At 38.3% G+C, this 57,671-nt stretch carries 55 protein-coding genes and 2 pseudogenes (2 of these 57 running past the window's edge); 21 read left to right on the top strand and 36 right to left on the bottom strand.

What is annotated here, in order from left to right; all coding sequences use genetic code 11:
- From BN997_RS02670 to BN997_RS02640, 8 genes are all read right to left on the bottom strand, one after another.
- Positions 1–697, bottom strand: the 5' portion of a protein-coding gene (locus BN997_RS02670; protein ID WP_042529445.1) for an acyl-CoA dehydrogenase. 443 nt of this gene lie to the left of the window's left edge; the window shows 697 of its 1,140 coding nt (coding positions 1–697); its start codon is at positions 695–697; its stop codon lies beyond the left edge, outside the window.
- A 2-nt stretch (positions 698–699) separates the two neighbouring features.
- On the bottom strand, positions 700–1,842 hold the full coding sequence (locus tag BN997_RS02665) for an acyl-CoA dehydrogenase (protein ID WP_139088985.1): 1,143 nt from the start codon (positions 1,840–1,842) through the stop codon (positions 700–702).
- A gap of 10 nt (positions 1,843–1,852) precedes the next feature.
- Positions 1,853–2,710, bottom strand: coding sequence for a 3-hydroxyacyl-CoA dehydrogenase family protein (locus BN997_RS02660; protein WP_042529443.1), 858 nt, complete (start codon positions 2,708–2,710; stop codon positions 1,853–1,855).
- 45 nt (positions 2,711–2,755) lie between these two features.
- Positions 2,756–3,949 (bottom strand): acetyl-CoA C-acetyltransferase, encoded by a 1,194-nt coding sequence (locus tag BN997_RS02655; RefSeq protein WP_042529441.1) that lies wholly within the window; start codon positions 3,947–3,949, stop codon positions 2,756–2,758.
- A 246-nt stretch (positions 3,950–4,195) separates the two neighbouring features.
- Positions 4,196–6,307 carry a heterodisulfide reductase-related iron-sulfur binding cluster gene (locus BN997_RS02650; RefSeq protein ID WP_042529439.1) on the bottom strand — a complete coding sequence of 704 codons (2,112 nt, stop codon included), beginning with the start codon at positions 6,305–6,307 and terminating at the stop codon, positions 4,196–4,198.
- 155 nt (positions 6,308–6,462) lie between these two features.
- Complete coding sequence (locus BN997_RS23645; RefSeq protein ID WP_276325291.1) at positions 6,463–6,585, bottom strand: hypothetical protein; 123 nt, start codon at positions 6,583–6,585, stop codon at positions 6,463–6,465.
- 195 nt (positions 6,586–6,780) lie between these two features.
- Complete coding sequence (argS, locus tag BN997_RS02645) at positions 6,781–8,451, bottom strand: arginine--tRNA ligase (RefSeq protein WP_042529437.1); 1,671 nt, start codon at positions 8,449–8,451, stop codon at positions 6,781–6,783.
- A 182-nt stretch (positions 8,452–8,633) separates the two neighbouring features.
- On the bottom strand, positions 8,634–9,065 hold the full coding sequence (locus BN997_RS02640; protein ID WP_042529435.1) for a YwiB family protein: 432 nt from the start codon (positions 9,063–9,065) through the stop codon (positions 8,634–8,636).
- A 302-nt stretch (positions 9,066–9,367) separates the two neighbouring features.
- Here BN997_RS02640 and BN997_RS02635 point away from each other — a divergent pair, with 302 nt between their 5' ends.
- On the top strand, positions 9,368–11,380 hold the full coding sequence (locus BN997_RS02635) for a transglycosylase domain-containing protein (protein ID WP_042529433.1): 2,013 nt from the start codon (positions 9,368–9,370) through the stop codon (positions 11,378–11,380).
- Positions 11,381–11,442: 62 nt separating this feature from the next.
- Here BN997_RS02635 and BN997_RS02630 read toward each other — a convergent pair whose 3' ends face one another.
- The 8 genes and pseudogenes from BN997_RS02630 to BN997_RS02595 form a co-directional block, all read right to left on the bottom strand.
- Positions 11,443–12,804 carry an MmgE/PrpD family protein gene (locus BN997_RS02630; protein WP_052484872.1) on the bottom strand — a complete coding sequence of 454 codons (1,362 nt, stop codon included), beginning with the start codon at positions 12,802–12,804 and terminating at the stop codon, positions 11,443–11,445.
- A complete protein-coding gene (locus BN997_RS02625) occupies positions 12,797–13,939 on the bottom strand; it encodes an amidohydrolase (protein WP_042529431.1) in 1,143 nt (380 codons plus the stop codon). Before BN997_RS02625 ends, BN997_RS02630 begins: the two co-directional genes overlap by 8 nt.
- Positions 13,932–14,681: an amino acid ABC transporter ATP-binding protein gene (locus BN997_RS02620; protein ID WP_042529429.1), complete on the bottom strand. Its 750-nt coding sequence runs from the start codon at positions 14,679–14,681 to the stop codon at positions 13,932–13,934. The genes BN997_RS02625 and BN997_RS02620 overlap by 8 nt, the downstream gene beginning before the upstream one ends.
- Before the next feature lie 12 nt (positions 14,682–14,693).
- Complete coding sequence (locus BN997_RS02615) at positions 14,694–15,371, bottom strand: amino acid ABC transporter permease (protein WP_042529427.1); 678 nt, start codon at positions 15,369–15,371, stop codon at positions 14,694–14,696.
- Positions 15,372–15,521: 150 nt separating this feature from the next.
- On the bottom strand, positions 15,522–16,304 hold the full coding sequence (locus BN997_RS02610; protein WP_042529425.1) for an amino acid ABC transporter substrate-binding protein: 783 nt from the start codon (positions 16,302–16,304) through the stop codon (positions 15,522–15,524).
- A 19-nt stretch (positions 16,305–16,323) separates the two neighbouring features.
- On the bottom strand, positions 16,324–16,836 hold the full coding sequence (locus BN997_RS02605; RefSeq protein WP_042529423.1) for a GNAT family N-acetyltransferase: 513 nt from the start codon (positions 16,834–16,836) through the stop codon (positions 16,324–16,326).
- Complete coding sequence (purB, locus tag BN997_RS02600) at positions 16,829–18,193, bottom strand: adenylosuccinate lyase (RefSeq protein WP_042529421.1); 1,365 nt, start codon at positions 18,191–18,193, stop codon at positions 16,829–16,831. The genes BN997_RS02605 and purB overlap by 8 nt, the downstream gene beginning before the upstream one ends.
- A 511-nt stretch (positions 18,194–18,704) precedes the next feature.
- Positions 18,705–19,397, bottom strand: a pseudogene (locus tag BN997_RS02595) (DUF4435 domain-containing protein); the annotation flags it as partial.
- 145 nt (positions 19,398–19,542) lie between these two features.
- Here BN997_RS02595 and BN997_RS02590 point away from each other — a divergent pair.
- Positions 19,543–20,916 (top strand): IS1182 family transposase, encoded by a 1,374-nt coding sequence (locus BN997_RS02590; RefSeq protein ID WP_042529417.1) that lies wholly within the window; start codon positions 19,543–19,545, stop codon positions 20,914–20,916.
- A 63-nt stretch (positions 20,917–20,979) separates the two neighbouring features.
- Here BN997_RS02590 and BN997_RS02585 read toward each other — a convergent pair whose 3' ends face one another.
- Together BN997_RS02585 and BN997_RS02580 are read right to left on the bottom strand one after the other, a co-directional pair.
- Complete coding sequence (locus tag BN997_RS02585) at positions 20,980–21,231, bottom strand: DUF4435 domain-containing protein (RefSeq protein ID WP_042529416.1); 252 nt, start codon at positions 21,229–21,231, stop codon at positions 20,980–20,982.
- The gene (locus BN997_RS02580; RefSeq protein ID WP_042529414.1) at positions 21,231–22,589 is read right to left on the bottom strand and encodes an AAA family ATPase; all 1,359 of its coding nucleotides are present in this window, start codon (positions 22,587–22,589) and stop codon (positions 21,231–21,233) included. The genes BN997_RS02585 and BN997_RS02580 overlap by 1 nt, the downstream gene beginning before the upstream one ends.
- A 310-nt stretch (positions 22,590–22,899) precedes the next feature.
- Here BN997_RS02580 and BN997_RS02575 point away from each other — a divergent pair, with 310 nt between their 5' ends.
- The 6 genes from BN997_RS02575 to BN997_RS02550 all read left to right on the top strand — a co-directional run bounded on the left by BN997_RS02575 (position 22,900) and on the right by BN997_RS02550 (position 29,086).
- Positions 22,900–23,118, top strand: a complete 219-nt coding sequence (locus BN997_RS02575) for a hypothetical protein (protein ID WP_042529412.1) — start codon at positions 22,900–22,902, stop codon at positions 23,116–23,118.
- A 178-nt stretch (positions 23,119–23,296) separates the two neighbouring features.
- A complete protein-coding gene (locus BN997_RS02570; protein ID WP_042529410.1) occupies positions 23,297–24,679 on the top strand; it encodes a hypothetical protein in 1,383 nt (460 codons plus the stop codon).
- A 641-nt stretch (positions 24,680–25,320) separates the two neighbouring features.
- A complete protein-coding gene (locus BN997_RS02565) occupies positions 25,321–25,944 on the top strand; it encodes a hypothetical protein (protein ID WP_042529407.1) in 624 nt (207 codons plus the stop codon).
- 143 nt (positions 25,945–26,087) lie between these two features.
- Positions 26,088–26,705 carry a recombinase family protein gene (locus tag BN997_RS02560; RefSeq protein ID WP_042529405.1) on the top strand — a complete coding sequence of 206 codons (618 nt, stop codon included), beginning with the start codon at positions 26,088–26,090 and terminating at the stop codon, positions 26,703–26,705.
- A 1,242-nt stretch (positions 26,706–27,947) separates the two neighbouring features.
- A complete protein-coding gene (locus BN997_RS02555; protein ID WP_042529403.1) occupies positions 27,948–28,454 on the top strand; it encodes a helix-turn-helix domain-containing protein in 507 nt (168 codons plus the stop codon).
- Positions 28,451–29,086, top strand: a complete 636-nt coding sequence (locus BN997_RS02550) for a DNA methyltransferase (RefSeq protein WP_042529401.1) — start codon at positions 28,451–28,453, stop codon at positions 29,084–29,086. Before BN997_RS02555 ends, BN997_RS02550 begins: the two co-directional genes overlap by 4 nt.
- A gap of 437 nt (positions 29,087–29,523) precedes the next feature.
- Here the strand turns inward: BN997_RS02550 and BN997_RS02545 are convergent, their stop codons facing one another.
- Positions 29,524–30,648, bottom strand: a complete 1,125-nt coding sequence (locus BN997_RS02545; RefSeq protein ID WP_139088983.1) for a hypothetical protein — start codon at positions 30,646–30,648, stop codon at positions 29,524–29,526.
- A 690-nt stretch (positions 30,649–31,338) separates the two neighbouring features.
- Between BN997_RS02545 and BN997_RS02535 the strand changes: the two genes are divergently transcribed.
- From BN997_RS02535 to BN997_RS02515, 6 genes are all read left to right on the top strand, one after another.
- Positions 31,339–32,871, top strand: coding sequence for a hypothetical protein (locus BN997_RS02535; RefSeq protein WP_042529395.1), 1,533 nt, complete (start codon positions 31,339–31,341; stop codon positions 32,869–32,871).
- Positions 32,872–33,027: 156 nt separating this feature from the next.
- Positions 33,028–33,162, top strand: coding sequence for a hypothetical protein (locus tag BN997_RS23640; protein ID WP_276325290.1), 135 nt, complete (start codon positions 33,028–33,030; stop codon positions 33,160–33,162).
- A gap of 969 nt (positions 33,163–34,131) precedes the next feature.
- Positions 34,132–34,737 (top strand): DNA methyltransferase, encoded by a 606-nt coding sequence (locus BN997_RS02530; RefSeq protein ID WP_042529392.1) that lies wholly within the window; start codon positions 34,132–34,134, stop codon positions 34,735–34,737.
- Positions 34,738–35,165: 428 nt separating this feature from the next.
- Positions 35,166–35,366: a hypothetical protein gene (locus BN997_RS02525; protein WP_042529390.1), complete on the top strand. Its 201-nt coding sequence runs from the start codon at positions 35,166–35,168 to the stop codon at positions 35,364–35,366.
- A 103-nt stretch (positions 35,367–35,469) separates the two neighbouring features.
- Positions 35,470–35,898, top strand: a complete 429-nt coding sequence (locus BN997_RS02520; protein ID WP_042529388.1) for a DUF3173 family protein — start codon at positions 35,470–35,472, stop codon at positions 35,896–35,898.
- Positions 35,885–37,081 carry a tyrosine-type recombinase/integrase gene (locus BN997_RS02515; RefSeq protein WP_042529386.1) on the top strand — a complete coding sequence of 399 codons (1,197 nt, stop codon included), beginning with the start codon at positions 35,885–35,887 and terminating at the stop codon, positions 37,079–37,081. The genes BN997_RS02520 and BN997_RS02515 overlap by 14 nt, the downstream gene beginning before the upstream one ends.
- A 186-nt stretch (positions 37,082–37,267) precedes the next feature.
- Here the strand turns inward: BN997_RS02515 and BN997_RS02510 are convergent, their stop codons facing one another.
- The 3 genes from BN997_RS02510 to BN997_RS02500 all read right to left on the bottom strand — a co-directional run bounded on the left by BN997_RS02510 (position 37,268) and on the right by BN997_RS02500 (position 39,656).
- The gene (locus tag BN997_RS02510; protein ID WP_042529384.1) at positions 37,268–37,777 is read right to left on the bottom strand and encodes a YwhD family protein; all 510 of its coding nucleotides are present in this window, start codon (positions 37,775–37,777) and stop codon (positions 37,268–37,270) included.
- A 64-nt stretch (positions 37,778–37,841) separates the two neighbouring features.
- A complete protein-coding gene (locus BN997_RS02505) occupies positions 37,842–38,348 on the bottom strand; it encodes a YwgA family protein (RefSeq protein WP_042529382.1) in 507 nt (168 codons plus the stop codon).
- Between the two features lie 6 nt (positions 38,349–38,354).
- The gene (locus BN997_RS02500) at positions 38,355–39,656 is read right to left on the bottom strand and encodes an HD domain-containing protein (protein WP_042529381.1); all 1,302 of its coding nucleotides are present in this window, start codon (positions 39,654–39,656) and stop codon (positions 38,355–38,357) included.
- A gap of 167 nt (positions 39,657–39,823) precedes the next feature.
- Between BN997_RS02500 and BN997_RS02495 the strand changes: the two genes are divergently transcribed.
- On the top strand, positions 39,824–40,663 hold the full coding sequence (locus BN997_RS02495; protein WP_042529379.1) for a lipoate--protein ligase family protein: 840 nt from the start codon (positions 39,824–39,826) through the stop codon (positions 40,661–40,663).
- Between the two features lie 116 nt (positions 40,664–40,779).
- Here BN997_RS02495 and pta read toward each other — a convergent pair whose 3' ends face one another.
- Positions 40,780–41,754 carry a phosphate acetyltransferase gene (gene pta, locus BN997_RS02490; protein WP_042529377.1) on the bottom strand — a complete coding sequence of 325 codons (975 nt, stop codon included), beginning with the start codon at positions 41,752–41,754 and terminating at the stop codon, positions 40,780–40,782.
- A 387-nt stretch (positions 41,755–42,141) separates the two neighbouring features.
- On the opposite strand from pta, the gene hemQ reads away from it, so the two are divergent.
- From hemQ to gerQ, 3 genes and pseudogenes are all read left to right on the top strand, one after another.
- Positions 42,142–42,891, top strand: a complete 750-nt coding sequence (gene hemQ / locus BN997_RS02485; RefSeq protein WP_042529375.1) for a hydrogen peroxide-dependent heme synthase — start codon at positions 42,142–42,144, stop codon at positions 42,889–42,891.
- Between the two features lie 178 nt (positions 42,892–43,069).
- A pseudogene (locus BN997_RS02480) lies at positions 43,070–43,444 on the top strand (cell wall hydrolase).
- Positions 43,445–43,512: 68 nt separating this feature from the next.
- Positions 43,513–43,944: a spore coat protein GerQ gene (gene gerQ / locus BN997_RS02475; RefSeq protein ID WP_042529373.1), complete on the top strand. Its 432-nt coding sequence runs from the start codon at positions 43,513–43,515 to the stop codon at positions 43,942–43,944.
- Positions 43,945–44,326: 382 nt separating this feature from the next.
- Here the strand turns inward: gerQ and BN997_RS02465 are convergent, their stop codons facing one another.
- From BN997_RS02465 to BN997_RS02445, 6 genes are all read right to left on the bottom strand, one after another.
- A complete protein-coding gene (locus tag BN997_RS02465) occupies positions 44,327–44,698 on the bottom strand; it encodes a DUF423 domain-containing protein (RefSeq protein WP_042529369.1) in 372 nt (123 codons plus the stop codon).
- A 50-nt stretch (positions 44,699–44,748) separates the two neighbouring features.
- A complete protein-coding gene (locus tag BN997_RS02460) occupies positions 44,749–45,066 on the bottom strand; it encodes a YwdI family protein (protein WP_042529367.1) in 318 nt (105 codons plus the stop codon).
- A gap of 104 nt (positions 45,067–45,170) precedes the next feature.
- Entirely contained in the window at positions 45,171–45,326 is a 156-nt protein-coding gene (locus tag BN997_RS23040) for a hypothetical protein (protein ID WP_175296994.1), read from the bottom strand.
- Positions 45,327–45,555: 229 nt separating this feature from the next.
- The gene (locus tag BN997_RS02455; protein ID WP_042529365.1) at positions 45,556–46,149 is read right to left on the bottom strand and encodes a lysophospholipid acyltransferase family protein; all 594 of its coding nucleotides are present in this window, start codon (positions 46,147–46,149) and stop codon (positions 45,556–45,558) included.
- Positions 46,150–46,262: 113 nt separating this feature from the next.
- The gene (locus tag BN997_RS02450; protein WP_042529363.1) at positions 46,263–46,598 is read right to left on the bottom strand and encodes a CHY zinc finger protein; all 336 of its coding nucleotides are present in this window, start codon (positions 46,596–46,598) and stop codon (positions 46,263–46,265) included.
- A gap of 82 nt (positions 46,599–46,680) precedes the next feature.
- Positions 46,681–47,016, bottom strand: a complete 336-nt coding sequence (locus BN997_RS02445) for a phasin family protein (RefSeq protein WP_042529361.1) — start codon at positions 47,014–47,016, stop codon at positions 46,681–46,683.
- A 337-nt stretch (positions 47,017–47,353) separates the two neighbouring features.
- On the opposite strand from BN997_RS02445, the gene BN997_RS02440 reads away from it, so the two are divergent.
- Complete coding sequence (locus BN997_RS02440; protein ID WP_042529359.1) at positions 47,354–48,697, top strand: YjiH family protein; 1,344 nt, start codon at positions 47,354–47,356, stop codon at positions 48,695–48,697.
- 59 nt (positions 48,698–48,756) lie between these two features.
- Here BN997_RS02440 and BN997_RS02435 read toward each other — a convergent pair whose 3' ends face one another.
- The 3 genes from BN997_RS02435 to BN997_RS02425 form a co-directional block, all read right to left on the bottom strand.
- Positions 48,757–49,767 (bottom strand): acyltransferase family protein, encoded by a 1,011-nt coding sequence (locus BN997_RS02435; protein ID WP_042529357.1) that lies wholly within the window; start codon positions 49,765–49,767, stop codon positions 48,757–48,759.
- 245 nt (positions 49,768–50,012) lie between these two features.
- Positions 50,013–50,462, bottom strand: a complete 450-nt coding sequence (locus BN997_RS02430) for an OsmC family protein (protein ID WP_042529355.1) — start codon at positions 50,460–50,462, stop codon at positions 50,013–50,015.
- A gap of 152 nt (positions 50,463–50,614) precedes the next feature.
- Complete coding sequence (locus BN997_RS02425; protein WP_042529354.1) at positions 50,615–51,436, bottom strand: TerC family protein; 822 nt, start codon at positions 51,434–51,436, stop codon at positions 50,615–50,617.
- Positions 51,437–51,838: 402 nt separating this feature from the next.
- Here BN997_RS02425 and BN997_RS02420 point away from each other — a divergent pair, with 402 nt between their 5' ends.
- Both BN997_RS02420 and BN997_RS02415 read left to right on the top strand, forming a co-directional pair.
- Entirely contained in the window at positions 51,839–52,933 is a 1,095-nt protein-coding gene (locus BN997_RS02420; RefSeq protein WP_042529352.1) for an AI-2E family transporter, read from the top strand.
- Between the two features lie 11 nt (positions 52,934–52,944).
- The gene (locus BN997_RS02415; RefSeq protein ID WP_042529350.1) at positions 52,945–53,130 is read left to right on the top strand and encodes an SE1832 family protein; all 186 of its coding nucleotides are present in this window, start codon (positions 52,945–52,947) and stop codon (positions 53,128–53,130) included.
- A 136-nt stretch (positions 53,131–53,266) separates the two neighbouring features.
- Here the strand turns inward: BN997_RS02415 and BN997_RS02410 are convergent, their stop codons facing one another.
- The 4 genes from BN997_RS02410 to BN997_RS02395 form a co-directional block, all read right to left on the bottom strand.
- On the bottom strand, positions 53,267–54,328 hold the full coding sequence (locus tag BN997_RS02410; protein ID WP_042529348.1) for a dipeptide epimerase: 1,062 nt from the start codon (positions 54,326–54,328) through the stop codon (positions 53,267–53,269).
- 43 nt (positions 54,329–54,371) lie between these two features.
- Positions 54,372–55,529 (bottom strand): DUF819 family protein, encoded by a 1,158-nt coding sequence (locus tag BN997_RS02405; protein WP_042529346.1) that lies wholly within the window; start codon positions 55,527–55,529, stop codon positions 54,372–54,374.
- A 179-nt stretch (positions 55,530–55,708) separates the two neighbouring features.
- Positions 55,709–56,038 (bottom strand): DUF3870 domain-containing protein, encoded by a 330-nt coding sequence (locus BN997_RS02400; RefSeq protein ID WP_042529344.1) that lies wholly within the window; start codon positions 56,036–56,038, stop codon positions 55,709–55,711.
- A gap of 397 nt (positions 56,039–56,435) precedes the next feature.
- On the bottom strand, positions 56,436–57,671 hold the 3' portion of the coding sequence (locus tag BN997_RS02395) for a cation:proton antiporter (protein WP_042529341.1). The gene runs 570 nt beyond the window's last position; 1,236 of the gene's 1,806 nt are visible here — the last part of the coding sequence; its start codon lies off the right edge, out of view; it ends in the stop codon at positions 56,436–56,438.

Here is a 57,671-nt window from a genome sequence, read left to right as displayed (position 1 = left end):
TAAAGCCTTCTCCTTCTTCACCCAGCACATTTTCAGCTGGAATCCTGCAATTTTCAAAGATTAACTCTGTCGTCGGCGAAGAACGAATGCCCAGCTTCTTTTCCTTCTTGCCAATGGTAAATCCTTCTGTTCCTTTTTCAACAATAAATGCCGTGATGCCTTTATGTTTTTGATCCGCATCTGTTTTTGCAAAAACGATATAAATATCAGCAACCCCGCCATTGGTAATCCATACTTTGCTGCCATTCAGTATATAATCGCCGTCATCCTTTTTGGCTGTTGTTTTCATGGAGACAACGTCACTGCCCGCCCCCGGCTCAGACAAAGCATAAGCTCCCAACGCTTCTCCCGTTGCAAGACGCTGGAGGAAATGCTGCTTCTGCGCTTCATTTCCATATTTATAGATTGGCCAGCTTGCCAGGGATACGTGGGCAGAAAGGGTAACTCCAGTCGAAGCACAGACACGTGATAATTCCTCTACCGCTATACAATAGCTCAGATAATCCGCGCCGATTCCGCCGTATTCTTCCGGCCAAGGGATACCTGTTAATCCCAGTGCTGCCATCTGATCAAAAATTGCTCTGTCAAACCGCTCTTCTTCATCTCTTTCTGCAGCTGTCGGCTCTACTTCATTTTCAGCAAAATCCCGAACCATTTTCCGAAGCATTTCCTGTTCTTCCGTTAATTGAAAATCCATTCCTATCTCCCCTTCAAAAGCTCTTTGGATATCACAATATGCTGTATTTCATTTGTTCCCTCATAGATTTCCGTTACTTTGGCATCACGAAATAACCTTTCTACCGGATATTCCTTTGTATAGCCGTATCCCCCGTAGATTTGGACCGCTTCAATGGCATTTTGCATAGCCGTTTTCGTTGCTGTCAGCTTTGCCATCGATGTTTCCTTGATACAGGATTGATTCATTTCAATCCGTTTGGCTGCCTGATAGGTTAATAGTTTCGCCGCTTCTACATTGGTTGCCATCTCAGCCAGCTTAAAAGCTATTCCCTGATTGGCTGCAATCGGCTTGCCAAATTGTTCTCTTTCCTTCGCATAAGCAACAGAATAATCTAAAGCTGCTTCGGCAATACCAAGTCCCTGTGCCGCAATCCCGATCCTTCCGATGTTCAAGTTAGCCATCGCAATTTTAAAGCCTTCCCCTTCCATGCCAAGCAGGTTTTCCTGCGGGATACGGCATTGCTCAAAGGTTAATTCCACCGTGCTTGAACCCTTTAAGCCCATCTTCTTTTCATTTTTTCCAATCGACAGACCGGGACTATCCTTTTCTACAATAAAAGCACTGATGTCATCTTTCGATTCACCTGTTCTGGCAAACGTAATAAAGATATCTGCATATTCTCCATTAGTAATAAATACTTTGGAGCCGTTCAATACATACGTATCATCTACCAGCTTAGCAGTTGTCTTTAACCCGCTTGCATCTGATCCTGAATTCGCTTCTGTCAGAGCAAATGCCCCTAAATATTCTCCAGAAGCAAGCTTCGGGATATATTTCTGTTTCTGCTCCTCTGTTCCGAAATAAAGGATCGGATTCGTCCCGACAGACGTGTGTACCGATAAAATAACACCGACGGTTGCACTAACCTTGGACAGTTCATGAATCACCCGGATATAAGAGCTGAAATCCATGCCCGCTCCTCCATACTCCTCTGGGATAGGAATTCCCATTAAGCCGAGTTCCCCTATTTTCTTGATAATTTCTTCAGGAAACCGGTCTTGTTCTTCCATCCGCTCGACTTCGTTTGCAATTTCATCGCGGGCAAAGTCCTGAACCATTTTCACTAACATTTTTTGTTCTTCTGTTTGTGTGATAATCAACATGCACACCCCTTTAGTCAGTATATGAGTAGAACCCTTTACCCGCCTTCTTCCCAAGTCTTCCTGCCTGCACATACTGTCTCAGGAGCGGACACGGACGATATTTACTTTCTCCAAAGCCTTCATGAAGAATTTCCATAATCGATAAGCAGGTGTCCAAGCCAATGAAATCTGCCAATTGCAGCGGGCCCATCGGATGATTCATCCCCAGTTTCATCACCTGGTCCACATCTTCTATACTGGCAACGCCTTCAAAGACGGTATAGACGGCTTCGTTAATCATTGGCATCAAGATACGGTTGGAAGCAAACCCTGGAAAATCTTTCACTTCCACATCCTGCTTGCCTAATGCTTTCGTCAATTGCTGTACTGTTTGATACGTCACATGACTCGTTTCTAAGCCCCGAATAATTTCAACCAGCTTCATAACAGGAACAGGGTTCATAAAATGCATGCCGATAAATTGTTCTGCCCTGCCAGTAACAGCTGCAATTTCTGTAATCGGCAAGGAGGAGGTATTAGTTGCAAAAAGACTATGCGACGGCGCAAGTTCATCCAGCCTGCGGAACACGTCTTTTTTCACTTCCAGCTTCTCTACCACTGCTTCAATAATAAAATCTGCTGTAATTGGATCCGCTTCCAAATCAACAACAAGCTGCAGGCGATTCAATGCCCGCCTCTTTGTATCCGCTTCCATTTTCCCTTTTGCAACATCCTTCTCAAATATCTTTTCAATATACTGCTTTCCTCTTTTCAATGCCTCAATATCCGCATCATATAGCTTCACCTCATAGCCGGAACGGGCAAAAACGAGTGCGATGCCTGCACCCATTTGCCCTGCCCCGATTACCATTACTTCTTTTACAGTCATGATTATACGCTCCTTTTCAAGGGGTTTTAAACTTATCGTTTAAACTCATGCTTCACTTGACGGTACTTCAATTAAAACTGCGTCTCCTTGACCGCCGCCGCTGCAAATCGCTGCAATACCTTTTCCTCCGCCGCGGCGTTTTAATTCATGAATCAAAGTTAAGATAATCCGGTTACCGCTTGCGCCAATTGGATGCCCCAGTGCTACTGCCCCTCCATTGACGTTGATTTTCTCCTCATCAATATCCGCAATTTGCCCGCTTGCCAGTGCAACTACTGCAAATGCTTCATTGATTTCATAAAGATCAATTTCTTTCTTGGATACACCTGTTTTTTCTAGCAGACGATTGATTACTAAGCCCGGTGTTTGCGGAAAGTCTTTTGCTTCCACTGCTACTTCTGCATGACCTAAAATTGTTGCCAGTGGTGTTTTATTTAATTCCTTTGCTTTTTCATCTGACATCACGACGACAGCACTTGCCCCATCGTTTACGCCAGGTGCGTTTCCTGCTGTAATAGTACCGTCCTTATCAAATGCAGGCCGAAGTGTTGCCAGTTTCTCCACCGTGGTTCCTTTTCTTGGCGTTTCATCATCGCTGACCACAATCGGCTCCCCTTTACGAACAGGAATTTCTACAGGAACAATCTCCTCTGCAAATTTCCCTGATTCGATCGCTTCTACTGCCAGCTGCTGGCTCCGGGCTGCCCATTCATCTTGGCGTTCACGTGTTACTTCAAAGGAAGCAGCTGTGTCATTTCCGTAGCTGCCCATGTGGTTTCCTGTAAAAGTACAGGTAAGACCATCATGAATCATTAAATCCTTCACCGTTTTATCGCCCATGCGATTTCCCCACCTGGCATCAGGTAAGAAGTACGGTGCATTACTCATGCTTTCCATTCCGCCAGCTACAATGACATCCTCTTCTCCTAAGCGAATCAATTGATCAGCCAGCGTCACACTGCGTAATCCAGAGGCACATACCTTATTGATTGTTTCCGTTTTTACTTCCCAAGGGATACCCGCTTCTACAGCAGCCTGTCTGGACGGAATTTGCCCCTGTCCGCCCTGCAGAACCGTTCCCATGATTACCTCATCTACATCTGCTCCGTTAAGATCTGCCCGTTCCAATGCTGCTTTAATTGCTTTTGCTCCCAGATTTACTGCGGTTAACGGCGTTAAAGCCCCTCCAAATTTCCCGAAAGGGGTCCGTGCCCCTGAAACAATAACCGATTTTCTCATACGATATAGCCTCCCTTATTTATTCGAACGAACGCTCGTTCAACAGACAGTAGAAAATATAGAGAGGACGTCAATCCTCTCTATACCTTTATGCTGTTTTTTCTTCCTTTTCCTCTAAAATGCGTGTTCAAAAAGTCCGATAAATAGGACCAAGAAGTTCAAGGCGACGAATTTTTTACGAACGGAGCGTATGCTTTATAATACGTGAGTATCGGAAAAAATTCGTCAACGCAGAAATTCGCAGTGTCATTTTTGTTGGACTTTTTGAACATCCTCTAAAACAGATAGTGCCAGAATTTCAGCCACATCCATTGTACCAATATCCTCTTCTACTTCTTTCGCTTTTGTTCCATCGCTCAGCATCGTTAAGCAGTATGGACAGGCGCTGGAAATCATCGATGGCTGTACCTGTAATGCCTGCTCTGTACGCGCCACATTAATCCGGTTTCCAGTCGTTTCCTCCGTCCACATCAAGCCGCCGCCGGCACCACAGCACATCCCGTTCTCGCGGCTGCGGTCCATTTCTACCAGCTCTAAGCCTGGAATAGCCTTCAAAATTTCCCGTGGCGGATCGTAAACGCCGTTATACCTTCCTAAATAACAGGAGTCATGGTAGGTTAATCTTTCATTGATTGCTTTTTGCGGCTTCAGCTTCCCTGACATGACAAGGTCATAGAGCAGCTGCGTATGATGGTAGACCTTTGCTTCAAATCCAAAGTCAGGATATTCATTCTTAAATATATTGTACGCGTGCGGGTCAATCGTGACAATTTTTGTGACGTCATTCTTGGTAAATTGCTTGATATTTTTCTCGGCAATTTCCTGGAATAAAAACTCATTCCCAATTCGTCTTGCCGTATCGCCAGAATTCGCTTCGGTGTTTCCTAAAATGGCAAAGCTGACGCCAGCCTGGTTCATTAATTTAGCAAAGCTGAGCGCAATTTTCTGGCTGCGGCTGTCGAAGGACCCCATCGAGCTGACCCAGAATAAATACTCAAAGGATTTATCCTCCTTCTTCAGCTCTTTCACTGTCGGAATATAAGCCGATTTATCCTCATCACGCCATTTGATCCGGTCCTTCTTCGATAAGCCCCATGGATTGCCCTGACGTTCAATATTCATGACAGCACGCTGAATTTCAGAATCCATTTTCCCCTCTGTCATGACCAAATAACGGCGCATATCGATAATTGTACCGACATGTTCATTATTGACAGGACAAGCATCCTCACAGTTTCGGCATGTCGTACATCCAGCTAGTTCTTCTTCTGTAATGACATCACCGATCAAGCTCATGCTTTGCACCGATGCAGCTGCTTCCTTGCTTGCAGAAGCCTGGTTGCCGGCAGTTCCGGAAAAGGCATAAGAAGGAACCCACGCCGATTTTCCAGTAACGGCTGCGCCTTTTTCGGTTAAATGATCACGAACCTTAATCATAATATCCATCGGCGAAAGCATTTTTCCTGTTCCGGATGCCGGGCAAACATCCGTACAGCGGCCGCATTCCACGCAAGCATAGAAATCGACCATTTGATGCTGTTTAAAATCCTCTACCTTTCCGACACCAAAAGCAATTTCTTCTTCACTTTCTTCATCCATATCTTCTAAATCAAAATCTATTTTTTCTAATTTACCAGGCACTTTTTTCGTCAAAAAGACATTGATTGGTGCAGCAATTAAGTGTGCGTGTTTGGACTGCGGCACATACACTAAGAAAGTAAGCAATGTTATTGTATGTATCCACCAGGCAATATAGAATAAAACCATTGCTGCCCCTGCTGAAATGCCGCCGAATAACCCGGCAACAGCACTGGCAACCGGCTCCGTCCATGTTAATTCATGTCCATGCCAAATCATTGCCATTCCATTTCCGAACAGCACAGAAATCATCAGTGTTCCAATGAAAATAAGGACAAGCCCTGCTTTCAAGCCTCTTTTCAAACGAACGAGCTTCTCCATATAACGGCGGTAAAAAGCCCATACCACCGCCACCAGAATCATTAAGGTAACAAGCTCTTGAAAAAAGACAAATCCCGGGTAAAGCACGCCAAACGGTAGATGATTCCCCGGCGACAGCCCTTTGACAAACATATCAATGGCTCCAAATTGAACCAGAATGAAGCCGTAAAACATCATCACGTGAATCGTACCGGATTTTTTATCTTTTAACAGCTTCGATTGGCCAAATACATTTTTTATAATGCGTTGGATCCGCAGCTTTATCTCGCCGTCAAACTCTGATTTTTTACCGAGTCTGATATAGGCCACTCTTGTTGCGATGATTTTGGCAAATAAGAATAATGCATAGCCTGTTATGGCTATAAATGCTATCCAATTAATCATCAGAAATGTATCCAAGATGATTCCCCCTCTTTATATTATAATATAAATTGACAGCGTTTTCATATCTGTGTAAAAAATAATTCTATCTCTACTTTAAAACATGAATGAACATTCAGTCAACCTATTTGGAGGAAATTATGATAATTTTTAGCGGTTTATTATGTTTGCCGTTAATAATATCCTTTAGATTGTTGATAGCGTTCATCATAGCTGATAAAAACAAAAATAATCCTCTCATAATCTTTAGCAGGAGACTGAAAAATTATTTTTTCTCTGGTTACCTGCTCTCTCATAACGAGGACTCGTTTATTGATGACCGTTCCATGAACCAAGCATGAATATTTTTTTAATGAAATAATATAGTTTAATTCATAATGATAATAGGATCAATAACTTCCTTTCAGTATACTTTACGAAAATGTTGTTTTAAAAAAATCCCACAAAGAAATCAACCATTTCTCTGCAGGATTTTCATATCATTTTCTTTCTTACATTTTCTCCGGTGCATTCACACCTAAGATACCCAAGCCGTTCGCCAGTGTTTGACGCACTGCTTTCATTAAAGCAATACGCGCGCTGGTACGCTCCGGATTATCTCCATCCAATACTTTTTCTGCATTGTAGAAGCTGTGCAGTGTAGAAGCAAGGTCAAATACATACTGCGTGACTTTATGCGGCATTTGTTTGTCTGCCGCTTCAGCGATCACCTGCGGCAGCTCTCCTACTTTTTTAAGCAGGTCCAGTTCTTTTTCTGCGGTCAATAAGGACGCATCAAAATCCCCATCTGTTGCAAATCCTTTATTCTTCGCCTGTTCCAGCATCGTGCAAATACGTGCATGAGCATATTGAACATAATAAACCGGGTTATCATTGGATTGTGATTTGGCAAGGTCCATATCAAAGTCTAACTGCGAATCATTGGAACGCGCTACGAAATAATAACGGACCGCATCGATTCCTACCTCATCCATCAGCTCTCTTAAGGAGACAGCTTTTCCGGTACGCTTGCTCATTTTTACCTTTTCCCCGGCTTCAAACAGATTAACCATTTGGATAATTTTCACGGAGAATTTCTCAACTGGATAACCTAACGCCTGCAAAGCAGCTCCCATTCTTGGAATATATCCATGATGGTCTGCGCCCCACACATTAATAATTTGGTCAAAACCGCGGTCTAATTTATTTTTATGGTAAGCAATATCTGGTGTTAAATACGTATATGCTCCGTCCTGCTTAATAAGGACACGGTCTTTATCATCACCAAAAGCAGTCGTCTTAAACCATAATGCACCGTCTTTTTCATACGTATAGCCGCCATCTTCCAATACTTGTAAAGCAGCATCAATCTGGTCGTTTTCAAAAAGAGAACGCTCGGAGAACCAGCTGTCAAATTCAACACGGAAATCCTTTAAATCATTTTCAATATTACGCAGGGAAGCCTTTAAGCCATATTCTTTAAAATAATCGAGACGCTCTTCATGAGATTTCTCTGCCCAGGCATCCCCTTTCTCTTTCACAAGGTTTTTCGCAATATCAATGATTGCCTGCCCATGGTAGCCGTCTTCCGGCATATCTACGGACTGCCCTAATTCCTGTAAATAACGTGCCTCTACAGATAAGCCAAGATTGTTGATCTGGTTTCCTGCATCATTAATATAATATTCTCTCTCCACTTCATAGCCTGCAGCTGCAAAAAGATTACATAATACATCCCCGAATGCAGCATTTCGCGCATGGCCTAAGTGAAGGTCACCAGTCGGGTTAACAGAAACAAATTCAACCTGAACCTTTTCTCCGTTCCCGTCTTTTGAAGTGCCGTAAGCATCTCCAGCGTCCAGTACGGTTTCAATGACTTCCCCTAAGAAATCCTGCTTCATATAGAAATTGATAAATCCGGGTCCGGCAATATCAATTTTTTCAACAGACGCTGCCTGCTTATCTAAGTTGGCTGTAATTTCATCTGCAATTTGACGCGGTGCTTTTTTCGCAATTCGAGCCAGCTGCATCGCAATATTGGTGGCAAAATCACCATGTGCTTTATCCTTCGGTGTTTCCAGAATAATATCCGGAATCGTATCCTCCGTCGCAAGCTCTGCAGCAAGAACAGCTGTATGAATTTGCGCTTTTAATGTTTCTTCTGTTTGTGCTAGTACATTCATTCCTTATTTCCTCCTTGTTTCTATCCCCGCCGGCAGTTTAAGGAACACGACATACAGGTGGACTGCTCTTATGCCAGAAAGGAATACCACTAACGCTCCGCCACTTCTGTCACGGGGTTACTTTTGGCAATTTCTCTCCCGCTTACCTGCTCCCAATTCCTTAAAGACGGGAAAATCTTTGCTTATTTTGCTGAAAATTGAAGCTTGAGCTGATGCTTCCGTTCGAGTTGTTCATTCAGCTTCATCGTATAATTCATATCAAGCACCCGCGGCATGGCATCCTCTGTAAATGAAATCGATTCTGTAAAAGTTTCCATATGAATATTGCCATGCATATGCTGATAAATGTTTTCTGTTTTCTGGCCTAATTGAAATTGCTGATTCATTTGGATGACACCCGTTCTCTTAATCGAGACACGCTCCGGCCGAATCATAATCATATTTTGAATCGTTCCGGCTTCTTCATTTACTTCCTCGTATTTAAGTACATCGATGCTGCCTTTCTTCGTCCATTCTCCCGTGAAGGATTGTTCCTGCGTCTCCTGTTCACCGGAATCTACATCATAAATCACTGTCTTCAGCGTAATAGTAACATGTTCGGAATTATGTTGCATACGTACTCCTTTAATCTTGTTTACAAATTTATATTTATAGTGTACTTATTATATCTTTAAAACACCATGATAAGCAATACTCTTGCTGCCTAAAAAACTTTATCACGGCATGATCGTCTGTAATTTCCCCTAACTGATACGGAAAAAATTGTTTAAGATGAGCGGGTAAAAACGGTCCCCTAAATCAAGTTTCGTTTTACACGTTTATAAAAGGCGTTCTTTTTCCATAATAAATAGAGAGAATAAATAAACTCCAGTATCACCATTTTGTAAAGACATATTTATTTTGGAGACGATAAAGGATGAAATCATTAAAAAAGCTGCGTCTAATCTATAAGTTAATTGGCGTCGTTGTGCTGCTGATTATTACTGGTGTTTTAGCTGTTTACTTATTAGCCTATCTCATGGGTCCTCCAAGTCTCAACAATCAATCTCCTGCTGTGTTTTACGACCGGGAAGGGAATGAGATTGAGGATACATTTGGAGACTCTTATGAATGGGTCTCTTTAGAAAATATAGATGATTCCGCTGTCCAGGCGAGTCTGGTGATTGAAGACAATCGTTTCTTTAATCATCACGGACTCGATTATTTCCGGATTGCGAAATCACTGTGGAATAATTTTATTTCCGGCTCGTTAAAAGAAGGAGCCAGCACGATTACACAGCAATATGCCAGAAATCTCTATCTATCTGCAGAAAAAACCTGGTCCCGCAAGCTGCAAGAAGCCTTCTATGCCATTCGTTTAGAAATGTTTTATTCCAAGGAAGAAATTCTAGAAGGCTATATGAATACCATTTATTACGGTCATGGAGCACACGGGATTGGAGCGGCAAGCAATTATTTTTTTGGAAAGCCTGCTCATCAGTTAACCCTGGCAGAAGCGAGTATGCTGGCGGGGATTCCAAAGGGACCGACGTATTATTCACCACTCAATAACCTGGAAAATGCGACGGACAGGCAGCAGCTTATCCTCCATCGAATGCTGGACAATGAAATGATTACGGAGACAGAATACGAAGAGGCGATAAATGAAGAATTAGCTTATCAGCAGCAGGCTCCAGCCGAGGAAGAAGCGTCCTATTTTAAGGATGAAGCATTAAAGGAAGCTGCACGGATTTTGGAGAAGGATGTGGAAGAAATAAAGCTCGGCGGTTATCAGCTGCACACGACATTGAACAGCGATTATCAACAAGAAATGGAGGAGGCCGCTGCACAAACCATTAAGGAAGGCAGCGACTTACAGGCTGCCGGCATTTCTATTGTTCCGCAAACTGGTGCAATAACTGCCATGATTGGCGGAACCAATTATAAAGAAAGCAGCTACAACCGGGCGATGGACGCCAAACGGATGCCCGGTTCTACCTTTAAGCCTATTTTATATTATGCTGCCTTAGAAAATGGCTATACAGCCAGTACGACCTTAACCAGCGAAGCAACGACTTTTGAGCTTGCAGACGGTTCTGCTTACCAGCCGAGTAATTTTAATGGGTATTATGCAGATGCCCCTATCACGCTTGCGGAGGCAATTGCTCTATCAGATAACATCTACGCCGTGAAAACCGCGCTTTATGTCGGCGGAGAACGATTTATTGAGACAGCAGAAAAATTCGGGATTGAAAGTGACCTGAATAATGTTCCTTCCCTGGCGCTCGGCACTTCTGCTGTATCGGTCATTGAGCTGACGAATGCTTATGCCCGTCTTGCTAATGGAGGAGAAGCAGTCACGCCTTATCTTATTGAAGAAATTACCGATGCAGATGGAAAAACACTTTACTCGCACAGCCCCGAAGAGAGCGAGCCCGTTCTTGATGAAAAAAAAGCGTTTATTCTAACCCAGCTTCTAACCGGAATGTTTGACGAAACATTAAATAGCTACACCAGTGTCACCGGAGCAAGTTTGCAAAATAAGCTTTCCGATATTTATGCCGGCAAATCGGGAACAACGGATTTTGACAGCTGGATGATTGGCTATAGCCCCGTTATCTCTACCGGAATTTGGGTCGGGTATGATGACCACCGGGAAATGACCAATGTAGCGGAAGCAGCCTTTTCAAAAGAGATATGGGCAAATTATATGGAGAATATTGACGAAGACGGAAAAAATGTTTTTCCCATGCCTTCTGGAATCGTCGGTCTTCCAATCGATCCGGTCAGCGGATTACGGGCCGATACCAGCTGTGAAAAAAGCAGAATCATGTTTTACGAAAAAGGCACTGAGCCGCTTGGTTACTGTCATAACGGAAATGTCGATCAGCGGGATGATGTCATCGAGGACACAGGGATTCTTGAGAGATGGTTTGATTTGTTGTTCTAAACGCGGAAAAAGACTGCGGACAAGGTCTCAAAAAAACCTTGCCCGGCAGTCCTTTTTCTGGATTAGCTTTCTGCTTTTAACAGCGGAAGCAATTTCTCTAATGTGACTGTTTCTTCTTGCTGAAATACTTCTATAAATGGCATCGCCTTTTGCTGCAGCAGCTTGTCTGCTTTCTCTATCAAATCTTCCCGTCCCAACGGGTTTCCCGGCGAACCATACGGAATATCGCAGCGGGCTTGCTTAATATCCCCATTACGCAGGCTGATTTCTATCATACTATATCGATTCGCCGGATAACTCACAGAGGCAAATGGAATATTCTCATCATACACCCTTGTTATTTTATTCATTAACGCACTGACCTCTTCCGGAATCTCTTCCCCCAAAAAAGCCTCCATGGAAAGCTCTCTTCCGGTTAACAGCAATGCTGCACAATACTCTGCACTAAAACGTCCCTGCTCCCCATTTTTCGGATTTGTATAGATAAGTGCTGCATCACCGTTTTCAGGAAAATAAAGCTGAATCGAAGCGATTTGCTTCAAATCTACTTCCCAGTCCCTCATCAAGGCTTTTGTCGCATCAATTGGATGAGCGTTCGCTGAGCAGCAGGGATACAGCTTAAACCAAAATCCTGGCTTATCAACAGCCCATTCCAGCCCCCATTCATCAAGCAGACTGTCTATACTGCTGTCTTCATTTCCAAACATGGACAACAATCCATTCTCAGCTGTTATTGTATTACCATTACCAGCAACACCCTGTTTAACAAGATGCAGAATCTGCCACGCTTTTTGCGCTGTCAGCCCTGCGTGTAACGGTTTGATAAGCGTTCCAAAATGGCTCCTGGAGCCGCTGATTTGCGAAACACATAGGTCGAGTGCTTGGTTAAATTCTTTTTCTTGTAATGTCATATAATACGCTCCAGCAGCAACGGCTCCATACATTCCCGCTGTGGCTGTCGTATGAAATCCTTTTTCATAATGAGATTTCCCCACTGTTTTGGATATGCGTGTCATCACTTCTACTCCAATTAAATAAGCCTCAAAAAAACGGGCAGTATCTTGCTTCTGTTCTATCAAGGACATTAATAAACTGAGAATAACAGCAGATGGATGCCCGCGGATTTCCGAGTGGACATCGTCCAAGTCTAAGGCATGCGCAGCGTATCCATTCAAAAAACAGGCATCGTAGGGGTGGGCCTTTTCACGTATCCCAATAACCAGTGCGTTCTCGTGAGCTGCATCTGGAAATAATCGAGCATTCCATACGTTGGGAAAATGCGTATCATATGCAACAGTGGTGTAGCAGCAAACAAGATAATCCAATAACCCTTTTTGTAAATTTTCTTTTGTATCCGCTTTTAAATCTTCCCACTTAGGAGCAGAAAAAACCCTCTGAACGAGGGCTTCTGTCATATTATTCATTTTTCAGGACCTTTACAGCTAATGTGGCAAAGAATGCTGCTGCTACTTCAATGGCATCCTCCTGCAAATCAAATTCTGGATGATGCCATTCTTTTGGCCCATCGACTCCCATCCACACAAAGAATCCCGGGATATAATTCTGATAGTAAGCAAAATCTTCTCCGCCAGAGCTTGGTACAGCATCTACGGCTTGATAGCCTGCCTCTACAGCAGCCTCACGCACCGTTTGTTCATACTGAGATGCATTATTTACTACCGGCAAATAGCTTTCCCACTCAAAATCGACTTCGCCGCCATTTCCTTTAGCAGTGGTTTCTGCTAAATTCTGCATAAACTCCGGAATAGCCTGACGTGCTTCCGGCTGAAATGTTCGGACTGTACCTTGCAGCTTCACCTGATCAGGTATGACATTCCACGTATTCCCGCCATTAATGCTTGTAATACTGATGACCGCATTATGGAAAAGATCAATTCTTCTGGCAATAATCGACTGTACATTCGTTACATACTGGGATGCTATCACGATTGGATCAATCGCATTATGCGGAATCCCTGCATGTCCGCCGATACCTTTAAACGTTATTTCAAACTTATCTACGCTGGCCATCAAACCTTCCGATTTCACGCCAATGGTGCCTACTGGCAAATCAGGCTTATTATGCATGCCAAATATACCGCGCACGCCTTCTAAGACACCTTGTTCTACTAGATATTTTGCTCCTTGAGCTACTTCTTCAGCCGGCTGAAAAATAAAACGGACAGTGCCATGTAATTGATTTTTTTGTTCATTCAGCAGAATGGCTGCACCTAAAATAGAAACCATATGGAAATCATGGCCGCATGCATGCATTTTCCCCTCTGTTTCCGATTGGAAAGGCACATCTGTCTCTTCTTTGACCGGCAATGCATCAATATCCGAACGAATAGCGATTGTCGGGCCAGCATGCTCCCCTTTTACTTCTGCAATAACGCCTGTTTTTATATCAAAAGGCAGAATCGTGATTTCATTCTCTTCCAGCCATTTTTTTAAGTGGGCCGACGTATTTATCTCCTCAAACGCAAGCTCTGGGTTCCGATGCAAGTATCTGCGTTTTTCGATTAAATCTTTGACTAGTTCTTCTGTTACCTTAAACATTTTCTTCACCTGCCCCTAATCTTCTTAAAAATTGTTTTGTTCTCGGAGACTGTGGATTATGGAAAAATTCTTTCGGTGTATTTTCCTCAATGATATTTCCATCTGCCATAAAAATAACGCGGTCTGCTACTTCTTCTGCAAATTGCATCTCATGTGTCACGATAATCATCGTTGAGTTCTGCTCCGCAATTTTTTTAATTACCTGGAGCACTTCAGAAATCCATTCCGGGTCAAGTGCCGATGTCGGTTCATCGAACAGAATCGCATACGGGTTCACTGCAAGCGCACGCGCAATACCAACACGCTGCTGTTGTCCTCCAGACAATGTAACCGGATATTGATGTACTTTGTCTCCTAAACCGACTTGATTCAGTATTTCCATTGCAATTTTTTCAGCTTCTGGCTTCTTCATTTTTTTAGCAATTATCAGCGCTTCTGTTACATTTTCCAAAGCTGTTTTATTTTTAAATAGGTTATAATGCTGAAAAACCATCGCCGTCTGCTGTCTTAATTGATAGATTTCTTTGGAAGACATTTTTTTAACGTTTATCTTTTTATCTCCAATAATCAATTCCCCTGCATCGGGTTTTTCTAATAAATTCAAGCAACGCAGCAACGTCGATTTCCCTGAGCCAGATGGTCCGATAATTGCCAGGACCTCCCCTTCTTTTACCTCCAGGTTGATTCCGTCTAACACAACATTAGATCCAAATTGTTTTTTCAAATTTTTTACCGTAATCATATTCGTACTCCCTTATGATTGATATGGCCGTTCCATTCTTTTTTCAAGCGCCTGTTGAATAAACGTATAAATAATAATCATTGCCCAGTATAAGAGCGCCAGGGCTAAATACGTCTCAAAAAAGCGCAGGGAGGAAGCGGCAAGTATTCTCCCTTGTGCGAACAACTCTACAACTCCTAATGTAAACGCCAGGGATGTTTCCTTTATCAATCCAATAAAAATATTTCCTGTTGCAGGCGTAGCATTTCGTACCGCTTGGGGCAAAATAACTCTGCGGAAGCTTTGAACTCTTGTCATTCCAACAGACAGACAAGCTTCCATTTGTCCTTTATCAACAGAAGCGAGTGCGGCACGAAATATTTCTGCTAAATAGGCTGCCTGCTTCAGACTTAAACCAAGGATAGCAGCAGCAATCGCCGTCATTCCGCTTAGAGCAGGAAAAATCTGCGGCAGCCCGTAATAAATTAAGAAAAGTTGGACCAGAGATGGAATTGCCCTAAAAAACGAAACATAGGCGATAGCTAAGTGCGTGAGGACAGGTATACCTGAGCGCAGCACCAGTGCGATACCCATCCCCAAAACAACTGCAATCACCATCGTAACAATCGCTAAAAATAATGTAAGTGGTATAAATGGTAATAAGTCTGGAATCAAACTTATTAAATAAACGAAGTCTATATTAAAATTCATATGTCATCCTCCAGTTAGAAAAACTTCAAAAAACGAAGACCAGCCAAATCATAAAGTGAAAGCCGCTGTCAGAGCTGGGACTGCTTCATCAATCCAGATCAGATGCTTACAGCGGCATTACTTCTGTTTTCGTATGCTCAGCCAAATAAATTATTCTTGTACGGTTATATCCTCTCCGGCAAAATATTTCTCTGAGATTTCTGCCAATGTACCGTCTTCACGAAGCTTTTCTAATTCTTCATCAAATTCTTCACGTAATGCCGCACCTTCCTCATTCTTTGTAAACGGGAAAGAAATATCTTCGTACACAAATGGGTCTCCAACAAATTTAAGAGGTAAATCTCCTAATTCGATTTCTGCTATCAAGGCAGACTTCGAATTCACATAGCCATCGACACGGTTATTGATAGCATCATTCATCGCACCATCACGTGTTTCATACGTTCTTGGCTCAATTTCTGGATCAAAGGCTTCTAGATTTTTAACATTATTGGAACCCAATACCCCAGAAACGGTTCTTCCTTTAAATTGTTCTAAGTCTGTAAAATCGTTATCCTCATGAGTCACAATGGTTGCACCAGCATACGCATAAGGCACCGAAAAGTCATATGATTCAGCTCTTTCCTCTGTTACAGCCACAAAGTTCGCCACGGTATCAATCCGTCCTGTTTCCAGCTGCCCCATAAGCCCTGAAAAATCGGTTGTTACCCATTCGACTTCGTAGCCTAAGTTTTCAGCAGCTGTTTCTAATACTTCTACATCATAGCCTACTAATTCGCCGTTTTCCTCATAGCTATTTGGATAGCTTTGTGCCGTTGTTCCTGCCTGTAGTACGTTATCACCCGAACCTTCTTCAGAGCTGCCGGAATCCCCGCATGCTGCTAGAATGGTTATTAAAACAATGCTTCCTGCTAGCAATATCAATTTTTTCATTTTTCTATAACCCGCCTTCTTATCTCTTTTTATATTCTGTGCCCAATAATAATTTTTCCAAATAAACCGTCTGATGACCCTTTCCAAGATCCGCTTCTCCGACCGGCTGGTAACCACGCTTGATGTACATATCTGCCAGCCAAGGGTGCTCTTTTGCTGTTCCTAGACTCACCGATGGACAATGCAGCTGGTGAGCTAAATAATCCTGTTCCACAAAATCAAGAATTTTAGATGCATATCCTTTTCGTTTATATTGCGGATCGACAGCTACCCACCAAATATGCGGAATTTCATAGGGGCCGTGATGCGGACTCCAAGGCATCCGAATGGACGCAGTCGCTACGGTAGCATCCTCATCTTTCATATAAAAACATATATTTTCATTTATATTTTTCTTAACCAGTGCATCATCTGCTGTTGCGGCAGCAAAATGAATGCCAAGGTCGCGAATGGATGCATAAGCTTTTAATGTGAGCTCCTTTATTTCTGATACATTATCTTCAGTAGCTTGATAGAATGCTAGTTTACCCATGTAAAAGAGCTCCTTTTTTTATTTGCGCAATGACTTCTTCTACTTTTTCACTTGCCAAACCGGTATATTGGCTCGGATCCAGTAAATCTTCAATTTGCTCCTCTGATAATACGCTGCTTACCACTTCATTTTCCGTCAGCGTTGTTTTAAACGGAATATTTTCTTCGTAGGATTTCATAGACAGCTCGTATACCAGGTGATGAGCGGTCTGCTTGCCGACCTTTTCTGACAACGCAAACATAATTCGTTCGGATAATAATAAGCCGCCTTGCATATTCAAATTACGAAGCATGTTTTCCGGCTTCACAATCAATCCTTTTAATACATTAATTGTGGTTTTAAGCTGAGAAGATAGATATAAACAAATTTCCGGCAACGCTACCCATTCGCTTCTCCAGCTTTTTGCATCCCGTTCATGATCCATAATCAATGATTCATGAAGCAGACTCACACTGTGTAAAACAGGTTTGGTCAAGCTCGCAATTCCTTCAAACAAAGCGGGATTTCGTTTGTGCGGCATGGTTGTCGAACCAACATTTCCTGCTTGAAACGGCTCTTCCAGTTCATCAATCTCTGTCCGCATTAAGTTATAGAATTCATTACCCAGCTTGCCTAATGATCCGCTGACAAGTCCAAGAATGGATCCATACTCCGAAATACGGTCACGAGAGGAATGCCAGCAAATATCTGGTGAAGATAAGCCCAGTTTATCCAATGCCTTCGTCTCTACCTCCGGACCAATACTGCCAAGCGCTGCATATGTACCTACTCCGCCGGCAAGAACACCTGTAAAAGTACGTGGCTCTGCTTCTTTCAAACGCTGCAGGTGACGGTCAAATTCGCTTAAGACTACTGCCAGCTTAAATCCAAATGTAGTAGGAAGCCCCTGCATGCCATGTGTCCGTGCAGCCATTGGTGTATTTTTATATTTATCTGAAAGTTCAACCAGCAATTGTGCAGTTTCTTTCATATCTCTAAATAGTATCTGATGCGCCTCTTTTAATTGCAGAATGGTTCCGGTATCCGTAATATCCTGGGTAGTAACACCAAAGTGAACAAACTCTCCATACTCACCAGACAGATTCTGCAGTTGATTGACCGTAGCCATTAGCGAGTGCTTTAATTTTACTGCCTCCTGCGCAATATCCTCTACATCAAAATTCTCTATTTTGGCTGCTTCGGCAATCGTTTCTCCCGCTTTTTCCGGAATGACACCAAGTTCACTTTGAGCCAGCGCAAGAGAGGCCTCTGCATCAAGGATTTTCTGTAATCTATTTTCATCATTCCAAATCTGGCGCATTTCCTCTGTGCTAAAATTATTTTGCAACATCCGTAAATCAATAACATGTGATCCCATTTATCTTCTTAATCCTCTTTTCGAAATAAATTATATAATTCTTATCGTTTTAGTGTATTTTATAGCAATAATTGTCGAATTTCAATACCTTTTTTAAATTAATCTGACTTATTTTAAGTTTATATATAGTTCGTCATTTATTATGAAAATAGGACAAAAAAGCGGTTCGTATCGAATTAATTCGATACGAACCGCTTTTTTGTCCTAGTAAACATGAGTTCAGCCCATGTACTCATAGTTTACAAAGGATTTGAGAAAAGTACAAGAATTTCTAAATATGTTCATAATTCATTCACAATTAGTTTTAAGAGAGATAGAGCCTAAGAATGCTGATTTATCGGGGTTTTTAATTTAACAAAAAACTCTAAAAAGGATTAGAAAAGGTTTGAATCATGACATAGTCTTTCATCTTCTATTGTTTGTTTATTACAAAGTTCAGCCTTATAGACATCACCCAAATTTCGATAACCAGGTTCTAATCCTTCCTTTTCAATTAACTTCCGATATATTTTCAAGCAGAAGAAACAATACTTTTTTCACAATTCCATATTTTCTCTATATAATCATATAGATCTTCTGGTGTTTCAGCATAAATTGATAAAGTGGTTAAAATATTAGTTTCGACATTAAGAGACACTTTTGATTTAGATTGGAATATTTTTCTATCATCTTTTTTGTTTCTATCTTCTATAATTTTCATTAAGAATATCTTAAAAAACTCCAGTTCAAATTTACCTCTAAAAATCATACCTCTATGTGGGCTTTCTTTAAACCAAATATAATTATTGTCTAGTTCTTCATCCGAGATAGTAGTTTCTATATTCAGAAGATCTTTAATGTCATTTAAATTATACTTACAGATAATTTGGTCTAAAGATACTTCAATTAAGTGTTTTCTAAAGGATAATTCATTTAACCTGAGTTTTATATTTTCCCCTGTTGATTCAATGTGCTTTTTGCAAGTAAAAATCCATGCATTTAACAAGGCTATACTATCATGAAATTCGGATTGCCTTAAATTAAATATCTCCATCACTTCAGTAAATTCTTGATCGCCTTCGCTAATTTTAAATTCATTCTCTAATATCCTTTCTAACACTTTAGGTGCAGCATATAAATTTTCTATAGAATAACATGGCGTCTCATATATATATTCATTCTCAATAGGAGAATCGAAGTCCTTATCTACAAAGAAAAAAAGTGGTTCATTTTTATAATCGAGTGAATTTCATAATTCAAAGCCCTTGTGTCCCAAGCTTTTTGAAACATAAAAAAAAGAAGTACCTCCCCAAATCTTGTATAATGGTAGTTACCCAGAAAACCATAAAAAGACTGGAGGAGTACTTCTTATGACCATTATACGACAACCGAGTCTATTTGGCATCCAAGAATTATATGACATGGAACCTACCCAAAAATATGAAGCGATTATTTCAGCGATTGATCTGGATCGTATTTATCATGCGATTAATAAGAAATCCCGGCTTGGAGCGCCTGTTGAGCTAAATTATGCAGGGATGATTATTTCCTTTTTTATTCGCTACATCGAGCGTATCCCAACCATCAAAGACTTAATCAAGCGTCTAAATGATGACTTTATCTTTAAAATGAACTGCGGATTTCTTGTTTCCGATTCTACACCATCAGAAGCTGCTTATTCCCGCTTGGTAACGAAATTGAGTGAATCAGATATTTTAGAAAAATCCTTCGAAAGCGTAACGCTGGCAGCCGTCACCGAAGGGTTTATTGTCGATGAAGTCATTGCCATTGATGCAACCCATTTTGAAGCACGAGATAAGGCACCTGCCAAAAAAGAAGAAAAATCAGAAACTACGCCAAAAAAGCGCGGACGCAAATCCAAAGAAGAACGCGAACAGTACCTTAAAGACCAAGCGGAAAAGGAAGCAAACCTGCCATTGTATGAAAAGAAAATCGAAGCACAGTTAGACGTTCCGTTAGACATCTTGCGTGCAGAAGTGCCAATGAACCCCAAATGGGGTGTGAAAAAGAATGCAGATGGTAAAAATGAATACTGGTTTGGCTATAAAGCCCACCTCGCAGTTGGTGCATCCAGCCAATATATTCTGCAATCTTTGTTTTCATCTGGCAGCTTAAATGATGGGAAAGCCGCTATTGCCCTATTGAAGGGAATGGATCAACGACTTCCGCTTACGTCTGCTTCTTACCAGACATTGGATGCGGGTTATGATTTTGAACCGATTTATGAACAGATTCACCGCATGGGTCAACAGTCTGTCATTGCCTATAATAAGCGAAATGAAGGCGAAATGATCGGGTTTGATAAGAATTTTGCCCCAACCTGTTTTCGAGAACATTCCTATAAATATGACAGCTTTGATCCAAAATACGAAACATTGAAATATACCAGACCAAAGGAATGCAGCGACTGTCCCCTTGCGAATGAAGGTATCTGTCAAAAAGTGTATAAAATCAAGATAACTACCGATTTAAGAAGGTATACCGCACCAGCACGAGGATCAAAAGCTTGGAAAAATATTTTCAAACAACGGACAGCAGTAGAACGTGTTAATGCTTATCTGAAAGAGTTCTATCAGCTAAACAATGTTCGTTATCGCACTGGAAAGCGTGCAAAAGTTCATTTTGACATGGTCGCTTTGATTTATAATGCTTCCAAATTAGCTGCTGATCGCATCCAAGCAGAGCTTATTCAGCAACAACAAGCGCATAATTTTTGTTTTTAAAAATACACTTTCGAAAATTCGGTTCGTCTTTGTATTTTTAAAAAGAGCAATTATGAAATTCATTCAATCATTATGTTTTTGTATTTCATTAAAAGTTTCTACTACCCCTTTTTTCCCTTTACAACTTATAAAAATGGGTTCAGCCTTACAAACCATTGTTATTCTTGATATGTAATATTTACTGTCCTCACCCTCAATAAAACAGTAGGGTTTTCTTTGCCTTGGTTTAAATTTCAGTGTGAATTTATGATATCCTACTGTTCGACCATTTCTCTTTTCTCTTAGTATCTCGTCTCTACTTAAATTAATTCCCATTAATCATTAATCTCCTCTACGAACATTTCTATACCTTTAGCGTATTGGTCTAAATTATTATCAAATATGAAAGGTGAATGGGTGACAGCAAATAACAACGAACATTTCCCTGTTTCAGTAATATCTGGTAACAACATTTCTTGCCATTCTATTGAAAGAGAAAGTTCAGGTTCATCAATTAGAATAATAAAATCATTACTAAAGTTTAAAAACACTTTAGCCAAAATAGAAACAATTTGCTTTTCTCCAGAGGATAAACTATTTAATTCAATTTTTTTATCGTTTCTTTCGTTCAAAATAGATAACTCTCCATTACTTTCATTAAATTGAACTTTTTTGTTCACAAGATATTTTGTACATTTATTAGCAAATTTCTTTATCAAATCATCTCTTTCTTTATATTGCATATAATTATTTAGTAAGTTCTTTAAATAGAAACTCAAAGAGCTATATTCATCATTGAATAACTCTCTAGTACTAATTAGTTCAAAAATATGCTTTTTGTCTTCTATATTTAAATCTTTACCAAAACGATCTAAAACAATTGCTAGTATTTCTTCATTTTCTAAAATTAAATTATCTTCTTCTATAGGGTGTTGTCCTTTATTTGGATAGATTAGATGTTTAATCATATTGCCTGTAACATTCGAATAACTAGTTAACGATTCGTCCTTTATATCATTTTTAATTTTTGTAAATGTTTCTTCAACATCATTCATGCCAAAATTTATAACTCCAGGACTTTTTGAGATACCATCGTCAATGGAGAGTCCTAACTTTGATAAGTCATCTTCAATCCTTCTATATGTTGGAAAATATATTACTTCACTCTCAAATGTTTCTTTTAATTCTTTGTCAACATTCATAAGTTTTTCTTTGTACTCATTGGAATCATTATCCACAATCAAGTGTCTTAGTTCCTGTATATGTCTTCTTATTCTATGCATTGAAATGTTTCGCATTCTTATATTTTGAAAATACAGAGATTTAAAACCTTCTACTGTTCCTTCACCATATATTATATTCATTACGTAATCTAATTCATCTTTACTGAGTTCTTCTTCAAGATATTTATAAAACCTATAAGCATTTTTATTATCTTCTAAAGAAATCCATTCCTTTTCAATTGTTATAGTTTTATTTGATGAAAAATTCAAATGCACCTTATCAAATTCAAAATTATTTAGGTAATAGAGCTTTCTTGATAAGATGTAATATAACATTGATAATATAGTTGTTTTACCAGTACCATTTTCCCCTAAAAGGACTCTGACATTATTATCGAAAGTCAAAGAAACATTTCTATCGTTGTTCAGCCCTTCTATTTCAAAACTAATAAGATTAAATTTATTATCCATCAAAACTCCCCCTTTTATATGAATTATACATCATTTTATGAATCTTTTAACAGAAATAGAAAAGAAATAACAAGGAATGTATTAGATATAAATTATCGTTTTAGTTCAAAGTAATATTATCCTAACAAATTTTTGACCTTCTACTCAAAATCAAATAATCAGATTTTATTGAATAATCATTTTCTCCATGCTAATATCCACATAATCAAAATTAACTATTATATGATTAGCTAATGAATTGCTTATTTTTATATCAGTAAGTAAAAAGTTCTATAAATGATTGACTATTTTATATGAGAGGAATGGCGGAATGAAAGATACAGAGAATTTATTAAACCTAGAATTAAGTCGTAAATTACGTCTTGTTGAGCTGGAAACTGACATAGTAACGATAGCTTGCAATCTGATGTCAGATCGTTTATATACCAAAGAAGATGCTGTTGCTGAATTAATAAGAATCATTCATTTACTTGGAAATGAACAACAAGCTATTATGAGCAGAATTTATCGGTTAAAAGAAATGGACTAAAACAAGCTGTTATTCCAGAATCATAATATTTCATGATAATTCCATAAACTATTGAACTAGTGAGCTTTATAATGGTAATATTATCCTAGCAATTATTAATCATAACAGAGAAAGGAGATTATTGTTTATACGATTCTAATTTTAATAATTGCAAAATTACCAGGAAGAGGAATATAAAATGAAAAAAAGAATTATCATACCTTTGATTCTTGTTCTATTGATTGCAGGAGGTGCAGGTGGCTATTATTTATATAATAAAAATACATATCAAGAAACACTAGAAAATGCGACCTCTCTATTATCAGAACAACAAGAAAATATCGAATCTGTCCAAAGTGAACTCGAATCCTTTGACGAAGGTTCATATTTGCGTGAGGGTTTGACCGAAGAAGATATCCAAGCAGTGGAAGATAAGATGGAGGCTATTAAAGACCTTTCTTCAGAATTCGATTTGAAAGAAAATGATTTAGAAGAAGATGTTGCAGAAATAGCATCTGACAAAGAAGACTTAAAAGAGAAATTGTCTGCTATTCGTGCACAATTGGAAACCCAACAATCTGTTAATGATTTATTTGAACAAGAGACACCTGCTATTAATGGATCAGAGATTAATGAAGACGTGATAATAAAAGAAGATCTAGAAACAAGTACATTAGAAGATTTAAAGGAAACGGCTTTTATAGAGGATGAAGATATATCTGAATGGCAAACAGCTATTAATACCTTCATCACAGATGCTGAGAATCAATTATCTACTACTGCAACAGCTACTGCTCAAGTAGAGACATTATTCAAAGATGGAGAAGTTCAAGGTGAAGTGACTTTAGAGGCTTATGATGAAGCGAAATCTGAAGTGGATAAAATTCAAAATGAAACGGTCAAGGAGACATTAACAGCAGACTTGGATAGCGCACATGCACATATTCAAGATATTTCAATGCTATCGGATGAGGAAATTGCCAGAAGGGCTTTAGCTCTTTTTGTAGACCTTTATTGGGAAGTAAACGAAAATACATTTGCTACATTAGAATATATTTGGGGTGGTTATCAGTTTGATGCCGATGGTGGAGCAGGTTCATTTTCGTCTATGAATATGCCAGGCAATGCAAAGCCTATATGCAGTTATACAATTGACAAAAATGGAGATGTTCTTTTTAAGGATATACCAGATCTAGTCACTGACTGTAGTTCAGAACCGAAAACAGCGAATATTTTCACAGACGTTGATGAAACTATATTAAATAACATTCGTGGAGATGTTAGTATGCAAGGTGATTCAGTAATAGATGAAATGACACAAGAAGAGTGGGAATGGCTTTCTGATGAAGAAAAAGAAAAATGGGACGGAAAATGGGAAAATTATAGAAAGCAATATGTAGAGAATTGGGGAAAACCGTTTGAAGAAATTAATTCAGATGAAATAATTGAAGATGAAAATTCAGAGGTAGAAGAATATGAACCTGACGAAATGCCATCTTTGGAAGATGATGAAATACAAGAATATGAACCTGATAAAATGCCAGCATTAGATGAAGACGAAGAGGAATTCTTTGAGGGGTAATATTGATTAATTAATATCTCAAATTCAAAACGCATTAAAAAGTCTATTGAAGTTAGTGATTAAACTACTTTAATAGACTTTTTTTATAATAAATCAACTATTCAAGCGGAGTTGTGAATATTGATTTCTCTCTAATTGCTGAGAAAGACCATCCAAAAATTCCATTAACAATGGTTCAACGCTGAACGAAAGTACAAAGTATAAGCATCCTTTCGATTAAAAGAAGAAAATATCCTATGATTGAAATCTGCTAAATGTAGATTCGTAAAAGGAATAGCTTACTGATAAAAACACCATTTCAAATTCCAGCAATATCAAACAGTATCTTTCTCCATTGGCTTCATACTGCTTATATTCTAATGAAATCCCACTTTTATAATTCATTATTCATGTTCTCTACTCTTCACCCTTCTTTAAACGTTCATATACAGGACATCATTTTGTCCACAGCAGTCTTTTTTGTATGCATTCTTTCATTTAAAAATAATTGCTATTGCTGGCTATAAAAAATTCACAGCCTTCCCTAGCAGGGATAGTTGAATTAAAAAAACATTTTACTTTTATTTGTGAAAAAAAAGTATAGTCCAGTGAGTAGAAATATCGGACAACATCATAAATAAATTTTCCGAGGAGTGATAAACATGCAATTTTACAAGAAATTAAAACAAGTCATGATAGACTTTAGCAGCTCTCCCCCATCTGCTAGAAATGCGCGTGCTAAGCAGGTATTGAAGCATACGTGGAGTTTTATACATGGCGGGAGCTATACATCGGTTAAACATAAAGAATTGATTTTGAAGAACCTTAATGTCTCACCTAAAGAACTTGCAAAAAAATCCGATGTATCTGAACAAGCAATTGCCAAAGCTCGTTATCGAATCTTTCAGGACCTTGAAGAATGCCTGTCACCAGCATTTATAACATTTTTAGAAAAGAAGCAATGGGAAAAAGCTTGGATTTATCTGGGTTTAGCGACTACACCTCATTTGGGGTATCAGTTATTTTTCCAAGAATTCCTTCAATCATTAAAAAAACAGGTACAAGAAAATAGTCATATGCAATTAAAGAGCTATCCTTTAAAAGATTGCCAAGATGAAATTTCAATACTACGCCCTTTCTTCAAGCCATTACTTCAAAATAAATTAGAAGAATTAGAGACGGCACAGTTACAGAAGCTAAGATACCTTTTTGAGCTATATGATGGAAATATCGGATCAATCAAAGAGCGTTACCATTTGCATCAGCAATTATTGAACGGAAATTAATTGCATTATTATTGTAAAAATAAAGTATACCCTAGCATGCCATATAGCGTTATTTTACAGTCCGCTTGCATGCTGGGGTATTTAAAGCTCTGCAGTGTCAATTTCGACTGATTTTTTAGTTTTTCATAGAAAGGATGTATTTTATGTTAGTAGGATATGCAAGGGTTAGTTCAAAAGGGCAAAATTTAGCCCGTCAGGAAGAAAGCTTAACTAATGAGGGCTGTGATAAGATATTTAAAGATAAAGCCTCAGGAGGCGACTTTGAGCGCACAGCGTGGCAGGAATTGAAGCAATTTGTGCGTGAAGGCGATTGCGTGGTTGTACACGATTTAACAAGGTTTGGTCGTAATGCAGAGCAAATAAAAATAGAGTGGGAAGATCTTTTAGATAAAAAAGTAGATATTCGTGTATTAAATATGCCGATTCTTGATACTGCCAAATATAAAGACTTAGAAGGCATCGGAAAACTTATGATTCATATTGTATTTGAAATTTTATCATGGCAGGCAGAAGAAGAACGCAGGCGCATTCGTACTGCCCAGCGAGAAGGTATTGATAAAGCGAGAAAAGAAGGTAAATTCAAAGGAAAACCAAAGCGCTATACAGTAAATGCGACAGGTCAAGATAAATTGGTCTATGATAAAGTGATTTATATGCTAGATAAAAAGGAATCGATTCATTCCATTGCAAAAACTGCAGGGATAAGCCGACCTACCGTTTATCGGATTCGTGACGAATGGCTTTCTGTCGATAATAAATAACCATTTTTTCTCTCTTATACTGTCTCCAAAATCAGGCTAAAAATGCTGCTCACTCGCATCTTTAGCTTGATTTTTAATTTGTTTGACAAAACATATATGTGTATGGTATTTTATCAAAAATAGAAATAACACTGTTGTAGTACAAAACATGCAACTAATGTTATAATATTTTTTCTAGTATACAGACGAATAGAGGAAATAGACTCTCCAAAGATGACATGTGGTATATGTCGTCTTTGGAGAGTTTTGTCATTTTTTCGTCAAAAGGGTTAGTTTATGAACTACAAAATAGAAAATGGAGACTATATAAAATGATTTTTTAACATCTACATATAGAGAATAAAATTTCGATTTACAATAGAGTAAAAACATAAAATGAAGTTGCAGGGACTATAAATGATTTTAAGACTGAGATATGAAAAGTAGGAGGAATAACACTAATGAGTGAAGACATAAAATAAAGTTACAGGGACTACAAAAGATTCTAAGACCGAGATATGAACAGTAGGGGAAGTATAGTATACATACCACAATTAGGAGAATAAATTAATAATGAATATAAGGAGAATTGGATGGGAGGTTGAATCTTAAATTTAGTATTAATCTAACTGATTTCCGGGTTGCAGATGTGTCAGGATTAAGTCTGCAATCTCACTTGTATCCTGCCTGAACTATGATTGATAAGGTGTTGATTAGTTAGCTTTCAGTAGTGCTATCTTGGGGATAGGATGTCTCTTTTCTCAAGGTGAATAACGCTTCAGATTCATAACGATGTGTAACCAAGTATAGAACGCAGAATACAGAATAAATAGACACAATTTGGATACCGTAACTACCTATTTTAGGATTGAAACGATTTATCTGATGGTGTTTCTGGTGAGGTGGAACACCTTCTTTTCCAGTATGAACAAGTGATTAAAATAGGAGAAATGTGTAACTAATAGTAGAACGCAGTTTAGACAGTTTGTTTTGGGGTCTGATCAGGCTGTAACTACCTGACCTTCCCTGCCAGATTAAGAAAGTAATGCCTGAACTGAATTCAAATTAGCTGTATGATTAAACTTTTCATAATAGGTAACCGATATAAATAATAGAGAACAGACTTTTTCTTTTTTAGGCTAACTTCATCATGGTATGAGGATACATTGTTCATAATCTGAAATCCTGCCTAGAATAGGGATTTTAAACAGAGAACTAGTCACTCATAAGTTAAAACTTACATAGTAGGAGATTGTGTCAGATATGGGGTATTTAGAACGTAATCAATATGCAGTGAATGATTTAGAAAAACTAATTACATACAAGATAAACAGGGGTATTTCACGCAAGTGGCAGGCTTTGGCATATAGTTATTTATTTGCCTTTAGGCATGCCTGTGGAGTATCGGAACAAGCCTTTCCTGATGATTTAACAAGGACTTTCGTTTCTGTACGAGAAACAAATCAAACCATTTGCCAGCAACTTCGAATTACACCACGAATGGTGCAGGAATTAAATCTACAGACTTTACGATTAGATACGGATAGCATTAGAAAACGGAGGTACTATGACCAACAAGGGCGTTCGTCTTGGGAGGGGTATAAATCAAACTGTGAACATCATGCAGCCCAACAACGCTGGCTCATTGAACAGTATATAAAGAACGGTTGGACAAAAACTAGGATTGCCCAACAGCTAGGTATCAGTCGAAAACATGTCTATACGTTGCTGAATCAGTCTGTTTCGTCAGCTAATGGGGTAGCAAAATGATGAAGTGCAGCAGAGACAACAAACGAGTATTATACCATGCAGACTATCAATCTGTACTAGAACAGAATCAGAAGGCAGACTTGATTATCGCCGATCCACCTTATAATTTAGAATTAGCTGATTGGGATAAAGATTTTGATTTTGAAGTAATGGTAAACGTTATTTCTCAGATAATAAAGCCAACTGGTAGTGCTTTAATTTTCAATATATTACCGAATGTCTTAGAAATATATCCATTCGCTGAGAAATATGGTTTAGTTGTTCAAGATTTGATGGTTTGGGCAAAACCTAATTTCCAAGTGAAATATCTCCGTAAAAAGGGGTATGTAAATAAGAATAGAGAATTTATATTATGGCTAAGTGCTTCAGATACAGCATTTTTTCAATTAAAACCAAATGAAAAATATCACAATGGAATATTTTCTTATGCGAGCCCAGCAGGTGGGTTTCGATTTCAGAAGCCAAAGCCATTAATTGATGATTTAATTCTCAGGCACAGTCAACCGATGAATACCGTAATAGATTTGTTTGCTGGTAGTGGTGTGGTGGCTCAGAGTTGCAGGCAGTGGAAAAGAATCTATCAGGGGTATGAGTTGGATGATGATCTTTTTGAAAAAATTGATTTGCATTGAACATAAACATATATATTTCTAACAAAGAAGGATATTTTAAATTTCATGGGGTATTGAATTTTTTATGATTTCATAGGATATGAATCCATATCTTATTCACCGCCCGAATCAGAAAGAATATAGGGGGAATTATTAAGAGACTTCCTATCCCTCTAGATATATGAGCAGGTGGGTAATCCCTTCTCTTTTTATCATCTATTGCTTGTTTTTACAAAGTATCTATCTAAAAATCAAAGTAACATGTTTTGTTAATGGGTATTTGTTTGTACATCTGAAGATGATTAGAAATAATGTTTTATTATGAATTGTTGTCTATAAAAAAATTTTAATTACCTTTAGAGTGAATATAGAATATTTGTTCTGAAGATATCCATGATAACTGAAAACACTGTGCAAGTTTTATTGCACAGTGTTAACAAATTAAGGATTATTTATTATTAATTAGCAACTATATCTCCGTCATTTGAAACGAAAATATAACGCAAACTATTGTAGCCATTTTCAGGATTCAACGTCCTCCAGCTGGGTTCTCCTATAATATTGAACCTGTAGCCATACTCAGTAGCTTCACCAAATTCAATCTTAAGATCTTCATCAAAAATATATTCACTGTATTTTTCAATTTGATTTTTGGCTTGTTCAGGACTATTAATTACTTGGTTGGTATTTTCAAAATCAATTTGTTGTAATGCATTAAATTGTGAAGCTGTTTCCCCCTCTGCCAATTTTTCATATTCTATCTCATCAGGATCAAATAATGCTGGTTTGTCCCTTATTGCTATTGTATTATTGTCAATAAATGAGATCCTTATTCCATAAATTCCCAGTTCTTCAGCGACAGTATCATACCATTCTGTTCCTATAATATAATAAGAGTTATAATTCGAGTCAAAAATTACATTATCAAAAGTTTTATCAAAATGTATGCCATCAGCGTACCAAACATATCCTTCTTTCCAAGACCCAGGATAATTAAAATTTATTCTGCTTGGATAATCAGATTCATCATTAACATCAGGAGTACTATAATCTGATTGAATAAGGTGGTATCCATTATGGGTATTAAAATAATCAGTAAATTTATTTCTAATATCTAGTAATTCTTTAGCATCTGTATAAGCAAGGTCGGACAAAGTAGAATCTGTGATACTATCAATAGATACTTCAAGATTATCAACAGCATTTAAACTAATTAATTCTTTTTTGGTTTCCTCTATTTCTTGCTGGACATTTTCAAAAACATCGAAAGAATTGTTATAATAGTTGACCGCTGTACGCATCGTATCATAGAAATTCCCTTTCCCTTCTACATTAGGGGTATCAATACGTTCCGATGATTTTATTTCTAATTCATCCGTTGAAATACCAGAAGAAACATTATTGTTAAAAAGTGAATTTATTTCCTCTTGTAATTTCACTTTTTCTTTTAACTCATTCAGCCCTGCTTGATAAGTTGCTTTATCATCAGTAACAGCCCATAATCTTTTTTCAACTTTATGTACGAATGTTGTCAGCTGGGAACTCCTCATGACTATCTGCAAACAAAGATGGATATGATTCAATAACTCTTTCCTCTGTATTTCCCTTGTAGTAATAAAATCCTCCCAAACTTAAAATGATTACAGCTATAATACTAACGACTATCTTTGGGGTAATTTTCCCTTTTTTCGGTTTACAATTTGGACATTTTCCATTCACCAATTTTTCACCGCAATTTGAACAATACTTCATCATCTTCGCTCCTTGCTTAGATATCTTACTGTATCTGCTCTTATCAATGAAATGGCTTTTTACAAAATAGCTTTCCTCACCTTCTTTAACTCCCTCCTAATTAATTACAATCAACAAGGACATATTAATAATTTCTATGTAGGCATACCTCCCTATAAAATAAATTATGAAAAGTTAATATATTGGGTTATTATAACTAATATTCTTCCATTTGTCTTTACTTATTTGACTGGAATCGTAATATTTCTATGATTGTTTAATATTGATTTGATACATATTTGATTAATTCTATTTTTGTTAAGAATTTAACTTACAATTAAACAATTTATATTAATTATTCTAGGCATTTAATAATTATATATCTTTTATTATAGAACCTATTGACTTATGAAAATCCTTGTTATACAGTAACATTGAACTAATTATATAGAATGAAATAAGGGGTTATAAATCGAAGAAGCTCCTCCTGATTCACCAGAAATACTCGATCATTCATAAAAATAGCTTATGAGGTGAAAAAAGTGCCAGTATTTAAAAACATAAAGAAAAAGACAGTAGTAATCGCAACATCAGCAGTAATTGGAGCATCGGTTATTGGAGGGGTATCGTACAAGGTTGTAGATGCTAACTACCAAGAGAATTTAGAAGAAGCGAAAGCAGAGTTACACGCTGACGAAGACATTCTAGGTAACTTAGCAGTACAGGTTGGCGAGTTCAAAGGTAAAGATGGTTACTTAAAGAAGGATTTAGAGCAAGAAACAATCGACAATGTAAAGGAAAACTTAAATCTAGTTGAGTCTGATGCAAGTGCATACGATGTTAAAGAGTCTGATATTGAAGATAACATCGAGTACATCAAAACAACAAAGGAAGATATCGTTAAAGAATTAAAAGTTATTGAGGAAAAATTCGCATTAGAAAACGACTTAAACGAGTTGTTCACAAAAACGGCTATCAACGGTGACGAAGTTAAAAAGCCTGCTTTGAAAAAGGAAGTAACTACGGAAGAAGTCGATAATTTATCCGAATCATTAGAATCTGTAGACGTTTTAGAAGAAGATGCATGGTTAGACTCAGTAAATGAGTTAGTTGAAGAGGGTAACAAGCAGTTAAAGAACATCGCATCTGCTGAAAACAAAGTAAGCGACCTATTCAATAAAAAGGACAAGGTTAAAAAGAAAGTTAAACGTGAATCTTTAGAGGAAGCAACCGAAGTAGTAGAAAAGGTTAAAAACAAAGACGTTAGAGAAGGTTTTGAAAAGCGTCTTGCTACTGTAGAAACGTTCATCGCAGAGCGTGAGGAAGAGAAGCGATTAGCTGAAGAAGAGGAAGCACGTAAACTAGCGGAAGCAGAAGCTGAAAAGCAAGCAGAGGAACAAGCACAAGCTGAAGCAGAGCAAGCGGAAGTAGCACAGCAAGAGGAAGCAACACAAGCTAGTGAAGGTACAGAAACAGCAACAACAGGCGGTAACGAGGGTACTCAAGCACAGGAAAGCACACAATCTAGCGGAAGTACTGGAAGTTCCTCAAATGGGGGTAGTCAATCATCAAGTGCTACAACGGGTGGAAGCAACAACACTGGAGGCTCATCCTCATCGTCATCATCATCGTCATCAAACGGTGGAAGTAGCAATTCAGGTTCAACAAACAGTGGTGGAAGCTCAGATTCGAGTAGTTCAAGCAATTCAGGCTCTAATAACTCTAGTTCATCAAGCAATGGAAGCAGTTCAAGTAGTTCAAGCTCTAGCAGTAGCTCAAGTTCATCTAACGGCTCTAGTTCATCAAGTAACTCAGGTTCTAGCAACAGCGGTTCAAGCAGTAATTCAGGTTCAAACAGTAACTCAGGTTCAAGTAATAGTGGCTCTAGCAACTCAGGTGGAAGTAACTCAGGTTCTAGTAATTCGGATAGCGGGTGGAAAACAGAAACAGGTGATGCTGTCAGAGGTGGAAAAATAACTAATGAAAATACTTCCGAGAAGGATAGTGGAAGTACATGGGAAGGTGGAGATTTCGAGTTTAACGGGGAAGATTCTTGTAAGATGTTTGGTTGTTAGTGTATTTAACAGTTGTATATTTTAAATACCTGCTTGTTAAGTCAATAGTCATTTTAGATTAAATAAAACCTATAAGATGAGTCTACTAAGGTTGGTTTCATACTAACTGTTAGTAGACTCTTTTATTGTAGAGTAAAATGTTTAAGGAGGGGTATTTTGAATCGCAAGAAACGAAAACTGAATAATAAACTGTTTGCAGCACTTATGACCTTTGTTCTTTTGCTTCAGTTGTTTATGCCCACTGCGACAATCTATGCAGAAGCGAAAAGTCTGCAAATTAGTAATAAGTAAATTGGGATAAACATTTAGACGATAAGAGGTCAGGCTGTTTTATTAAATAGTTTTTTTCTTAGCTTTAGGACTTTTGAATTTTTTACAATTTTATACGACATAAATTAATACCCTTTCACTGCTCAAATACCAATGAATCAATGAGGATTGAGATATAAACCTACAAGTCCTATAAATATGAAAACGCACATGTAATTCCCCCTCTCCCTCCCTTCTACCGCCTGTTTTCAAGAGGTATCTATTCAAAATCCCAGGTAACTTGCTCCAGTTATGAGTGTTTGTTTGGAGCGATAAGAATAGGTGAAAAAAGAAAAGATGGTAATATCAACTTGCCTATACAGAGAGGTAAACAGATTTTTACCATGGCGATATAACAGCTTTGAAATTTTATTCATACCGTACAATCCATAGAAAACGATGAGCCAATGAAAAAGAAAGTCGATGAGTATTCATTTCCCATTAAATTAGTATAGTTAGCACGGTGATCCATATCCCTCTCCTTCCCTCTTCACTTTTTTCTAAAACAAAATCAAATTATAAATGAGCATAAATCATGAAAATAAGGAATTCCTTTATAAGTGACTAAATTCGCTTATCAGAATTTTCAACTCATGTCGATATTGATTTAAGCTATCCATGATAACAAGACAACCATAGGCAATTCACAGTATCAGCACATATCAAGGTGAGATAGTAAGAGATTTTTAAATCAGAAGAGTATTTCAAAGATGTTTTGAACTCCGGTTTAAATGGTGAATTGGGTATTTTTTTAAAAGTGATTTGCTTGTAAACGGATTTGCTGATACTAAACGATTTGTATCTTCTTTAATAAGAGGACAATTCGCCTTTAAGTTGTTATGGAGTACTAAGAACGCTGATTTTGCATCAGTATTGGTGTGAAACAAGAGAGCAAGCAAGTAGGTTTTATTTAAACAAATTATTTTTACAAATTTCAAGGGGGTAGTAATAATGATTTATCGTTCCAGTAATGATAACCGAATGTATTTAGCCAACAAAAACTATTTGGGGGCAATTAATGACCGTCGTCCAAAAGCAGATTTATTGATTGTTGATTTGATGCATCAGGAGGAGGTCGATTTTATAACATTGATAAGAACATTGTCTGCTAAACTGGATACAAGGGGTAGTGCACTTATCTTTAGTACATTACCGAATATAGCGACACTATCCGAACAAGCCGAACATTATAACTATTATGTGCATGGCGTGATGACATGGAAGTGGAGCAATGTGTCAATCATGAATGGGAAGGATAGACAATATATTTTATGGATAAGTAAGTCCACAATGCCATATTGTAATTTAATGCCTAATGAGTACCTATCCCCTACAATGCTTCAATATGCACCACTTCCTTCAGTGGATGAATCCTGTTTATCTAGGAAGCCAGCTTTACTAATGGAAGAATTGATTGATAGATATAGTAAACCACAAGCGATTGTGAGAGACCTATTTGCAGATTATAGTGTATTTGAAGTCTGTCGTAAGCTAGACCGATCCTATCATGGGTTCACAAAAGATGTTCAAGTATTCAAAACATTTGAATTATATTAAAACATAAACAATGAAGACCTTCCCTCTAACAGTAGAGTGGAAGGTTTATTTATTTTAAGGGGTATGTCAAACAATGTTGTGTTGTGTGTATTTGTTCAATCTTTCCCCAAACCTCTTTTAATTCATCTAACAAGGGCTATGTTCATAAGAGGTCTTTTCCTACTATACAACTTCTTAAAAAACCCTCTAACATGCAGAACGTTGGGTTATTTATTCATAAGACAACCATTTCATACTAAAAATTCCTCGATGAAATGACATATGATTCGCACCTTCTGTCAGACCTTTAAGTTTCTTAAACAAAACAATTTTTTACTGTTTCTAATATTGATATTTGCATCAGTGAAATTGCAGGTGCTTTTTTAAACAATTCCTCAGGCAGAGATATAGTCGTATCCAAAAAATGATTGGTCAAGGGGGTAGTGGGTATGCTTGAGTTTTTAAAATTTATTTTTGCTTCGGGGAATAGAGGTGTAAACAGTATAAACGGGCTTAAACAGGTACGAACTGAAACTATAACAACAAAAATGCAAAGACAACAATTTATGTGGAAGTTTGTTGTTTTCAAGAGGCTACTAACTGCATCAACCAAATCAGACAATGGCTATTATTTTTTGGAAATAAAATAGTGTGCGATGTGCCCAAAGACGAATAATAACATGAAAGAGACAAAATAACTTGTCATTATTCAGGCTTCACGGTAACATCACGACACCTTAAGGAGTTAAAGAGATGGGATTAAATGAAATTCCAGTAGTTAAGAAAAAGGATTTAATGGAGGTTAGCTTTTTCAATGAAAACACAGCATCAACAATCATTCGGATGGTGAAAAGGCAATTAGCCAATGAAGGGGTAGGCTTGTATAACAATCCACGTATTGGGTTTATCCCAGCTGACAGGGCGATTGAATTTGTGCTAGGGGTATCAGGAGAACCTGAGGATCATCGTAAGTCTATTGCGTTTTTAAACGAAGCTTTAGTTCATCTTGAACAGTTAATTTCATGGGGTATTCCTGCAGAAACAGCAAAGCAATTAATCAAGCAAGCGCAACAAGAGATGGTGGAACAAGGCTGTATTTTCTATGAAAATACTCGCAAGCAATATGCACCAAAAACACAAATCAATAAATTACTAGGAGGTCATTCATATGGCAAGTTATAAAGGGAAAATCCCAAATTTGAAAAAAGATAAGAAGACGGGTAAATATTCATTTACTGCCACAAAGACACACCCAGTTACAAAAAAAGTTGTTCAACGTAGACGGAGTAGTTTTAAAACACAAGAAGAAGCCTATCAAGCGTATAAAAAAGTAAAAGCAGAATTAGAAGAAGAATTCAAAGTAGATGAGGCTCTTGCAAAAATGAAGAATGCATTATCAGATGATGCTTATTCTATCTCTTTCAAAACTTTTGTAAATGAAAAATTTCTTCCTTATTATGCGAATAAAGTATCTCCACAAACATATAAAGACAGACTATCTATGATAAATAATCATTACAAAGCGTTTGAAGAGATGAATATTGCTGATATTGATAAAAATGATGTAGATGAGTGGTATCAAGCAATGCTTACAGCTAGACGTAAACAAGGAAAGCAAACTGATGGTAATGTTCATGGTATAAAAGGTCTATTAAAATTAATTTTTGATTATGCAGTGGAAAAAGAATTTTGTTCTTTCAACCCAGTAACTGCTGTTAAAAATATCAAGAAAACAAAAAGGAAACGTCCCTTTTGGGAACTAGCTCACTATAAAAAAGTATGTAAAACTTTTGAGCTTGCAGACTTTAAACAACACTCATTGTTTATCTCTATTATGTTAATGTTTATGACTGGGTTACGTATCAGTGAAGCATCTGCTTTAACTTGGGATGATATTAATTTTGACACAAAGAAATTAGATGTAAATAAATCATTACGTTATGATAATGCGAGTAATTATGATCCAGAGTCTACTACAAAAACCGAATCAGCTAATAGAATCTTAACTCTTGATACAAATACAATAAATTTGTTAAAAGAATGGAAGGAACGTCAACAGAAGCAAATCAATACTAACCTTGTATTAACCACTAATGGGATTCCGATGCATAATCGGGCAGTAAATCGAGCTTTAGAAAAGCACGCAGAATTAGCAGGGGTACATCGGATTACTCCTCATGGGCTACGTCATTCACATGCTAGTTTATTAGTCCACCTGAACGAAGATCTTCTTATCATCAAAGATCGTTTAGGGCATAGTGATGTGAAAACTACTTTAGGAGAATATGGACATCTTTATTCTAATCGGGATGTTGAGCTAGCTGGTCGACTCAATAATATTGTGGATTATAATCTTGAGGATTAATAACTTATTCAAAACCTAGATAACTTGCAGACGAATGATGAATGATTTGGTACGCATAATGCCTAGCAAATGACACACACATGACAATCGCATGACATGAAAAAGAAAAGAAGCCCTGAGCCTTGGTATATCAAGGCTCAGGGCCTTTCTGTCCCAGTTCATTCACAATTTTGTCATTGTTTTGGTTTAAATATCTAATTGCTCTTTCAGCTCTGCAGTAGAGTTTTCCCACATTTCTGGTTTGAATTCTTTTAAGAAGTCGCCCAGTAACTTTTTAGAATGATTATCCATGTGCTCTACAATAATTTTGCCCTTTAAGGATTTCTCCATATGCTTCACATGCTCTGCCATGGATTTATACGCACGTTTGATTTCCCGGTTCACGCGGATCTCACTGCCGGCAACACCAGCGTAGTAAGGCCCATTTTCTCCTTTTTCCACCGTTACCCAGACAATCCAATACAGCTTTCCGCCTTGCACTTCTTCCCGATCTCTTATCCATTTCACACGGCGCTCTACGGAACTTCTTGCATGCATCGCATCCATATCCACATATGCCTTATTTTCATTCGGATCGACGATAATCGATGACATATTTTCCAGACTGACTGTTCCTGCTCCATAACCGCCGTGCCCGTCCGTTGAATCATCTTTTATAATCGTAAATGTATTCTTCTTTTTATTTTCTTCCGTCATTGTATTCCCCTCCTGACATTCATTCTGACCTTTGTCTCATTCTACCATGTTCTAAAAAGGTTTTTTAGTGAGAAGACTTATTCCGCAGCTCGTCCATAAATCGGAATGCTTCTGTCATCTCCTCATCTGTGTATTTCAGCTTCGACTTTACGGTGTGCACTTTATCAATTATTTCTTCCTTTGACAAATAAGAAAAATATAACATCGTCGAGACCAGCTCTAAAAAGCGGGCGCTGCACTCCTGTAAAAGGTTAATTTGATTCTTGATATCCGGCATGTTCACTTCAAATTGCTTTAAGAAAGTTTCCCCATCTTCCGTGATGGAATAGTGATATTGATGATAATTGCTTTTTTCTTCTTTTTCTTCCTTTAAAAAATGTAAATTGCAAAGTTCCTCGACACGCAACGTTAATTCTTCTGAATAGGGTCCGTAGAAATGAAATTGATATTTTTCTTCAAAGGGAACCCGGCTTTGCTGTAAGATATAAATCATTTTCTGTAATTTCTTTCTTCCTGTCACTTGCCTGGCTTCAGAGAAAAAATAGAGCAGTTTCGCATGGTTGTCTAACACAAATGGTCATTCCTTCCCGTACAATATATCTAAAATTCGTTTCTTCAAATCCGTATCTTCTATTCGCTGTATGCTGTCCTTAGGAAAGTACAGCTTATGGTCCGTCCTTTTCTTACCAGAGATTGCTTCAACAATATCGGAATGCCGGGACAGCTCCTTTAAACCGCCATCAGGCATTAACAGATGGATTGGCAGACGTTCTTCCTCTTCTCCCGGCCGGTAAAAATCATACGGCAAATCGGACGATGAATCCACTACTAAATAATAGTCTGGATCAATCCCTGCCTTTTTAAACAGCTGATACAGCTCCATCCCTGCATTGATTTGCGGGTCCGGGTTGTATTCCACATATTTAAATAAGTGACGGTTGATAAACCGGTAGCTTAAATCAGCCAATATAGCATCCTTTTCTTCCTGCCATTGCTGAAAATAATAATATACAATCATATCATCCAGCTTTAAATAATCCGACAGCTGCACTTTTTCTTCAAAAAAGGAAATAAAGTGTGTCGGCTCCAGCTGAAATTGATACGATTCGTCCTCGTAAAGCACCTTTGCCCGCTGAAAAATTTTTGACAGGATAACCTCTGCACTCCGCGTAACCGGATGAAAATAAACCTGCCAGTACATTTGATACCGGCTCATGATATAATCCTCGACCGCATGCATCCCCGTTGATTTAATCACAACTTGATCATCCATCGGCCGCATGACGCGCAAAATACGCTCCATGTCAAAATGGCCGTAGCTTACCCCGGTAAAATACGCATCGCGCTGCAGGTAATCCATTCGATCCGCATCGATTTGACTCGATATCAGGCTGACAACAAGCTTATCTGAATATGTCTTGGCAATCACATCTGCTACCTTCACAGGAAAATCAGCTGATACTTTTTTCAGGATTTCATTGACCTTCGTGCTCCCTAAGATAATCTGTTGTGTAAACTGCTCATGATCCAGCTTAAACACTTTCTCAAACGAATGCGAGAATGGCCCATGCCCCAAATCATGCAGTAACGCAGCACAAAGACACAGCAGCCGCTGCTCTCTGTCCCATCTTTCCCGGTCTGCAAAATTGGTGGTAATCCTTCTGACTATTTCATAGACGCCCAGCGAATGATTAAAACGGCTGTGCTCTGCACCATGGAAGGTCAGATTCGTCGTTCCCAGCTGCTTTATCCGGCGGAGCCTCTGAAATTCCGGTGTAGCGATCAAATCCCAAATAACCCGATCACGGACATGAATATACCGATGGACCGGATCTTTGAATACCTTTTCTTCTATTAATTGTTCATCTTTATATGCCATATCATTATCTCCATCCGCAGTTTCCTAAAAATTTTCGTATAGTTATCCAGTTAAGTTTCCGTTTATCTCTGTATATTTAAAGAAGCCTCTTATACTTCTTTTCCATATATGCTTTGAATATATTATAATATAGTTAAACAGTTGATGAAAGGTTTAGGATGAACACGATGAAAAATTGGAAAGAAATTATTCGACATAAAACATTTCGTTATATAGACCATTCCACAGCAACAATGGTGGCGGGCAAACCGAATACAGCCCTCGCCTCCTTTGCTATGGATGATGCTCTGGCTATTTCCGTCAGTGAAGCAGCTTCTCCTCCTGTTATCCGTTTATGGGTGCATCCAGATACCATTGTTTTAGGTATCCCGGATTCTCGCCTGCCTCATATTGATGCGGGGATGGCATTTCTAGAAGAAAAAAATTATCAAGGGATTGTCCGCAATTCAGGGGGCCTTGCGGTTGCTCTGGATGAAGGCGTGCTTAATATTTCCCTGATTATCCCCGGCGCAAATGACTTATCCATTTACGATTGTTATGAGGCGATGGTTCAGTTTGTCCAGGCCATGTTTGCAGATCTAACCGATGCTATGGAAGCCTATGAAATTGTCGGCTCCTATTGTCCCGGTGATTATGATTTAAGTATTAACGGAAAAAAATTCGCTGGTATTTCTCAGCGCCGGGTCAAAAAAGGAATCTCCGTACAAATTTATCTAGATATCGAAGGAAACAGTAAGGCACGCGCTTCCTTAATTCGGGAATTTTATCATATTGCCAAACAAAATGAAGAGACTACCTTTACTTATCCAGAGGTGACCCCTGATGTGATGGCTTCCCTTTCTGATTTACTGGGAATTCCTTTAACAGTCGAAGAAGTGAAACAGCGTGTAATGGATACATTAAATGGGCTGACAGAAGAAATCATTACCATGCCGATGCAGGATACAGAGCAGGAAAATTTTGATAAACGGTACCAGCAAATGATAAAACGGAATGAAAATATTTGAACGAAGCTTCCTTCCGTAAAAGTTTTACAGACGTTTCTACATGATAAGCACATGTTCAAAATGCATACAAAAACAGCCTGACCAACTATTCCGGTCAGGCTGTTTTTATGGATTGATTATTCAGCTGCTGCTTGAGCTGCTGTAATAAGTGCCAGGTTGTACACATCTTCTGAACTGCAGCCTCTGGACAGGTCATTCACGGGTTTGTTCAGCCCTTGCAGGATCGGACCTACTGCTTCAAATCCGCCTAAGCGCTGTGCGATTTTGTAACCAATGTTTCCTGCTTCCAGGCTTGGGAATACAAATACATTAGCATCCCCTTTGATAACAGAATTCGGTGCTTTTTTCTCTGCAACACTTGGAACAAAAGCAGCATCAAATTGGAATTCTCCATCGATTACAAGAGAAGGGTCTTTTTCCTTTGCAATCGTTAAAGCGTCGGTAACCTTTTCTGTTTCTGGCGATTTTGCAGAACCGGCAGTTGAGAAGCTGAGCATAGCAACACGCGGATCCACATCGAATAGCGCTCCTGTTTTCGCACTTTCTACAGCAATCTCTGCTAGATCATTGCTGTCTGGAGCAATATTAATCGCGCAATCAGCAAATACATATTTTTCTTCATCTCTTACCATAATGAATACACCGGAAGTTTTCTGCACGCCTTCTTTTGTTTTAATAATTTGTAATGCCGGGCGTACGGTATCTGCTGTAGAGTGGGCAGCACCGCTTACCAGACCGTCTGCTTTATTTAAATAGATGAGCATCGTACCAAAATAGTTTTCATCTAAAAGAATTTTCTTTGCATCTTCTTCGGTTGCTTTCCCTTTTCTTCTTTCTACAAAAGCGTCAACCATTTCCCCGAAACCTTCATAGCTTGCCGGGTCAATTATTTCTAGTCCAGATGCTTGTACACCAAGATCTGCTGCTTTCTTTTCTACTTCTTCCTTATTGCCGATAACGACAGGTGTCAGCACAGCATCTTCCGCCAGACGTCCTGCTGCTGTTAAGACACGTTCGTCTAACCCTTCTGGAAATACGATACGTTTGCCGTTTCCCTTTACTTTCTCTGTTAATTGTTCAAATAAACCCATGATGAAACCTCCTATAATAATTAACATATTAAAATGATAGTTACGGACTTTTTGTTTGGAAAAAACAATTCGTTTTTTACCTTCAAATTCTCTTTAATGATATACCATTTATCGGCACAAATAAAGCCTTGAACCCCGAAAAATCAATGTAAAGGATTACATCTGTTTTCCTTTCACAGGAGGAAGAACTTCTCCCATTTTTCATCCATCCTCTTCAATCAAGTATGTTCAAAAATTGGTCTTGCACTTCTTTCTAATTTTGACAAACCCTTGACAATACGTAAAATATCATGATTTTGTGCCTTTTTTTATATGATTCACACCCTCTGGTTATGCTATAGTTAATAGTGATTCAGTATTTAATTTATGTGAAGGAGTGTATGAACGATGGCAGAAGCAGTAGTAACTGTAGATGGCTGGTCCGCATTACATGATACTCGTCAATTTGATTGGACATCTTGGAAATCCATTTCTGAAGACGAAAGAAATAAAGCAATACAAGAGTTTGAAGAACTTATCAAACAATGGGAAACCGTAGAAGAAAATAAAGAAGGCAGTCATAGTATATTCAAAGTTGTCGGAAATAAAGCAGATCTGATGTTTATTTTCTTACGTGAAACAATGGACGAGCTGGAAGAAATCAAAAGAGCTATCAATAAATCGGTATTAGGTGACTTCTTAATCCCTGCTTATTCTTATGTATCCATTATTGAAATGACAATGCACGATCCAATGAAAGCCGGTGAGGATCGCGAGCTTTCTCCGTATGTTAAAGAGCGCTTAAGACCGATTATGCCGAAATGGGAGCATGCCTGCTTCTATCCAATGGCAAGACGCCGTGAGCCGGAAGCAAACTGGTTTGCCATTGAGAAAGAAGAACGTACCAAATTACTTTATGAGCATGGCATGACCGGACGTAAATATGCCGGTAAAGTAAAAGAAATTATCACCGGATCGATTGGACTGGATGAATGGGAGTGGGGCGTAACATTATTTGCTCATGACCCGCTGCAGTTTAAGAAAATCGTTTATGAAATGCGTTTTGATGAAGTAACCACAAAATATGCAGAGTTTGGTGATTTCATCATGGGTAATTACTTAGCACCAGATGAGCTTGCTAATTATCTTGCATTATAATCTCACTTATTAAAGAGGCTGAAACGGCCTCTTTTTTTCGTGAAAAAATAATCATGAAAATACACTCTCCTACATACATATCATTAATGAGCTTGCACCGAAGATTTTCAAGAAATGAGGTCGGTCTATGGCTATTATTGCTCATAATGAAGCGGATGTTGATTTACTCGCCTGACTAATGCGTGCTTAGGCAGAGGGAGACGGCAATCTTGGCATGTTGATGGCAGGTAATACAGGGGCTAACCGTGTTCTTGCGGATTGTTTAGATTTCACGGATATCCGGACCATATCGACCAGGCTTTTTCAGAGTCCTGGAGGATTTGAAGCAACGCAGAAAGGATATTTTTATCAACGGACAAGAGAATCCGAAAAACGTCTTACAAGAAGAGCTCTTCAAGGCAAGATGCAGCATCCTGCTTCCAATTCACTTTGGTTCTTTATGCCTGAAGAACCCTGTCCTGACCAATGGTACGGTCAATGGAATACGGGAAGGTTTAAATCACATTGCTTTTATGCACCATCTGCAGAGGAGTGTCCAACTGTATTTCGGTAGACAGAGATGGATAACTTTTTATATTGCATGTATAGCATCACGTTTTTATTTTGAAGGAGAGTGAACTTATGAGTGATCAAATGAATCCAAATCAGCCAGTGAATAATAACCAGGCTTACTACCCAAACCCTTATTATTATCCGCAGGCAACAGGAAGTTTTTATCCAGCTTATTCCGTTCGGCAGTATGCCCAGCCAAGCAATGGAACTGGCGGCGGACAGTTAACCAACCAGCAATCGTTTATTGAGAATATTTTACGGTTGAACCGCGGAAAATTAGGCACCTTTTATCTGACCTTTGAAGGACAGCAGCCAACGTCATTTCGAGGCTATATTGAGGAAGCCGGACGGGATCATATTTTAATTCGGGAGGAAGACTCCAATCGTCGTTTCTTATTATTAATGGTGTATCTCGATTATGTATTATTTGATGAGGAAATCAACTATTCTTACCCATATGGCGGCAATCAGGGCCAATTATCCAACTACAATCCAAGATAAAGAAATAGAAGCAGTAAATAAAGCGTAGACATTCATGAAGTCTACGCTTTATTTACCTTAAAATGTGTGTATTGCGAGGAGATTAAAATGAGACACCCTCTGGAAAAATTTATACGCATGGAAATGCTTGCAATAATTGGCGGCCTGTTTGCCGGGATTTTTGCCTGGATAACAGGATGGATGTTCTTTTTATTCCTAGCTTGTTATCTTTTTGTATTCAGCATGCTCAGTAATGTTTTCATTTTGCTGTATACACACAGAGCTTCCGATGCCATGAAACAGGTTATCCGGGCTTTTTTATTGTTTATATTTCTTACTTCTCTTTTCTTTTATATATAAAAAACGTTTTAACCTTAAAAATCAAAGGCTAAAACGCATTTTTTCATACTAATTTCATCGCGCCTATCCCCAAAAGAACCCAGCCTGCCAAAAAGGCCAATCCTCCAATTGGTGTAATCATCGCAAGCGCTTTGACGCCGGTTAAAGCATAGATATATAAACTTCCTGAAAATAAAATAATACCTGTTAAGAACAGCCAGCCGCTGGATGCAAAGAGACTGCTTCCTTCAAATTTTCCTAAAAGAAGCGCAACTGCAACAATGGCTACGGTGTGGAACATTTGATAATCTACCGCTTTGCCCCAATTTGTTAAGGCTCTTTCGGACAGCCTTCCTTCCAGACCGTGTGCACCGAATGCTCCAAAAGCAACTGCCAGAAATCCAAGGATAGCTCCAATGATTAAAAATAACTTCATCTTTTCATCTCCTAATCATAACATATTATATAAAATACATTTTCCATAACCTAAAAATCAAATATAGAATCCCCATTGGCATCTTCTTCTATCAGCTTATTCTTTTCCGGTACAGCCCCTTTGTCCGCAGGCTGCTTGCCGAGCATTGCTCTCATCTCTGCTTCCGAAATTTGCTCCTCTGTATCTTCTATATTTACTTGCTTCTGACTGACAACACTGGAATCAGAGCTCCCTGAAAGAAACAGTTCACTTAACAAGTGGATATTTTCCATATGTTTTTTTACTTGATCTTCCTGATGGGCTTTTCTTTTGGCTTCTTCCAGCTCATGAATCATTTTATTGATTATTATTTCATTGCTTACAGCCATACAACCCCTCCTTTTTCTGCATTCATTACGAATTATAGCACAGAAATCCTTTAAACCTGAAAACATAAAAAAAGAGCTTCAGACGATAGCCGTCTCTCTGCTCTTTAACGTAATATACGATTTACGTTCAGCTTTCTTCCCGATATTTCCTCCACGGTATAGCGTTCATACATCCATTTCAAAAATATAACCTCAGATTCTTCTAATTCTCTTCCTAGCTGTGTTGAAGTTTGATGATATAGATGAAAAAAGTTTTTCATTCTTGAAAACTCCCCCTATACTGCGCAGTCAAATATAGAAATATTATAGCATTGTCTATTTTTATCTTCAATAGGAGAATTTTTCAAGTTTTCATTCTAAAGAAAACGCTTTATCTGCTTATTACAGCAAATTTTAACAAGAAAAAGATTCTCCTGACATATTATCTCCTTTAATTACATTGAATATGTCAGAAGAAATTTCTTCCTTTATATCAAGCTATTTATTGTTTTATTTATCCTCTATTGTGGATTGCAAAGCGTATAACTTTTCATTCATTATTTCCATCATCTGTTCCATCGCCTCTTTACGAGGTACATCCTCAGGCAAATAAATCGGATCACCAAAGATAATTTTCGGCTTTTTAAACTTAAACAGCTCTTTAAAATTATTTGGACCTGTGTAAGCTGCAGGAACAATCGGCGCCTTACTGTATGCAGCAATGGTGACAGCCCCTCTTTTTAATGGAACCTGATTCGTTGTTCTTGTGCCGCTGGGGAAAATACCGATGACTTTTCCTTCTTTTAAAAGCTTGCGAGGCACTTTAATCGTGCTGGGTCCTGGGTTATCCCGGTCTACAGGAAATGCATTTAATTTTTTCATCAGCCATCTTAGAGGGCCGGATTGAAATAATTCCTTCTTCGCCATATAGTGGACTTTCGTCGGCAATAGACTGACTCCTAACCACAAAATATCGACCCAGCCTGTATGGGTACATGCGATAATATACCCGTCTGATTGCGGGAGTTTTTCTTTTTGAAATACCTTTACACGTCCAAATAAACTTAATATAACTTTTAATAGATATGCAGCAAAATAATACATGCGTCTCTTCCTTTTTTCAAATTTAGTACCTGGTGCTTATATAAGATACTATTAGAAATAGCGTAAAATTACAAGATGTTTATGATAATTAAATGATGTCAACGACGGATAGGCTATTGTCTTTTACAATCCGCTGTATAATCAAAGTATAAATGATAATGATGTTGGCAGCCTTCATTAAAGGCAGATTCACAACGGAGGCACTTGTCCGTATTTAAATACTGTTTGATCGTATGTTCTGTTTTACAAACACCACACAAAACCGCCGGCGTATCGAATTCATCTTTCCCCCATACAGCTGCTTTATGATTTTCACATTCTGCGTGACACTGAAAGCATGGATAATATTTCTGGCAGCATTTAAAGTTGATGGCAATAATATCTTTTTGCGTATGATAATGCCTGCATCTTGTCTGATTATCAATCACTGGTCCGTGAACTGTCGGCATGTTATTCCCTCCCCGCGTCAGCAATTATCCAGTAAAAAAGCAGCACACCCTCATTCTATCGAAAGCGTCCTGCTTTTAAACATTAGTTCTGCTCTTCTTCTGTGTCTGCTTCTTCCTCCAGGGAAACGCCCAGCTTGTCTTCAAGCACAATGATTCTGGCGCGCAGCTCATCGATGTCATCTGTTGTTGCCAGTCCGGTTTCTCTAGCCAAGTCTTTCTTCTTTTCTCTGCTTCTTTCATCCCATTCATCTTTTTTGGTGCTGCCTTTTTCAATAAAATTATCTAAAACAGTTCTTGCCTGCTCTTGTGTTAACTCATTTTTTTCCACTAATTCTTTCACTTTTTGTTCAAATTTCTCTTTCCCGCTTACTGCAGCACCCAGCCCCAGTAAAAATCCTTTACGTAAATAATCGCTCATCATTTATACCTCCTATTGTATGCTGTTATGATGATTCCTTAAAACTGGATGAAGCTTGCTTTTTCAACCTGCCATCCTTACAATACGTGAAACAGGAATGTTCTATACATCTTTTGGGTACATATAATAAAATAAACTTTCTTACTACCTATTATATAAAACATTTTGCTGTCACGTAAACGATTTTGGCGCCAAATTTCCCTGATATACTTTTATATTCCCTTTATTTACTATATTTAATCATTATCTAGCTATGCCCTATTGAATAAAATTACGTTTGATTGTATAATCATACAGTTACAATTTTTAGTTTCTATATTATTTAGGAGGAAAATAAATGAAGTCCTATTCCTTTAGTCAGATTATTAAATTCATTATTCCATCTTTATTAGGTTTATTCCTATTTTTATATCCATTGCCGACAGAGGAAGGGTTTACCATACCTATTGCCTTTTTAGCCGGTACACTGCAGGATATACTTGAAAGCAATCTGTCTCTTATTATGATGATCGTTATTATCATCACTGCTGGATTCACTGCCTTTGCTAAACTAGCCGGTGAATCAACTTTCAGCAAATCTCCTTTCCTGCATCAATTATTTTATACGACATGGTTCTGGACAATTACACGTCTGTTGGCAGCCGTTTTTGCAATTATGGTTTACTTTCAAATTGGTCCGGAGTTTGTTTACAGCGAAGATACAGGCGGCATGCTGTTGGACAGCCTGCTGCACACCCTGTTTGTTACCTTTTTATTCGCCGGTCTCTTTTTACCTTTCCTGACGAATTTTGGATTGCTGGAGTTTTTCGGAGGTATCATGAGAAATATCATGCGGCCTTTATTCCGTCTCCCGGGCAGAGCTTCTGTCGACAGTTTAGCTTCCTGGGTCGGAGATGCGACAATCGGGGTACTGCTGACAAATAAACAGTATGAGGAAGGTTATTATACAAAGCGGGAAGCAGCTATTATCAGTACAACGTTTTCGGTTGTATCCATTACGTTCACCTTAGTTATTTTACAAGAAGTTCGTTTAGCACATATGTTTTTGCCTTTTTACCTGACTATCCTGATTGCAGGAGGAGCTGCAGCTTTCATTATGCCGCGCATTCCGCCGCTCTCTAAGATGCCAAATACCTATATCAGCGGCAAGGAAAGAACAGACGATGAAAAAATCCCTGCATCGGATAATGTATTTACTCACGGATTCAAAAATGCCGTCAAACGTGCAGAGAAAGAAACGAGCTTCCGTACCTTTTTTATAGACGGCGGAAAAAATATTTTTGATATGTGGTTTGCTGTCACACCTGTTGTGATGACGTTCGGAACGTTGGCAGTGATTATTGCAGAATATACACCGTTATTCCAGTGGCTCGGAATGCCATTCGTTCCTATTTTAGAACTGATGCAGATTCCATTTGCCCAGGAAGCATCTGAAACCATTCTGATCGGTTTTGCAGATATGTTCCTGCCAGCCATTTTAATTACTGGCGTAGAGGCAGAAATAACACGATTTATTATTGCTGCCTTATCTGTAACACAGCTTATTTTCATGTCTGAAGTCGGCGGACTGATTCTAGGTACTAAAATTCCAGTATCCTTCCGTCACTTAGCTATTATCTTTTTAATGCGTACCGTGATTACACTGCCAATTATCACCATTATTGCGCATCTGTTATTTTAAAATCAATAAAAAATGCGGAGCCCTTTCCGGGAACTCCGCATTTTTTAATTTTACATTTTTTAAGAAGATGTTCCTTTGTGCCGGTGGTTAAATAATGATTTAACCTTGGCTAAGCGACCTTCAATCAGCGGCTGGGAGATGGTCAAAATAGGCTTGCTGGACAGCGAAATGACAATCAGCGCTGACAAGCCGGCGATTCCGACGACATCAAACCAATGATGAACAGATAATAAATCAAATTCACGCAGGAACTGAACGATAAAACCATGCAATAAGTAAACATATAATGTTCTTGTTCCAAGGACTGTTACCCAGCCCAGGTTTCTTTTAGGAATCCAGGCTAATATACTGATTGTCATCACTGCTGCAATGGCATAAACAAATAACCGCACGAAGCCGCCGAAACTCTCCACACCTAAATTACTGTATGATTTTGAAGCAAGCAGCCATCCGGTATCGATAACCGGGAATACATAAATTAATACGAACATACTTGCCATCACAGCAATTGAAGCGATCTTCACTTTGCGATGCTTCACCAGCATCATTTGATCGACGGTTAACCAGTAACCAATTAAGAAGAATGGAAAAAACACAAATGTTCTGGATAAGCTGAACGAATGCCCAATTTCTCCAAAATAGCCGACAACGATACCTATCAATATGGATAAAGTAATACTCCAGCCAGCAGGTATCTTTTTAAATAACACAAGCAGAATATGCCAGCTGAATAAGCTGAATAAGAACCACAATGACCATTGCGGATAGAAAACTCCAGTCTGCCAATCTGCTTTTCCTATAAAGAAATAATAAATCGTATATAATGTTTGAAAGATAAAATATGGAACAATTAACTTTTTCGTTAAATTCCATATATATTTCTTATTTCCTGAGCCTTTTGCAAAGAAACCGGCTAATAAAATGAACGCCGGCATATGGAAGGTATATATCCATATATAAATTGCTTCTGTCGATTGTGAATCGCTGATAAAAGGTTGAATCATATGACCAAAAACAACGAGAAAAATCAAAAACACTTTCGCATTATCAAAAAATGCATTTCGTTCCATAGACCATCCCTCTATTTCGTACACCATTTTAAAGTTGTATATTCTACTTTACTCGCTTTTATTTAAAAAATCTCCCCAAAAAGGGAATTTTTATCGTTTTGTAATCTATTTGTTAGTGTCTCGAAAAAATGTAACATGAAACAAAACTTTACGGAGTCGGGCTTTTATTTCATTTCCCAGTAAAAAGTCATATGATAACAATTTGAGCTGAAGCTCTCCTTGTTTCATATGACCTTGATACATTCTTACTTTTCTATCTGAACGGTTGGTTCCAGCCCTAATTGAACGTTTCCTTTTATTGCTCTTGAAATCATGCATGATTTTTCTGCTTTTTCAATGAGTTTATTGGTTAAGCGTATCTGCTGCTCTGCCGCTTCTTTTTTTAAGGTAACATGGGGACGGTGGATGATTTTTTCGTAAGTGAAAATGCCATTTGTTACGTCTACCATCCCCTCAGAGGTTATGCTCATGGTATTAACAGGAACTTCTGCACGTTCCAGCATGGCTGCCAATGAAATAATATAGCATGTCGCAGCCGCTCCAAGCAGCATTTCATCTGGATTGGTACCAATACCGGGCCCATCCATTTCTGGCGGGATGGAGATTTTCGTTTGTAAATTCCCGGCGTTAATATACCCTTCGCTGTTACGACCGCCTTGCCACTTCCCTTCTAGATGAAAGTGATGCAATGTCATCCGGATCACTCCTTTTTTTCTTTTCTTTCAATTATGACGCACGGGAAGATTTTTTACAAAAAATAGAATTTTAAAATCTGCTGATTAAAAAAGTCGTGCTGTTCCTATTGCAGGGCAGCACGACTTTCCCTCATAGTACGGGATTATCTCATTTATCTGGACTGTTCTTTATTTCTTTTTAATTTCGGACTAGATGCAAACCAGCCGATTAACGCAATTCCTACAAGAATAATATAGAAGGAAGCTTTCCATAATGTAGAGTGCGGGAAGTGCTCTGGAATCACAGCTAAATCCGGATTGGCTAATACAATAACAGCCAGTTTCACTCCTACCCAGCCCACAATCAGAAATGCGGCGATTTCCAATGTTGGCCGTTTATGCAAGAGACCTACAAAAATATTGGCAGCGAATCGCATAATAATCAAGCCAATCATACCGCCGGCAAATACAACAGCAAATTGACCGGTATCCAAGCTTCCAACATGGCCGAAATCTGTTGGAGGCAATGCTACCGCTAAGGCAACAGCTGCTAAAATGGAATCAACAGCAAATGCTAAATCTGCAAACTCCACCTTCACCACAGTCATCCAAAATTCTTTTTTAGATGCTTGTTCAGGCTCCTGATTTCCTGCCGCACCAGCCTTTTTACCATTTTGTGCCGATGCATCGGAAGTCTCCGGCTCCTTCTTCTTAAACCTGTCATATAAATTCTTTCCTGATATAAATAAAAGATAGGCAGCGCCTAACGCTTGTACAATCCAGAAATCGACCAGGAATGAGATAACAAATAAAGACGCAAAACGCATTACAAATGCCCCGGCTAATCCATAAAATAATGCTCTCTTCCTTTGCTTTTCAGGAAGGTGTCTTACCATGATGGCCAGTACAAGCGCATTATCAGCAGCTAATAAGCCTTCTAATGCAACTAATACAAGCAAGACCCATAAATACTCCAGCAATAGTTCAGTTCCCATGATGTATTCTCCTCTTCTACATGTGTTTTGCAGAAAAGGCCATAAAAATAGACCTTTACCTGCAATCGGTAAAGGTCTCGCTAACAACTTTTCTGGTTGCCACATAAAGCCGGAGACGGTTATCTCGTAATGACGACTTTACGTGTACAGCTACTCCCCTTTAGGAAATAAATGTTTACTAAGCTTTTTTAATATGACGTTCCCAGACAGCAAAAATGTTTCCTTCCTGTCCTTTGCCAGCCATTTATTAAGTATACTTTATTAAAACCTTTTTCATGCTCTTTGTCAATATCTTTTACAGTAACTTTATATTTAAATCGACCGCAGATGTTTATAGCTTTCTGAATTCGGTTAATGTAAAATAATATATAGCATAACTTGGAAAGAAAGTAGTGTGATTCAATGACACAGAAACGCTGGTTTCAATTTTTTATCTTTTTTATTTGTTTGTTTACATTAATTTTTCTCATCTCTATAACGCATTTTATCTTTACACCTGTTCTGCAATTAGCCGGTGCTGTAGCTCTTCCGATTATCGGTGCAGGTATTCTTTATTACTTAACCCGGCCATTGATGAATCTGCTGGTAAGATATAAAGTCCCGCGGATTTTATCTATTATTATCGTATTCCTGGTTATCATCGGGGTCGTTACGCTATTCATTGTATTTATCTGGCCGATCGCCCGTGATCAGTTTGAAAATTTAATGGACAGTATTCCTGGAATGGTTAGTACGGTCGAGAGCTGGATTGGGTATTGGCAGGAAAATATTGCTTTAGTTCCTGACCAGGTAATCGATGCCATCAATAATTTTGCCAATGATATTCCCGGACACATTGAAAGTGTATTGAATAATGTCTTTGGCTTTTTAGGAAGCTTCATTGGTCAATTGGTAAGTATCATTGCCGGCATAATTCTGGTTCCATTCTTCCTTTTCTTCATGTTGAAGGATGGAGAGAAGCTTGTACCTTTTATTCTGCAATTTTTCAGCAAGAAAAAAGCAGAAAACTTACATGGACTATTAAGTAAAATCGATAATGTATTGTCCTCGTTTATCCAAGGACAGTTATTAGTAAGTTTTGCAGTAGGTATCCTCTTGTTAATAGGTTACTTGATTATCGGTTTAGAGTATGCCGTCGTACTTGCTCTATTCGGTATGATGATGAATGTCATCCCGTTTTTGGGACCTTATATCGCTGTTGTTCCAGCTATCCTGGTTGCGGGGTTCCAGGATCCAATGAATATCATCTGGATAGCCATTATTATGTTTGTTGCACAGCAGCTGGAAAGTGTATTTATTTCTCCTAATGTGATGGGGCAGGCGCTTAATCTGCACCCGCTGACTGTTATCACAGTTATCCTCGCGGCAGGAAGTATTGCCGGATTTTTAGGAATTTTATTCGCTATCCCTGTGTATGCAATAATCCGGACAATTGTAATCCACTTTTACCAAACCTTTGTGGACTCCAGAAAAAATAAAGACGATGCATTGATTTAGGAGGGGTTTTCTTGACAACAAAAGCAGAACTGCAACAAAAGCTCGATGAATTAAAGTCTGATTACATCCGTATCCAAGGAGATTTAGACAAGTTAGAGTTCGTCAAAGGACGTGTCTCCTCTGCCGAAGAACAACTGGTCCGTTTAGAAGGAGAGATTGCTGAGGTAAGAAAAGAATTGGAACAGTATAATAACTGATAGAATAACAAAAAAGCTAAAAAGTTTTCTTTTTAGCTTTTTTGTTATTTCTTTTTACAATTCACAACGCTTTCAAGAAAAAAATCCTAAAATGAAATTTTATGACAGCCGGGACTTCTTATCGCCTCTTCTCGTTCTACTTATCTACACCAGAAATCCCCTCACCTGTTGATAGGGAAACCTTCTCTCCCTGATATTCAATCACCTCAGGCTTTTCTGTTAACCATAATGGAGCATCTAAATCATAATATATAACATTTGGATGGGCGGCTGCAAAATGAGCTGCTGCTCCGACAGAATAGCTTGATTCCATCATACTGCCAATCATACATGGAACCTGATTGACCATTGCAAGATCAGCAATGATTAATGCGTTATAGATACCGCCAGATTTCATTAATTTTATATTAATTAAATCTGCGTAATGCCCTTGAATAATCTTAAAAGCATCTTGTGGAGAGAATATACTTTCATCCGCCATTATAGGTGTTTTCACATTATCTGTAACAAATTTAAGACCTTCCAAATCATTTGCTTTTACAGGCTGCTCGATAAATTCAATTCCAGCATTTATACGCTCCATTTCTTGAATTAACTGTACTGCTTGTTTAGGTGTCCATCCTTGATTTGCATCTAATCTAAGCAATATTTCAGAAGGAATGACTTCTCTAATAGCCAGGATTCTATCCATATCAAGCTCTGGTTTTGCACCAACTTTAATTTTCAAACTTGTATAGCCTTTTTCCACCCACTTGTCGGCATCTTTCGCCATTTTTTTTGGGTCATCCACGCCTATTGTCATAGATGTCTTAAGTGATTGATAATCTCCTAATAATTGATAAAGCGGGACCCCCATCCATCTGCTGTATACATCATGTAAAGCAATATCAGCAGCTGCTTTAGCACTTGTATTTCCAATACAACTATTTTGAATAGCAACCAGTAACGATTGAAAATGTCGTATATCCTGCTGCAGAATCGCCTGTTTAATTGGTCCTTCTAATGCTGCTTGAATACTTTCTGATGAATCTCCAGTGATTACCCACGTAGGAGCAGCTTCTCCTCTTCCAGCTAATCCATTTTCTAAATAAATAGTCACAGTAATACTTTCTATATATGTTGCAGTTCTCAGCGCTGTCTTAAATGGTGTATGCAGCGGTATTTTCCTGCGAGAAGTTCTTATATCTTCAATAAACAATTTATATTCTCCTTTTAGTGTCAATTTCGTATCCTATCATTCTTTAAAGCATTTCAAGGATTTTCCCAACAAGCATTCCAAAATAAGTGCCTAAAAACGAACCTATCAATGCCATGATGACCCCCACAGGAATCAGAGTCTTACTATATGCTGCTGCAAGCATCGGTGCCGACGCCATACCTCCAATATTAGCTAAACTAGCTATTCCTAATGTAAACAAATCTAACTTAAATAATTTACCTAGCAGGAGCATAATAATTAAATGAACAAGCATAATTAAGAAACCAGAAATAATATAAATAGGTGCTTGAGCAATTTGTGAGAAATCTGAATGGGAAGCAATTAAAGCTATAATGATATACAGCATGACATTCGAAACATCTAAAGCACCTGGAATTTTAGATAAACGAGTTTGACCAAGTACCAGGCCAACAACAGAAGCGATTAAAATAGTCCATGTTGTAGCACTAAATACATCGCCGAGTTCAGGTAAGTTATCTCCGGCTAGTGTTGCTAATGCTGAAACAAACAGACCGATCCCCAGCAAGTAAATAATATGTTTAAATTCAATCCCCTGATTATCTGATGATGCCTCATTTGTTTCATATTCATTGTCAATCATCGTTATATCTGCTTTGGTCCACCGATTAAATGCACCAGCAAATGGGACCAGCCAAAACATAAACATCACCCAAACAGCATAATTAATTGTATCCATCATTAAAATGTATCCAAAGATATTTTCCGGAACTTGTAAAATATCTTGTAAAGCAACCATATTTGCACTGCCGCCAGTCCAGCTACCTGCCAAGGCCCCAAAAGCACGCCAAGTATCGGCAGCATATAATTGATTAAATATAAGATAAACAACCGTAAAGCCAATAATTATACTTATTACTGCAACAAAATAACCACCTAACATACGAGGGCCTAATTTAATGATGCTTCGAATATCGCATTTTAATAACATCAACATTAACATAGCGGGTAGTAAAGCATCTTTCACTGCTACATAAGATGATTCTGTAGCCTCATTATCAAATAAACCAATAGTCTGTAACAAAGCTGCTCCAATATAAATCAAAACAATACCTGGTATAAATTTAAAAAATCGATTTGAGCTAAATTTACTTTCTATCCCTACCATCAAAGCGGCTAGAGCTACTAAGACGGCAATATAAATAAATCCATCCGTAATCATATTATTCCTCCTCACTTTCATTTAAGATTTTTTTATGATTCTAATCCCCTAATGTTTTCTATATAGCCCCTTTCTTCAAAATTTCCATCCTCACAAATACCAATCTATTGAATCATCCATATTTAGCGAAAAAAAATCCAGTCTAACTAAAATTTTATTTTAGTTAGACTGGATTTCAACTAGGTTTCTTTAGTTAAAGCAGCTTTTACTTGAGTATATTTATATTCAGCATCTCGATAGGCTACGAGCAGGGCTTTTTGTGATGAACCGTGATACCTTTTGCGAATGGACTCTTCTATTAAAGAGTTGCCCATTGCCTCACCAATAAACAGAGATTTAACGAAATGATTCGTTAATTGAATGGTAGACGAACATTCGCAATCCACAATTTCATCTGTTTGAAAATCTACCACTAGCGCTACAAAAAATTGACTATACTTTTTTGTAATTGGATTATTCTGTGAAGCTTTGGCATCGCCGATAATATAGACTGTATTTGAATGATACAACAGATAAGTCTCCTTTAATACAATGCAGGTAATATAAGGGATCCACGAAGGGTAATCGTAGTTACTCATATCATGCAGGCGCTTTCTTATTTTGTTATTATAATATTTTTAAAATTACAGGTCAACTACTTTTTATAATATCTGCATTTTAAATATTTGACTATTATTTCTTTGTTTTAATTAGTTATAGTTATTTACGTGGAGAACAAGTAATATATTTTAAGCAAAAGCTGCCTTTCTGACTGCTCTATCAGAAAGGCAGCTTTTTACTTATAAAGAAATTATAATATCTTATATCTTTTTTGCACTTTACGAGAGTATAAAAATTTAAGCAATAAAGTATAAGCATAACTGCCAAGGCGACCATGCGCTTTTTTAGCTTGGTTTTCTTTAAAATTTATTTTACTTTTCCTTTGGTCAAACTGACTATCTTATCTCCTGATGCGGGTACAGTACGCATTTCCTCTGAGAAAAACTTCAGCTGTCCGGATGGTTTGATTAAGAATAAATATACCGTCTCCGGATCTTTTGCCTGTTTGTAGTGTTCAAATGTGAATTTATCAGTGAGTGTTGTCTGCCGCACAGTAAACCCATTTTCCGCTTTATCGATTAGATCCTCCAAAGAGAATTTTTTATCAAATAAAATACGGCCGCCAACCTGTGAAACCATACCAGTTGAGTATCCATTATCCTTGAATGTTGTGTACGGACTCACTTTAAACACATTAGTTCTTCCATATTCCGGAAGAAACGTTGTACAGAGGAGCGAGTTATACGATTTATCATGCGTCAGTGTTAATAAATACTCGTATGGAATCGTATCGAGATGATGCTCTGTCTGCTCGGACAACATGCTCCCATGATAAAATTGCAGGCCTTCTTTTCTTGCCAGAGAAAGATTTTCCCACGAAGAATCTACAATGATAGACGGATAATTTGCTTCTTTTAATGATTTAGCCAATTGAATCGTAAATGGATTGCTTCCGACAATAAGCGCTCCCGGATTCCCTTTATTCGACAGATTCAGCTTTTTAGAAAGCCAGCCGATAGAAAATCCATGCGCAATAACCGTAAAGATAACCAGCGCAAAGGTTAATGCCGTCAGAATAGATGCATCCTCATAGCCTGCTTCTGTTAACACCCCGGCAAAATAACCAGAAACCGTTAGTGCAACAATTCCCCGCGGTGCAATCCAGCCAATCAGCACTTTTTCATTAAGGCTAAGCCCAGTTCCAATAGTTGACAAGAAAATAGATAAGGGACGGACAGCAAACATCATCAATAATACGTAGCCAATAATATGAGGGTTAAAAATTTGCATAATCGTTGCCACATCCAGCGAGGCTGTCAGCATAATAAAAATGGTTGAAATCAGCAGTACCGAAATATTTTCTTTGAAATGGCGCATATCCGATACAGAGCGAATCCCCATATTTGCCAAGGTAATTCCCATCGCAGTGACAGATAAAAGTCCCGTCTCATGCATAATGACATCCGCAATGGTAAAACAGAATAAGACAACAACGACAACTGTCGGAGATTTTAGGAATTCAGGCACATGCCCCATTTCGAACATCCAGCCAAGTCCGCGTCCTAATATCCAGCCTAAGAAAACGGCAAATAGAGAGCCTGC

Origin of the sequence: Oceanobacillus oncorhynchi (genome assembly GCF_000821065.1) — a bacterium.
GTDB classification, from domain to species: Bacteria; Bacillota; Bacilli; order Bacillales; family Amphibacillaceae; genus Oceanobacillus; species Oceanobacillus oncorhynchi.
Note: the sequence above shows the minus strand (reverse complement) of the source record. Positions and strands in the feature narration are given on the sequence as shown.

Bases quoted from the DNA above. Each gene is read 5' to 3' on its own strand.
- BN997_RS02665 (WP_139088985.1), bottom strand. From the start codon at position 1,842: ATGTTGATTATCACACAAACAGAAGAACAAAAAATGTTAGTGAAAATG.
- BN997_RS02660 (WP_042529443.1), bottom strand. From the start codon at position 2,710: ATGACTGTAAAAGAAGTAATGGTAATCGGGGCAGGGCAAATGGGTGCA.
- BN997_RS02655 (WP_042529441.1), bottom strand. From the start codon at position 3,949: ATGAGAAAATCGGTTATTGTTTCAGGGGCACGGACCCCTTTCGGGAAA.
- BN997_RS23645 (WP_276325291.1), bottom strand. From the start codon at position 6,585: ATGAGAGAGCAGGTAACCAGAGAAAAAATAATTTTTCAGTCTCCTGCT.
- argS (WP_042529437.1), bottom strand. From the start codon at position 8,451: ATGAATGTACTAGCACAAACAGAAGAAACATTAAAAGCGCAAATTCAT.
- BN997_RS02640 (WP_042529435.1), bottom strand. From the start codon at position 9,065: ATGCAACATAATTCCGAACATGTTACTATTACGCTGAAGACAGTGATT.
- BN997_RS02635 (WP_042529433.1), top strand. From the start codon at position 9,368: ATGAAATCATTAAAAAAGCTGCGTCTAATCTATAAGTTAATTGGCGTC.
- BN997_RS02630 (WP_052484872.1), bottom strand. From the start codon at position 12,804: ATGAATAATATGACAGAAGCCCTCGTTCAGAGGGTTTTTTCTGCTCCT.
- BN997_RS02625 (WP_042529431.1), bottom strand. From the start codon at position 13,939: ATGTTTAAGGTAACAGAAGAACTAGTCAAAGATTTAATCGAAAAACGC.
- BN997_RS02620 (WP_042529429.1), bottom strand. From the start codon at position 14,681: ATGATTACGGTAAAAAATTTGAAAAAACAATTTGGATCTAATGTTGTG.
- BN997_RS02615 (WP_042529427.1), bottom strand. From the start codon at position 15,371: ATGAATTTTAATATAGACTTCGTTTATTTAATAAGTTTGATTCCAGAC.
- BN997_RS02610 (WP_042529425.1), bottom strand. From the start codon at position 16,304: ATGAAAAAATTGATATTGCTAGCAGGAAGCATTGTTTTAATAACCATT.
- BN997_RS02605 (WP_042529423.1), bottom strand. From the start codon at position 16,836: ATGGGTAAACTAGCATTCTATCAAGCTACTGAAGATAATGTATCAGAA.
- purB (WP_042529421.1), bottom strand. From the start codon at position 18,193: ATGGGATCACATGTTATTGATTTACGGATGTTGCAAAATAATTTTAGC.
- BN997_RS02590 (WP_042529417.1), top strand. From the start codon at position 19,543: ATGACCATTATACGACAACCGAGTCTATTTGGCATCCAAGAATTATAT.
- BN997_RS02585 (WP_042529416.1), bottom strand. From the start codon at position 21,231: ATGGGAATTAATTTAAGTAGAGACGAGATACTAAGAGAAAAGAGAAAT.
- BN997_RS02580 (WP_042529414.1), bottom strand. From the start codon at position 22,589: ATGGATAATAAATTTAATCTTATTAGTTTTGAAATAGAAGGGCTGAAC.
- BN997_RS02575 (WP_042529412.1), top strand. From the start codon at position 22,900: ATGAAAGATACAGAGAATTTATTAAACCTAGAATTAAGTCGTAAATTA.
- BN997_RS02570 (WP_042529410.1), top strand. From the start codon at position 23,297: ATGAAAAAAAGAATTATCATACCTTTGATTCTTGTTCTATTGATTGCA.
- BN997_RS02565 (WP_042529407.1), top strand. From the start codon at position 25,321: ATGCAATTTTACAAGAAATTAAAACAAGTCATGATAGACTTTAGCAGC.
- BN997_RS02560 (WP_042529405.1), top strand. From the start codon at position 26,088: ATGTTAGTAGGATATGCAAGGGTTAGTTCAAAAGGGCAAAATTTAGCC.
- BN997_RS02555 (WP_042529403.1), top strand. From the start codon at position 27,948: ATGGGGTATTTAGAACGTAATCAATATGCAGTGAATGATTTAGAAAAA.
- BN997_RS02550 (WP_042529401.1), top strand. From the start codon at position 28,451: ATGATGAAGTGCAGCAGAGACAACAAACGAGTATTATACCATGCAGAC.
- BN997_RS02530 (WP_042529392.1), top strand. From the start codon at position 34,132: ATGATTTATCGTTCCAGTAATGATAACCGAATGTATTTAGCCAACAAA.
- BN997_RS02525 (WP_042529390.1), top strand. From the start codon at position 35,166: ATGCTTGAGTTTTTAAAATTTATTTTTGCTTCGGGGAATAGAGGTGTA.
- BN997_RS02520 (WP_042529388.1), top strand. From the start codon at position 35,470: ATGGGATTAAATGAAATTCCAGTAGTTAAGAAAAAGGATTTAATGGAG.
- BN997_RS02515 (WP_042529386.1), top strand. From the start codon at position 35,885: ATGGCAAGTTATAAAGGGAAAATCCCAAATTTGAAAAAAGATAAGAAG.
- BN997_RS02510 (WP_042529384.1), bottom strand. From the start codon at position 37,777: ATGACGGAAGAAAATAAAAAGAAGAATACATTTACGATTATAAAAGAT.
- BN997_RS02500 (WP_042529381.1), bottom strand. From the start codon at position 39,656: ATGGCATATAAAGATGAACAATTAATAGAAGAAAAGGTATTCAAAGAT.
- BN997_RS02495 (WP_042529379.1), top strand. From the start codon at position 39,824: ATGAAAAATTGGAAAGAAATTATTCGACATAAAACATTTCGTTATATA.
- pta (WP_042529377.1), bottom strand. From the start codon at position 41,754: ATGGGTTTATTTGAACAATTAACAGAGAAAGTAAAGGGAAACGGCAAA.
- hemQ (WP_042529375.1), top strand. From the start codon at position 42,142: ATGGCAGAAGCAGTAGTAACTGTAGATGGCTGGTCCGCATTACATGAT.
- gerQ (WP_042529373.1), top strand. From the start codon at position 43,513: ATGAGTGATCAAATGAATCCAAATCAGCCAGTGAATAATAACCAGGCT.
- BN997_RS02465 (WP_042529369.1), bottom strand. From the start codon at position 44,698: ATGAAGTTATTTTTAATCATTGGAGCTATCCTTGGATTTCTGGCAGTT.
- BN997_RS02460 (WP_042529367.1), bottom strand. From the start codon at position 45,066: ATGGCTGTAAGCAATGAAATAATAATCAATAAAATGATTCATGAGCTG.
- BN997_RS23040 (WP_175296994.1), bottom strand. From the start codon at position 45,326: ATGAAAAACTTTTTTCATCTATATCATCAAACTTCAACACAGCTAGGA.
- BN997_RS02455 (WP_042529365.1), bottom strand. From the start codon at position 46,149: ATGTATTATTTTGCTGCATATCTATTAAAAGTTATATTAAGTTTATTT.
- BN997_RS02450 (WP_042529363.1), bottom strand. From the start codon at position 46,598: ATGCCGACAGTTCACGGACCAGTGATTGATAATCAGACAAGATGCAGG.
- BN997_RS02445 (WP_042529361.1), bottom strand. From the start codon at position 47,016: ATGAGCGATTATTTACGTAAAGGATTTTTACTGGGGCTGGGTGCTGCA.
- BN997_RS02440 (WP_042529359.1), top strand. From the start codon at position 47,354: ATGAAGTCCTATTCCTTTAGTCAGATTATTAAATTCATTATTCCATCT.
- BN997_RS02435 (WP_042529357.1), bottom strand. From the start codon at position 49,767: ATGGAACGAAATGCATTTTTTGATAATGCGAAAGTGTTTTTGATTTTT.
- BN997_RS02430 (WP_042529355.1), bottom strand. From the start codon at position 50,462: ATGACATTGCATCACTTTCATCTAGAAGGGAAGTGGCAAGGCGGTCGT.
- BN997_RS02425 (WP_042529354.1), bottom strand. From the start codon at position 51,436: ATGGGAACTGAACTATTGCTGGAGTATTTATGGGTCTTGCTTGTATTA.
- BN997_RS02420 (WP_042529352.1), top strand. From the start codon at position 51,839: ATGACACAGAAACGCTGGTTTCAATTTTTTATCTTTTTTATTTGTTTG.
- BN997_RS02405 (WP_042529346.1), bottom strand. From the start codon at position 55,529: ATGATTACGGATGGATTTATTTATATTGCCGTCTTAGTAGCTCTAGCC.